This is a genomic window from Streptomyces sp. ID05-39B (assembly GCF_033794725.1).
Taxonomy (GTDB): domain Bacteria; phylum Actinomycetota; class Actinomycetes; order Streptomycetales; family Streptomycetaceae; genus Streptomyces; species Streptomyces bobili.
Window position 1 is genome coordinate 1 of the sequence record NZ_JARGEF010000039.1, and the last position, 43,968, is coordinate 43,968.

The 43,968-nt window shown below is 69.1% G+C and carries 52 protein-coding genes and 1 pseudogene; 10 read left to right on the plus strand and 43 right to left on the minus strand.

All coding sequences use genetic code 11. The features are described from left to right. Positions 1–10: 10 nt before the first annotated feature. From P1P75_RS11790 to P1P75_RS11810, 5 genes are all read right to left on the minus strand, one after another. A complete protein-coding gene (locus P1P75_RS11790) occupies positions 11–364 on the minus strand; it encodes a hypothetical protein (RefSeq protein ID WP_319254329.1) in 354 nt (117 codons plus the stop codon). A gap of 95 nt (positions 365–459) precedes the next feature. Continuing rightward, a complete protein-coding gene (locus tag P1P75_RS11795; protein WP_319254331.1) occupies positions 460–1,251 on the minus strand; it encodes a hypothetical protein in 792 nt (263 codons plus the stop codon). Continuing rightward, a complete protein-coding gene (locus P1P75_RS11800; RefSeq protein WP_319254333.1) occupies positions 1,248–2,912 on the minus strand; it encodes a DNA cytosine methyltransferase in 1,665 nt (554 codons plus the stop codon). Before P1P75_RS11800 ends, P1P75_RS11795 begins: the two co-directional genes overlap by 4 nt. Continuing rightward, positions 2,912–3,874 (minus strand): hypothetical protein, encoded by a 963-nt coding sequence (locus tag P1P75_RS11805; protein WP_319254335.1) that lies wholly within the window; start codon positions 3,872–3,874, stop codon positions 2,912–2,914. The genes P1P75_RS11800 and P1P75_RS11805 overlap by 1 nt, the downstream gene beginning before the upstream one ends. Before the next feature lie 83 nt (positions 3,875–3,957). Further along, positions 3,958–4,548 (minus strand): hypothetical protein, encoded by a 591-nt coding sequence (locus tag P1P75_RS11810; protein ID WP_319254337.1) that lies wholly within the window; start codon positions 4,546–4,548, stop codon positions 3,958–3,960. 147 nt (positions 4,549–4,695) lie between these two features. On the opposite strand from P1P75_RS11810, the gene P1P75_RS11815 reads away from it, so the two are divergent. From P1P75_RS11815 to P1P75_RS11825, 3 genes are all read left to right on the plus strand, one after another. After that, positions 4,696–5,094 carry a WYL domain-containing protein gene (locus P1P75_RS11815; protein WP_319254339.1) on the plus strand — a complete coding sequence of 133 codons (399 nt, stop codon included), beginning with the start codon at positions 4,696–4,698 and terminating at the stop codon, positions 5,092–5,094. Between the two features lie 541 nt (positions 5,095–5,635). After that, positions 5,636–6,016, plus strand: coding sequence for a hypothetical protein (locus P1P75_RS11820; RefSeq protein WP_319254341.1), 381 nt, complete (start codon positions 5,636–5,638; stop codon positions 6,014–6,016). 2 nt (positions 6,017–6,018) lie between these two features. After that, positions 6,019–6,234, plus strand: coding sequence for a hypothetical protein (locus P1P75_RS11825; protein WP_319254343.1), 216 nt, complete (start codon positions 6,019–6,021; stop codon positions 6,232–6,234). Positions 6,235–6,252: 18 nt separating this feature from the next. Here the strand turns inward: P1P75_RS11825 and P1P75_RS11830 are convergent, their stop codons facing one another. Then, positions 6,253–7,401, minus strand: coding sequence for a hypothetical protein (locus tag P1P75_RS11830; RefSeq protein ID WP_319254345.1), 1,149 nt, complete (start codon positions 7,399–7,401; stop codon positions 6,253–6,255). A 178-nt stretch (positions 7,402–7,579) separates the two neighbouring features. Between P1P75_RS11830 and P1P75_RS11835 the strand changes: the two genes are divergently transcribed. Both P1P75_RS11835 and P1P75_RS11840 read left to right on the plus strand, forming a co-directional pair. Further along, the gene (locus P1P75_RS11835) at positions 7,580–7,867 is read left to right on the plus strand and encodes a hypothetical protein (protein ID WP_319254347.1); all 288 of its coding nucleotides are present in this window, start codon (positions 7,580–7,582) and stop codon (positions 7,865–7,867) included. After that, positions 7,864–8,073: a hypothetical protein gene (locus P1P75_RS11840; RefSeq protein ID WP_319254349.1), complete on the plus strand. Its 210-nt coding sequence runs from the start codon at positions 7,864–7,866 to the stop codon at positions 8,071–8,073. Before P1P75_RS11835 ends, P1P75_RS11840 begins: the two co-directional genes overlap by 4 nt. Before the next feature lie 5 nt (positions 8,074–8,078). Here P1P75_RS11840 and P1P75_RS11845 read toward each other — a convergent pair whose 3' ends face one another. Both P1P75_RS11845 and P1P75_RS11850 read right to left on the minus strand, forming a co-directional pair. Then, positions 8,079–9,113: a tyrosine-type recombinase/integrase gene (locus P1P75_RS11845; protein WP_319254351.1), complete on the minus strand. Its 1,035-nt coding sequence runs from the start codon at positions 9,111–9,113 to the stop codon at positions 8,079–8,081. Continuing rightward, positions 9,110–9,397: a hypothetical protein gene (locus P1P75_RS11850; RefSeq protein WP_319254353.1), complete on the minus strand. Its 288-nt coding sequence runs from the start codon at positions 9,395–9,397 to the stop codon at positions 9,110–9,112. The genes P1P75_RS11845 and P1P75_RS11850 overlap by 4 nt, the downstream gene beginning before the upstream one ends. 271 nt (positions 9,398–9,668) lie before the next feature. Between P1P75_RS11850 and P1P75_RS11855 the strand changes: the two genes are divergently transcribed. The 5 genes from P1P75_RS11855 to P1P75_RS11875 are packed head-to-tail and all read left to right on the plus strand — an operon-like array spanning position 9,669 to position 11,196. Beyond that, positions 9,669–10,082: a hypothetical protein gene (locus tag P1P75_RS11855; RefSeq protein WP_319254355.1), complete on the plus strand. Its 414-nt coding sequence runs from the start codon at positions 9,669–9,671 to the stop codon at positions 10,080–10,082. Positions 10,083–10,093: 11 nt separating this feature from the next. Further along, positions 10,094–10,297 carry a hypothetical protein gene (locus P1P75_RS11860; protein ID WP_319254357.1) on the plus strand — a complete coding sequence of 68 codons (204 nt, stop codon included), beginning with the start codon at positions 10,094–10,096 and terminating at the stop codon, positions 10,295–10,297. Between the two features lie 11 nt (positions 10,298–10,308). After that, complete coding sequence (locus P1P75_RS11865) at positions 10,309–10,482, plus strand: hypothetical protein (protein WP_319254360.1); 174 nt, start codon at positions 10,309–10,311, stop codon at positions 10,480–10,482. Positions 10,483–10,493: 11 nt separating this feature from the next. Then, positions 10,494–10,745 (plus strand): hypothetical protein, encoded by a 252-nt coding sequence (locus P1P75_RS11870; protein ID WP_319254362.1) that lies wholly within the window; start codon positions 10,494–10,496, stop codon positions 10,743–10,745. Continuing rightward, on the plus strand, positions 10,738–11,196 hold the full coding sequence (locus P1P75_RS11875; protein WP_319254365.1) for a hypothetical protein: 459 nt from the start codon (positions 10,738–10,740) through the stop codon (positions 11,194–11,196). Before P1P75_RS11870 ends, P1P75_RS11875 begins: the two co-directional genes overlap by 8 nt. 385 nt (positions 11,197–11,581) lie before the next feature. On the opposite strand, the pseudogene P1P75_RS11880 reads toward P1P75_RS11875, so the two are convergent. The 35 genes and pseudogenes from P1P75_RS11880 to P1P75_RS12050 all read right to left on the minus strand — a co-directional run. Beyond that, positions 11,582–11,791, minus strand: a pseudogene (locus P1P75_RS11880) (leucine zipper domain-containing protein); the annotation flags it as partial. Then, complete coding sequence (locus P1P75_RS11885; protein WP_319254367.1) at positions 11,792–12,271, minus strand: hypothetical protein; 480 nt, start codon at positions 12,269–12,271, stop codon at positions 11,792–11,794. A 259-nt stretch (positions 12,272–12,530) separates the two neighbouring features. Further along, positions 12,531–12,779, minus strand: a complete 249-nt coding sequence (locus P1P75_RS11890; RefSeq protein WP_319254370.1) for a hypothetical protein — start codon at positions 12,777–12,779, stop codon at positions 12,531–12,533. Between the two features lie 336 nt (positions 12,780–13,115). Continuing rightward, entirely contained in the window at positions 13,116–14,696 is a 1,581-nt protein-coding gene (locus tag P1P75_RS11895; RefSeq protein WP_319254372.1) for a hypothetical protein, read from the minus strand. Positions 14,697–14,710: 14 nt separating this feature from the next. Further along, positions 14,711–15,052 carry a hypothetical protein gene (locus P1P75_RS11900; RefSeq protein ID WP_319254374.1) on the minus strand — a complete coding sequence of 114 codons (342 nt, stop codon included), beginning with the start codon at positions 15,050–15,052 and terminating at the stop codon, positions 14,711–14,713. Between the two features lie 198 nt (positions 15,053–15,250). Further along, positions 15,251–15,583 carry a hypothetical protein gene (locus P1P75_RS11905; RefSeq protein ID WP_319254376.1) on the minus strand — a complete coding sequence of 111 codons (333 nt, stop codon included), beginning with the start codon at positions 15,581–15,583 and terminating at the stop codon, positions 15,251–15,253. A 76-nt stretch (positions 15,584–15,659) separates the two neighbouring features. After that, a complete protein-coding gene (locus tag P1P75_RS11910; protein WP_319254378.1) occupies positions 15,660–16,019 on the minus strand; it encodes a hypothetical protein in 360 nt (119 codons plus the stop codon). Positions 16,020–16,751: 732 nt separating this feature from the next. Continuing rightward, the gene (locus P1P75_RS11915; RefSeq protein WP_319254380.1) at positions 16,752–18,122 is read right to left on the minus strand and encodes a peptidoglycan-binding protein; all 1,371 of its coding nucleotides are present in this window, start codon (positions 18,120–18,122) and stop codon (positions 16,752–16,754) included. After that, a complete protein-coding gene (locus tag P1P75_RS11920; RefSeq protein ID WP_319254382.1) occupies positions 18,119–18,946 on the minus strand; it encodes a hypothetical protein in 828 nt (275 codons plus the stop codon). The genes P1P75_RS11915 and P1P75_RS11920 overlap by 4 nt, the downstream gene beginning before the upstream one ends. Positions 18,947–19,113: 167 nt before the next feature. Beyond that, the gene (locus tag P1P75_RS11925) at positions 19,114–20,319 is read right to left on the minus strand and encodes a hypothetical protein (protein ID WP_319254384.1); all 1,206 of its coding nucleotides are present in this window, start codon (positions 20,317–20,319) and stop codon (positions 19,114–19,116) included. Continuing rightward, a complete protein-coding gene (locus P1P75_RS11930; protein WP_319254386.1) occupies positions 20,316–20,585 on the minus strand; it encodes a hypothetical protein in 270 nt (89 codons plus the stop codon). The genes P1P75_RS11925 and P1P75_RS11930 overlap by 4 nt, the downstream gene beginning before the upstream one ends. Positions 20,586–20,596: 11 nt before the next feature. Continuing rightward, entirely contained in the window at positions 20,597–21,514 is a 918-nt protein-coding gene (locus tag P1P75_RS11935; protein ID WP_319254388.1) for a hypothetical protein, read from the minus strand. A 2-nt stretch (positions 21,515–21,516) separates the two neighbouring features. Next, positions 21,517–22,614, minus strand: coding sequence for a hypothetical protein (locus tag P1P75_RS11940; protein ID WP_319254390.1), 1,098 nt, complete (start codon positions 22,612–22,614; stop codon positions 21,517–21,519). Continuing rightward, positions 22,614–23,636, minus strand: coding sequence for a hypothetical protein (locus P1P75_RS11945; protein WP_319254392.1), 1,023 nt, complete (start codon positions 23,634–23,636; stop codon positions 22,614–22,616). Before P1P75_RS11945 ends, P1P75_RS11940 begins: the two co-directional genes overlap by 1 nt. Positions 23,637–23,646: 10 nt before the next feature. Beyond that, positions 23,647–24,495 (minus strand): phage tail domain-containing protein, encoded by an 849-nt coding sequence (locus P1P75_RS11950; protein WP_319254394.1) that lies wholly within the window; start codon positions 24,493–24,495, stop codon positions 23,647–23,649. A 14-nt stretch (positions 24,496–24,509) separates the two neighbouring features. Continuing rightward, positions 24,510–28,967, minus strand: coding sequence for a hypothetical protein (locus P1P75_RS11955; protein ID WP_319254396.1), 4,458 nt, complete (start codon positions 28,965–28,967; stop codon positions 24,510–24,512). A 19-nt stretch (positions 28,968–28,986) separates the two neighbouring features. Then, a complete protein-coding gene (locus P1P75_RS11960) occupies positions 28,987–29,322 on the minus strand; it encodes a hypothetical protein (protein ID WP_319254398.1) in 336 nt (111 codons plus the stop codon). A gap of 26 nt (positions 29,323–29,348) precedes the next feature. Further along, positions 29,349–29,876 (minus strand): hypothetical protein, encoded by a 528-nt coding sequence (locus P1P75_RS11965; protein ID WP_319254400.1) that lies wholly within the window; start codon positions 29,874–29,876, stop codon positions 29,349–29,351. 99 nt (positions 29,877–29,975) lie between these two features. Then, a complete protein-coding gene (locus P1P75_RS11970) occupies positions 29,976–30,446 on the minus strand; it encodes a hypothetical protein (RefSeq protein ID WP_319254402.1) in 471 nt (156 codons plus the stop codon). Between the two features lie 124 nt (positions 30,447–30,570). Further along, a complete protein-coding gene (locus tag P1P75_RS11975) occupies positions 30,571–31,041 on the minus strand; it encodes a hypothetical protein (protein WP_319254404.1) in 471 nt (156 codons plus the stop codon). After that, positions 31,041–31,436, minus strand: a complete 396-nt coding sequence (locus tag P1P75_RS11980; RefSeq protein WP_319254405.1) for an HK97 gp10 family phage protein — start codon at positions 31,434–31,436, stop codon at positions 31,041–31,043. Before P1P75_RS11980 ends, P1P75_RS11975 begins: the two co-directional genes overlap by 1 nt. 5 nt (positions 31,437–31,441) lie before the next feature. Beyond that, positions 31,442–31,885: a DUF6093 family protein gene (locus P1P75_RS11985; protein ID WP_319254408.1), complete on the minus strand. Its 444-nt coding sequence runs from the start codon at positions 31,883–31,885 to the stop codon at positions 31,442–31,444. Between the two features lies 1 nt (position 31,886). After that, entirely contained in the window at positions 31,887–32,279 is a 393-nt protein-coding gene (locus tag P1P75_RS11990; RefSeq protein WP_319254410.1) for a hypothetical protein, read from the minus strand. Beyond that, positions 32,276–32,512: a hypothetical protein gene (locus P1P75_RS11995; RefSeq protein ID WP_319254412.1), complete on the minus strand. Its 237-nt coding sequence runs from the start codon at positions 32,510–32,512 to the stop codon at positions 32,276–32,278. Before P1P75_RS11995 ends, P1P75_RS11990 begins: the two co-directional genes overlap by 4 nt. Next, positions 32,509–32,817 carry a hypothetical protein gene (locus tag P1P75_RS12000; RefSeq protein WP_319254414.1) on the minus strand — a complete coding sequence of 103 codons (309 nt, stop codon included), beginning with the start codon at positions 32,815–32,817 and terminating at the stop codon, positions 32,509–32,511. Before P1P75_RS12000 ends, P1P75_RS11995 begins: the two co-directional genes overlap by 4 nt. Beyond that, entirely contained in the window at positions 32,814–33,656 is an 843-nt protein-coding gene (locus tag P1P75_RS12005) for a hypothetical protein (RefSeq protein WP_319254416.1), read from the minus strand. The genes P1P75_RS12000 and P1P75_RS12005 overlap by 4 nt, the downstream gene beginning before the upstream one ends. Then, the gene (locus tag P1P75_RS12010; RefSeq protein WP_319254418.1) at positions 33,653–33,991 is read right to left on the minus strand and encodes a hypothetical protein; all 339 of its coding nucleotides are present in this window, start codon (positions 33,989–33,991) and stop codon (positions 33,653–33,655) included. The genes P1P75_RS12005 and P1P75_RS12010 overlap by 4 nt, the downstream gene beginning before the upstream one ends. A gap of 86 nt (positions 33,992–34,077) precedes the next feature. Further along, positions 34,078–34,416, minus strand: coding sequence for a hypothetical protein (locus tag P1P75_RS12015; RefSeq protein WP_319254420.1), 339 nt, complete (start codon positions 34,414–34,416; stop codon positions 34,078–34,080). An 8-nt stretch (positions 34,417–34,424) separates the two neighbouring features. Next, positions 34,425–35,489, minus strand: coding sequence for a major capsid protein (locus P1P75_RS12020; protein ID WP_319254422.1), 1,065 nt, complete (start codon positions 35,487–35,489; stop codon positions 34,425–34,427). A gap of 13 nt (positions 35,490–35,502) precedes the next feature. Then, the gene (locus P1P75_RS12025; protein ID WP_319254424.1) at positions 35,503–36,237 is read right to left on the minus strand and encodes a hypothetical protein; all 735 of its coding nucleotides are present in this window, start codon (positions 36,235–36,237) and stop codon (positions 35,503–35,505) included. A 106-nt stretch (positions 36,238–36,343) separates the two neighbouring features. Continuing rightward, on the minus strand, positions 36,344–37,210 hold the full coding sequence (locus P1P75_RS12030; protein WP_319254426.1) for a hypothetical protein: 867 nt from the start codon (positions 37,208–37,210) through the stop codon (positions 36,344–36,346). Between the two features lie 65 nt (positions 37,211–37,275). Beyond that, a complete protein-coding gene (locus P1P75_RS12035; protein ID WP_319254427.1) occupies positions 37,276–39,180 on the minus strand; it encodes a hypothetical protein in 1,905 nt (634 codons plus the stop codon). Positions 39,181–39,275: 95 nt separating this feature from the next. Next, positions 39,276–40,808 carry a terminase family protein gene (locus P1P75_RS12040; RefSeq protein WP_319254429.1) on the minus strand — a complete coding sequence of 511 codons (1,533 nt, stop codon included), beginning with the start codon at positions 40,806–40,808 and terminating at the stop codon, positions 39,276–39,278. Beyond that, positions 40,805–41,362, minus strand: coding sequence for a hypothetical protein (locus P1P75_RS12045; protein WP_319254431.1), 558 nt, complete (start codon positions 41,360–41,362; stop codon positions 40,805–40,807). Before P1P75_RS12045 ends, P1P75_RS12040 begins: the two co-directional genes overlap by 4 nt. 385 nt (positions 41,363–41,747) lie before the next feature. Further along, on the minus strand, positions 41,748–43,968 hold a 2,221-nt coding region (locus tag P1P75_RS12050), incomplete at its 5' end, for a type IV secretory system conjugative DNA transfer family protein (RefSeq protein ID WP_319254433.1).

Here is a 43,968-nt window from a genome sequence, read left to right on the forward strand (position 1 = left end):
AGCGCCAGGGTCAGGTGTGGTCGCGGTCAGGGGCGGGTGCGTGGGCGGTGTGCTGGCGGGCGGCTTCCTCCAGCCGGGCCCGACGCCACGGATCCACCCGGCCGTCCGGCAGGCCGGTCAGGTCGGTCGGCTCGTAGAAGCCGCTCACCCGGCCGGCGGCCTCCCCCATCACCTCGTTCACCGCGCAGCCCAGGCCCTCCACACGCGCCCGGCGCTCCTGCGACTCCCGGACGGCCTGCTGGTACGGGTTCGGACGGTGGGGGACGCCGTGGCGGCGGCGCAGCCACCGGCCCCACCACCAGTCCCCGACGGCATACACGGCGCAACCGGAGAGGATCAGGGCGACGGCGTGTTCTGAGGACATGGCGGAACTCCGTTCGGCGGGAGCCGGAATGAGGGCGGGGTGCCCGGGGGCGGGCGTAGGGAAGGAGACGGCCCGCGCGGTGGCGGGCCCGTCGGTCAGGCTGCTGCCTGCTGCTGGTCTTGCTGGGTACGGGCAATCCGGCAGGGCTTACACACCGGGACCTTGATCCGGTAGTGGATGGATCGCCCCTTGGCAGTGCCGCAGTGCCCGGTCCAGTCGGGGAACGCGGCTGGGTCGTCGATCGTGTCGTCGTCCCACGCCCCGACCGGAGCCCAGCCGCGGGACACCGCGATCCGCCGGGCGGCGTCGGCTCGATGCTGCGGGACGCCCGCGGACATCGGGTCCACCCGCCACAACGTGTCGTACACGGTGCGCGTCGTCTTCAACGTCCGCACTTCAACCAGGCAGGACACGATCGTCCGAGCGAAGTTGGCCCGGTTCATGTCCATGCGCCGGGCCAACTCCGACTGTGTCCAGCCCGCGTACACCAGCGCCTGAAGACGGCGCCGGGTACCCGTACCGTCAACCGGAAGCCGGTCGCCCAGGTTGTCCAGCGTCGGCTCCACCCCGAGCAGCTTCAGCGCCGTCTCTGGGCGCACCCGCCGCGATGGGCCAAGCCCGCGAGGCCGGTCCCCGTACAGCAGCTTGGACACGCCGCCCGTCGACACACCCGCCAGACGGGCTGCACGCATCCAGCCGATACCGAACTCGCCCAGGGATCGGACGTGCTGGCGGACCGGTTCCGCGTCCACGAACGGCTGCCAGCGCCCGTAGGCGATGGCCCGGCGCCGGTTGTTGTCGTAGTCCCGGGCTTCCTGGCAGCACACCGGGCAGCGGCAGTTCTCCAGGTGGTACTTCGCATTCCCATGCGGGCGGCTAGTGGTCATGCCGCCACCTGCTCGGCGTGGATGACGGCCCGCAGCCGGGACCCGATCCAGGCACCGACCTGCGGGGAGACTGCGTTGCCGAAGCCGTCCACCTGACTCCGGGGGGACCCCCAGACTACGAAGGCGCCCTTGTACCCGGGGAAGTCGACATCGAAGCCGCAGCCGCGACCGATCTCGTACTCCCGCATCATCCGGTAGTAGCAGTCCTCGAGCGGAAGCTCCGACAGCGTGGCCCGCCACAAGGCTGATATCTGTGACGCGGCAACGCCTGGGCCGACCGTCCCGGCGGCCGACAGCAGTCCGGGAATCTGCTCCGAGGTGAACGTCGGCATCGCCTCGGCGTGCACCGCGGGAAGCGTGTGCTTCCGGTAAGGAATGACCCCGGAGGACACCACAGCGAGAGTCTCCGAGGCCACCTGGGTGGGCAGGGGCTCGCCGGCGCTACGCGGTCCGCCCTGGAAGTTGTCCACGGCGAGCGCGACCGATGGCACGACCAGGTCGCCGCTGCCAGCTGACTGAGTCCAGAGCGGCTGGGTGACCGGACCCGTCGACAGGACCGCCGTCTCCTGCTGACTGGTCTGTGTCGCCATCGGCTGGAGCAGAAGCCGCTCGGAGCCGTGCACTCCCTTCGCCGGCATGAGGATCGCGGGAAAGTCGGCGAACCGCTGACGGCACCGCCCAATGCGCGCCATCGTCGACGCCACGAACGGTCCGGTGGAGCCGTCCCGCTGCTTGCGGACCGGCCGGTCACCGATACGGGTACCGAGGTCGCTCAGGTCAAGCGCGGCCAGCGACGGTGTCATCGGCGGGACGACCTCGCGGCGGCAGCTCGGGCACCGGTAGTCGTACTGCTTGCCGTAGGCCACCGTCCCGGTCGGCGGGATACCGGTGCGCCACGTCCACACCGCTTCCACGTCCTTGTCGCAGTTGTGGCAGCGCGACACCGGCCTGTGCTCCAAGTCGGGGGCGGGGAGGGACTTGTCCCAGAACGCGATGTAGAGGCGGTCGCGGGACTGCGGCACTCCGAAGAACTGCGAGTTCAGGTACAGCACCTTGTGGTCGTAGTTCAGCAGATCGAACTGATTGAGCCACCACCGGTAGGTGGAGCCGTCCCCGACCTTCGGGCGGTTCGCCAGTGCGGGTCCCCACGAGGTGAGTCCGGTGGTGCACTCAATGAGGATCAGCCGCGGGCGGTGCTGGGCGGCGTAGTGCAGGACACAGTTCGCGGTCGCCCGGTCCCGCTCGGACCGCGTCACCCGCGCCTCGAAGTCAGGGTCCTCCAACTCGAACAGCGTCATGCCCTGCGCGTACGCCTTGACCGTGTTCGCCTGCGAGTGGTTCACGCAACTCACGCCCGCGACGAGGAGGTCGGCTGCCGGGAGGTCCCGGGCGGAGTGGTAGTCCGCCGCCTCGGGGTCGACCAGGTCGGCAATCCAGTGCTCGGCGTCCGGGTGGTTCGCCTCGTGGACCTCCACCTTGTAGCTGTTGTGGTTCGCGGCCATGATCGTGGTGAATCCGGCGTCCTCGATACCGCGGGTCAGTCCCCCGAATCCGGAGAACAGGTCGACCGCGACCAGGTCGTCGTGGCGGAAGCGGCGACGCCGGGTAGCCGGCCGGTGCGTAGCGGTACGCACCTTCTTCTGGGGCGCAAGGGAGGACATCAGGCGTCGCTCCTCTGCTTGGCCAGCTCGGTGATACGGGTCTCCAGCAGGGCATCGAACGTGGTCCACTCGTTGTCCGGCGGCGGCCCCTGTACCCGGTCCTCCGACAGGCCCAGCTTCTTGCCCTCGATCCGGATCTGCGTCAGCGCCAGAGCGTTGCCCCAGCAGTTCCGGTACTGCTCCGTCAGCCGGGCGAATGCATCCTCCCGGGTCTCCACCGGCTCCGGAGACGCGGTCGCGGGCTTGCCCTGCCCCGTGCTGGGGGCGTCCTGGTCCAGCGACGCACCACCCGACTCGATGATCTCCAGGTCGGAAGAGGTCCACAGGTCCAACGCCATCCCGAAGCGCATGCCGGCGTTGCGGATCGCGTCGCCGATGATTTCCTTCACGGCGTCACCGCCGGACTTGCCCTCAGCGTTGCCGTATCCCAGACGGGTCACGCCACACACCGTCAGCCGGATCCACAGGCCCCGGTTCCCGTCGTACTGGGGCAGTCCGTTCGCGTCCGTCGTCATCGGCTTCCAGTCCCAGAACGGGTCCACGTTCAGCAGCCGGTTCGTGGCCTCGGCGTGCCCGACGAACTTCAGGTCGATGTGCGCGGTCGTCATGTTCTGCCCGCACTTGCGGCACTGCCGGCGTTCGTGGTCCGGACGGTTGCACGTCCCCTTGGCGTCCCGGCAGTTCTTGCACCAGACGCGGGGCAGGTAGCGGATCTCCGACTCCGGGAACGGGTCCCGAAGCTTGCGCAGCCCATCGACCTGCTCCGCCCGCGTGTACCCGTGCCCGTTCTGGGCCGCGGGACCGGACGCCAGGGAGGATCCCTGGTGCTCGATGATCAGGTTGAACAACTGCGTGAACTGCTCGTCGGTCAGGCCCGCCATGAGGCTGCCAACCTGGTTTTGGGTGTGCGAGGTGGGGCCCTCCGCCGTCGTGCTGGCGGGGGCCTCGATGGCAGATGCCACGAGAGGTCTCCTATAGGGGTTGTACGTAAGGCGCCAGGGCCCGGCCTGGTTGTCGGCAGACAGGACCAGACCCCGGCCGCCCGCTACTGCTTGCGGATCGGGTTCCGGAAGTTCTCCTCCACCCGGTCCATGAACCACGCCACGATCACGTGCGAAGCGCGGGGAGCCCAGTCCAGCTCACCCTCCGCCAGAAGCTGCTTGCCCACCTCGTCAGCCTGCTGACGAAGCCCGGCATCCACACGCACGTTCAGGTTCACCTTCTTCGGCGTCTGACCGTGCGGAGCCCGCTTCGGCTGCGCCGGCGTGAACCGGCCGGCCACGAACTCGTCCAACGCCTTCTGCGCTTCGGCCTCCAGGTTTGCCCCGGCCACCGCAGCCTTCGCCTTGATCTCATCCCGCAGCGTGTCCGGCATCTGCATGGCCAGGTTGGGCTTCTCCTGCTCCCGGTCCTTCCACGCGAGCCGGTTGATGAACTTGCGGCCGTCCTCGGTGAAGACGAAGTCGACGCTGTCCGCGAGCGCGGGCGCGCCGTGTTCGCGTAGGAGGGCGGAGGCCTGCTGAAGCTGGGTCAGGCGCTGCTGGTCGTCTCGGCTGAGCGGCACGAGGCGGGTTCCTCTCGGCTGGGCCCGCCGGCGTTCTACTCGGTTCGGCGGGCGCGTGGGGGCGTTGGCCACGCCATCATCCTCCTTCTGCATTGCTAAGTCATGGGTGGGGGGCCGGGGCTGGGTGGCCCGGTGACACCAACAGTACGGCATAACGTATTGCTTAGCAATGGACATTGGTCTACTCTGAAGACCACACCACAGCGAGGGGACACCACAGTGCGCATCACCAAAAACCAGAAGTCGACCAAGACCCTCGCCGACCTGTACCGCGCCATCGACCGCCAGCACGCCGTCACCATCACCTACGTGGACGACAACGGCGACGAGTCGGTCAGGACCATCGAGCCGTACGACATCCGGACCACCATGAACGGCAGCATCCGCGTCCACGCCATGTGCCGGCTCCGCGGCGACGCCCGCTCCTTCGCCGCCTCCCGGATTCTCGCGTACACCGTTCACCGGATGGCCTTCGTTCTGGACCGCGCAGAGGCAACGACCCCCGCCGGACACGTCATCGTGGTCCGTAGCGCCAACCAGCTCATCGCCCGCGAACTCGGACGCGACTACCTCCCCACCCGCCGCCTCACCCGCGACCAAACCGACCTGGCAGCCTAGGAGACCCGTGGAAATCGCCCAGCTGATCCTGGAAGCTGCCGCACGGGCTGAGCGCCTCGGGTGGCGGACCATCACCCTCAAGCGACTCAAGCGCCTGGCCCGGGGAGATGAGACGGCGATGCCACCCGACCCGGCCACCGCGCCCCGTTCAGCCTTCGGGCAGTCCGCGTATGGCGGGGACTGCTACCGACGAGAGCAGAGCCGACGGCAGACATGACGAAGGCCACCGCCCAGTACGGGTAGTGGCCTTGAGTCACAGTGATTGCGCAAGCGCAGCGTATCCGGGGAACTCGCCACCGGTCTACCCCCAGTTGAATCCGCCGCTCCCCACCGTTCCATCCCGGGTTGTCAGCGGCCTCCACTAGACTTCCGTACCAGCGGCAAGACGCGCACGCCGCCAACCGCATGACCCGATGCCGCACCCACGCTGCGGCAGGGCAGGTGAAGGTCTCCCGGGGCCCGCGAAGTGAACCACCACCGTCACGGATACCTCCCGTACGGCGGCAGAGCGTGGGCAGTCCGCCAGAACCCGGAGACTACCGTGCCGAAGAACCAGACCACCGCAGCAAAGAAGGCCCGCGCGATCCAGCGCCAGGCCGGCGGCAAACACACCGCTCTGCTCGCCGAACAGACCGTCTGCGGGGAGCAACTGGACCCGTTCCTGGTCTACCCCGAAACCTGCGCCCGATCCCCGCACCCGCACGATGAGCCGCACTCCGAGGACCGCGACTTCGACGCGAAGGCGTGGCGGCAACGCGAGGCCGACAAGTGGGACGCAGAGACCGCGCGCCGCGCCGCACTGACACCCGAGGAACGTGCAGAGGAGGACGAGCGGGCCAGGGAGTGGGAGTACGACGAGATGCGCGCCGCAGGCGACGACGGCTTCGACCCGTACGAGAAGTACTACGGAGACCAGGACTGATCATGACCGACACCCGCAACGTCGACGCCATCGCCCGCGCCTCCGGCTACGAACGGCACGGCACCACCTTCCTCGGCGGTAGCTTCGCCTCCTGCATCTGCCCCAAGAAGGCATGCGGAGGAGTTGCCAACGAAGACCCCCTCTGCCCCGAGCACTCCCGGACGCCCGCCCAACTGTGGCACTGGGCAGCCGAATGCCCGGGGACGTCCAGCACGTAGCAGCCACGCCGGCCGGTCCTACTCCTGCGCAGTAGGACCGGCCGCCTCGTCCTCCAACGGCTCCGCCTCCACCGCGCGCCGTAGCTGCTCCATCCGCACCGGCAGCGGCTCCCACCCCGGCTGCCCGGCCATCAGAAAGTTCAGGGCGTGCACACCCCGCCCGTACGACTGCCCCAACCCCTGCGCCCGGATCCGGATGCCCGGCGGGCCGGCCTTCGACGCGAACACCGTCACCCACAGAGCCGACTTCCCGCCCTCCAACGGCGTCACCAGACCGTCCCGCACGTGCAGCCACCGCTTCAACGCCACCCGCGACCCGTGCGACAGGACGTAGCGTTCCACCCGCGGCCCCGCCCCCTGCACGGCCGCGACCTCCCGCCGGATCTCCTCCGCCAGTTGGAACGACGCCCTCTCATCCTGGCCCGCCATCACCTTCGACACCGTGCCCAGCGACACCCCCAGCCGGAACGCCACCTCCTCATACCCCTTGCCGGCCCTCTGCGGCCGCCGCACCACCCGCACCACCTCCAGATCCGGGCTGAGGTCATCCACGTTCAGCCGCTCCAACTCGCCCACCCGCGCCCCCGTGTCCAGCACCACCGACACCATCGCCAGCAGCCGGGCCCGCTCCTGCGCCCGCATCCCCGCACCGTCCCGCTCCAACGGACCGTCCCCCGCCAGCGCGACCAGCTCCCGGTACACGGCCGTCAACTGCCCCGGGTCCACCGTCGGCTTCGGCTCCGACTCCTCCACCCGCGGCAACCTCACCCGCCGCCCCGGCGCCGCCAACGCGGCCAGGATCTTCAAGCAGTCCCGCACCGTCCGCTGCGACGGCACCGGCAGCGGCTTCCCCACATCCTTCTCCCAATGCCGCAACTCCCCGCCCGCCGCCAGCCTCCAGAACGCCCGCAACGCCGGCGGCGTGAACAGCTGCCCCACATCGCGCACCGCCCGCCTCGGCATCTCCTCCCGCCGTACGGCCCGGTCGAACATGCCCACGACCATCCACAGTTGCTTCGCCCGCTGCTCCGACACCTGCACCAGGACACCGGCCGCCCCCGGCGCCTTCTCCCGGCCGTCCCACTTCGCCGGGTCCCGCGGCGCCACCCGCTCCACCACCGCCGCCAACTGCCGCACCGACGGCGCGCTGTACCTCTGCTCGGGCACGACTACCCCTCTTCGTCGTCGGAGGCGCCAGGAAGGCGCTCTGCGATTCTCGCAGCGATCCCGCCGCTGTCGGCTCGCAGTTGCCCATCCCGGCACTGACACCATCGCCCATCCCGGCTACGGGACACCCCGGCCAGCGGATAGCATGCCGGGCACGCCGACCACGAGGGACCCGCCCATGCCCCGCGCCAACACCGCCCCGATCCAGATGCAGATCAACATCCCACCGGGGGTAGCGACGAACCTGGTGGTCGCCGTCGTCGTCTTCGGAATGGCCGGCACGGCAGCGGTGGTGGGGACCGCACTGTACGGGCAACCGGAGAACAGCGAGCGGGCATTCCGGCTGCTGCACTTGCTGAGAAGGACTCCCGAACCTGAGACGCCCAAGCCCTCACCGTCGCCTCAGAGCCGCACCCGTCCATCTGCTCGTGGAAAGGGCGTCCAGGCCGCTACGCTGCGGCCGTGAACAAACGCCGCCGCGGCAAGCCCCGCCGCCGACAGCAAGCACAGGACACCAGCGCAGCGCCGCGAGAGTGGAACACCGCAGCCGCGGAACGCGAGTTCGCCCGCAACAAGGCGGCCGTGGAAGCCGGGCAGACGTTCCGGGCCCGGCAGTCCTCCGGGTGGCGACTGGGCGGCTCCCCCTCCACCGCAGGCGAGATCAAACGCTAGGCGGTCTACAGGCCGAGTCCCATCAGTGCGTTGTCCTGCTCGTCCCACTGGTCGACGATCTGCATGTAGCCGTCCAGGACCTTCGAGCCGTCGGCATGCCCGGTGATCGCAGCGATGGCCTTGCGGTCCTTCCCTGCGCGGCGAGCTTCTGTGGCCAGTCCGGAGCGTACCGAGTGGCCGGTGAAGAGGTCCTCGTATCCGGCGCGCAGGCCTGCCGCGGTGATGAGGTCGCCGGCGCGCTGTGGGGACAGGCCCTGCGGCTGGACCTTGCCGGTGTGGTGGATGCGGCGGAAGGCGTGCCGGTCGGGGTCCACGATCTGCGCGGCCTCCTGCCATGCCTTCCAGGACCGCACCGGGCAGGTCTCGGGGTGCTTGCCGTAGGGGACGGGCACGGTGCGCGGGTCGGTCTTGGAGACGGCGACGTGGACCAGGAGGCCGTTGTCGTCGTCGCGGATGTTCCGCAGGCGCAGCCCGGCCAGTTCGGCGCGGCGGGCGGCGATGGAGAAGCCGAGGAGCAGCATGGCGCGGTCACGTACGCCGAAGATGTCGTTGTCGCACAGGGAGACGATGTGGCGGAGGTCTTTCAGGCGCATGGCGGGCGCCTTGCCGCGGCCGCGGGCCGGCTCCTCCGCGGCTTCCGCCTTCTTGCGGTAGTCCTTGAGCAGTTCACGGGCGGCGCGGGTGACGTCTGGGTCGACGAGGACGTTGTACGGCGGCCGCCGTAGCGTGACGACGACGCCGGCGAGGCGCCGGTCGACGGTGGAGTAGGCGGCCTGCTCGCGGTTCCACAGGTAGTCGACGAAGGCGCGCAGGGTGCCGCGGGTGGCGGCGGTGGGTGGGATCTGGAGCTGGGTGCAGAACCGCACCCAGACTTTCCAGTCGGCCTGGTAGGCGCGGGTGGTGTTGTCGGGGCGCTGCTTCTGGGCGTGGGTGTCGCTGGCGCTGTCCAGGGCTGCGAGGCGGGCGCGCAGTTCGTCGTCGAACTCTGCGGGCAGGAGCGGCCGGACGGTCGGCCTGGCGGGCAGGTGCTCGGTGCTCACGGGGCGCTGCTCGCTGCTCCATACGCCAGGTCGCCGCCGTGCTCCTGGTTGAGCCGGCAGGCTTCGTCCCAGGTGCGGGCGAACTGGAAGTAGGCGGCCCGAGAGTTGTCGGCCAGCACATGATCGAGGATCGCGCGGACACGCCGACGCTCTGCCTCTGCCTCTCGTTCCACGAACCACTCCACGACCTCGTCCGGTGTGGCGTCCATGACGACGAAGGTGTCGGTGAAGCTGGAGAAGACGGCGAGCCGTCCGTCCGGCTGCTTGATGACCTGGTGTCCCACGGGTGCTCCCCTAGATCAGCGATCACTGGCTATATGTGAGCTTATCGTGGGCCAGCACGCATGGTCCTGGCCGCGAACTACCATTCCGTGGCGAAGTAGTAGGACCGGTAGTAGTTCTGGTAGTTCCAGGACAGTTCGATCCGTTCGATTCTGCTGTGTACGCGATCCTAAGCTCAGGACGTCCCAGCGCTCTGGATGCGACCCTCAGCCAACCCCGCAACTTTCTCAACGTTTCATTGACAATGAAACGTTGAGAGTGGCATGGTGGGGCATGCCCACCGAAGACACTCCGAAGGCGGCCGCCGAACGGCTCGTGGCCCGCTACCCGCTGATGCAGGGCCTACCCGACGCCAGCATCATCATGGCCATCGCCAGCACCGACTACCGACTGGAGTGGCGCGACGTAGCCGTCCGCTACGAACGCGACTTCAGCACCGAGACCGGCCCGGCGAGCCAAGATGACGCCCTGGACGCGCTCACCCTGATCCGCAAACTCCGCGAGAACCTAGACACCGACGAGCGCCGACTGATCGACATGGCCCGCCGGGAGAAGGCCACTTGGCCACAGATCGCGAAGCGGCTGGGCCTGTCCAGCCCGCAGGCAGCACAGCAGCGCAGGAAACGGCTTGAGAACGCCAACCTCTTTGCCGACTTCCTGGACCCCGGCCGAACCGCCCAGACGTGAGGACACCAACCATGGCTAGGACCCTGACGCCGTACTGCAACGATCCCGAGTGCATCAACCCCCGCTACTCGCACCGCCACGACCCGCCGCCGGAATCCAACGGTGAGCCCCAGTGCAGCGAGTGGTGCGGAACGGTGAACGGCCGCACCGTGCACGAGGAGGGCTGCCCCTACCGGAAGTATTTCCACCACAGCGCCACCGCCGCCGAGAAGTGAGGACACCGACCATGACCCGCGAGGAGTACGAGGCCAAGCGTCGGCGTCTGGAAGAAGACGCGGCCGATGCCAAGAAGACCTACATCCGGGCCAAGTCCACGTACGACGGCATCTGTGAGGAGTTGCGGAATCTTCGCATGGACTGGCAGGAGCAACAGGCCGCCGACCACACCACCGAGAAGTGAGGACACCGAGCATGAGCCACCCCAGGGTCAACGAAGCCCGAGCCATCCTCCGCGCCAACAGCCCAGAGACGCCCGACCTCGCAACGCCCATCCGCGCGGCGTTCGACCGGCAGGCGGCCGAACTGCGGGAACAGCGGGAGCCGGAGCACGTCGTCCGCGACGAGACGGCTGCACAGGTGGGCGACGGCCTGGACCGCCTGTTCCGCAGGCTCGGACCGCCCGCCGACCGCGCCCCCGACAGCGAGGAGTACGACCGTGGCTGACCTGGAATTGTTCGAGCACGACACCGAGGCGTTCACGCCGGGTGAGACCCGCGCCATCTTCGACTTCGAAGCCGCCATCCACAACAGCGGTCTCCACGACTGCTTCGACAGCTTCACCATCGAGCACGTCCGATGGCACGAGACCGAGTTCGGGCAGGACACCACCCGCGACATGCTCCGCGAGCACGCCGGGATGCTGAACACCTGGTACCTAGCCGTCGACCGGCTGCTCGGGGACATCCTCACCTGCACGGCAGAGGTTACCCGGTACAGCACTGCGGCTGGCCGGTACGTGAAGGCCGCTGCGGACGAGTACCACCGCACCCGGCAGAACTTCGAACACGTCACGACGATCTGGTCCCTGGCGCTGCTCGCCGGTGGAGCCGATGCCGACTACCCGCCCCCCACCAGGGCCGTCAACTACCCCATGCAGACCCTGACCACCGAGTAGCCAGCGGCGCACAAAGGACGGTGCCCCCGCCTGAGGTAAGGCGGGGGCACCGTCATGCACGGTACCCGCGGCGCCGGCGCTACTTCCTCGCCCGCTCCTCGTCCAGGCGGGACTGGCACACCACGCACAGCGGACTGCCACCATGCCCGTACCGGTGCGTCGGATGATGGCAGCCCGCACACGGGCCCACCTGCGACGGAGAGCACACGGGGAGCGGCGGGGTCTTGAGGTCGTTCACCCCGCCATCGTACGTACGACCGAGCCGAGGTCGTTGCGGGCGCGGAGTCTGTAGATCTTTTCCTAGGCGCGAGAGGGATCAGCCAGGGGCCGGCGGGGAGCAGTCGGGCGGGGTCAGCCAGGGGCGTGGGTCCGCGATGTCCTGCGCGGTCCTGGCCGGGCTCGTGGCGGGGCGAGAGGAGTGGTCGAGCAGGCCGTCCTCGCCGTGTGCGCGCCAGCGGGCGTACCACTTGGCCAGGCAGCGGCGGGAGATCCCGGCCTCCGCCGCGACGTGTGCGATCGGACGCCCGGCGTCCACACGCAGGCATAATCGCAGTCGGCCCTCCGGGGTCAGCGGGGCGTTGCGGTGCCCGGCCACTCAGAAGCCAGTTATCCGGGCGGCTTCCTCGCCAGCGACGTGCCAGCGGACGGTGACATGCTGAGCCAGAGTGAGGACTTGGTCCCATACCGGGTCGAGGGCTTCATCGGTACGGTCCATGACCCAGGCGTAGTCGCCCCAGTCGTCATGGTCGCCGTTGAAGGTCAGCTCTCGGTTGTGGCCACCCCGGTAGACCTCGCCGATTTGACTGCGGTCCCGCCACGCGAGGCGCTCTGCCACCCACGCACGCTCTAATGACCAGCGGCCGGTCTCTCGCAGCCATCGGACCTCTGCCCGCTCGCCAGCAGCGCAGGTGACCGCCCAGTCCAACCACGGGCCCGAGGCAGCCAAGTAGTTCACGTGCGCCCGGCCGCCGTGGCTCTGGTCTCCCGGCTCGTGCAGGACGAGCTCGCCGATCTGATAGCCCGCGGCCATGTACACGACGGCGTGTGCGGCCTCGTGCACGGCGGTATTCATCATCTGCTCTTCCGACGTGTATGACGCGACGGCGTCTGTGCTCTCCCAGTCATACGACGGTGGCGGTGTTCGGGTGTAGCGCACCCACGGGGCCCACTCGGCGTTGTCGAGTACGGCATTGGCATCAGAATTGACAAACCAGCAAGACACAGAACTCCCCCTCGTGGGCGTGTTCCCAACATGGCTGGCGTTCGGCCGCACTACCGTCCAGCGTTGGACGCTGCGCATGTGGTACGGGTCACGGCAGCGTCCGGACGGCTGGTCAGAAGTAGGCGACGGAGTTCCGCGACCGGTGAGGCGTCACCGTGGGCTTCCCCACCCGCTCGTCACCGCGCAGCAGCTCTCCTTGGAGGGCGTACCGGTCGCTGTACTTGGAGATGCCGGTGATCGTGGCGACCGCGAGCACCGTGCCCTTGGTGTTGACGATCTGCACCTCGTCCTGCGCCAGGGCCCGGTCCGCGTTGAACTTCCAGACGCCGCGACCGGCCTCCCAGGCTTCGTCTTCCGTCATCCCCGGACGCCACCCGATCGTCGACCGTTCCAGGCTGTCGTCCGGGTCCGCAGCCCTCTCGGGCCCAAGCTGGATCTGAAGCACGCCCCACCTCCTGAACTTCCTAACTTGTTGCGAAGTTAGAGGGGCCCGTCCTAACTTGTCAACAAGTTAGGAAGTTCAGGCGTGCGGAACCAACCTCACGAGACAGCACACCTAGGCGCGAGAGGGATCAGCCAGGGGCCGGCGGGGAGCAGTCGGACGGGGTCAGCCAGGGGCGTGGCTCAGGGCTGAAGGCGAGCAAGGTCACGTTATTTGTTTCTCAAATGTGTAGGACACGACCCCAGCTCAGCCCCGTCACGGGCCCACTGCCGCCCACGGCCCGGCAATGTCGGTTCCCGTGTTGGATCCCGGAGTGATCGTCGAAGGCAGCGCCGTCCGTCCCGACCCGTTCCTCGCAAACCGGTACGTTGCCGGAGTCAGCCCCAGATTCGCGGCCGCGTCCACACCGGTCCAGCCGGACGCCCTGGTCAGCGTCGGCGGAACCGACGCGTTGAACACCATCCCCACCCAGTAGAACGCCCCCGCAGTCAGAGCCTGGCTGGTGATGGTGGTGGTCTTCAGCCCGGCCGAGGAGACGGAGGCATCGACGTTCGCCGAAGCCAGCAGCACGCCAGCCGAGTTGTACAGGCCGACGTGGTTCTGCCCGGCCACGGGCCCGGACCCCGTGTTCCCGACCCACCAGTAGATTTTGGTGACGTTCACGTTCGCGGCGATGTTCACGCGGACCAGATACAGGGCCCCGTTGGCCATCTCGCTCGAGTTGACGGCCAGCGCGGGGTCGTAGCACCAGGCGGCGATGCCGTGGGCGGACGGAGTGTCCTGCCCCAGTGCGTGGCCTGTGACAGCCAGATTGGCGCCTACGGCCAGACTGTCGTCGGTGGCGAGGGTGTCGGCGCCGGATCGGTACAGGTTGGTGTCTCGTGCTGCGTTGCCCGGCCCCCATTCTTGCCGTCCAGCGGTGTCACGCCGGTACCGGTCGAAGGTGTCCCCGGCGGCGAGGGAGGCCTGCGCGACGGTTGTTGAGCTGGCCAGGGTGATGTTCTGGGTGCCGGTCATGGTGCCACCGGCGAGCGGCAGGAGGCCGCCGAGTGCGGTGGTCAGGCCGGTCACTTGGGATTGGGTGACGGTAACGGGGTCGGATCCGGCAGATGCGTGGCTGCTGGCGTGTGCGGTGGGGGTTCGCGGATTAATAGTGGTCGGGTCGTCGCTGCTCAGGGCTACGGTCGGACCGGCGCCTGCCGCTCCCAGCGGGGGTTGAGGACCGGTCGGTCCCTGCGGGCCGGTGTCGCCTGTGTCGCCCTTCAGGCCGGCAGGACCCTGCGGGCCTTCGGCCCCGGTCTCTCCCGGGAGGCCTTGCAGGCCGGTCATGCCCTGGGGTCCCTGCGGCCCGGTGTCGCCGGTATCCCCCTTCGGCCCCTGGGGTCCTGTCTCGCCCGTAGCTCCGGCTGGTCCGGTGGCGCCGTCCGTTCCTGCTGGGCCGGCCGGTCCCTCCGGTCCCTGGGGGCCGGGGAGGTAGACGACCGTGCTGTCCCCGGTCTGGGTGTCCCCCAGGTCGGCGCGGATATCGCCCACCCACCAGGTGCCGGTCGCGGGGACGGCGACGTAGCTGATGATGGGGGTGCCGTCCTTGGCCCGGCCTTCCTGGATGGCCCACAGGGTGTCGCCGGCATCCGATTCGATGTCTGCGCTGGGTGTCAGGGTGACCGTCCAGTCCCCGTTCGATTGCGGGGTGATGGCCACGGGTCGGACGACTTCGCCCGGGACGCTGGCGACGTAGCCGACGGCCGGGGCACCGGTGACGTCGACCAGGGTGGCCCGCATCTCCGCGCGCTGCGGCGCCGCGAAACCGATGAGCTTGCCCGTCACCGTGGTCATGGTCGAACTCCAGTTCAGTGCGAAGAGTCGTCGTGGGGCGGCTGTTCATCGAGCAGGGCGCCCTGGTGCTGGGCGTCGAGGACCATGTGGGTGCGCTGGATGACGAGGGCGGCGATGGCCACCAGGAGCAGGGTGCGGATGCTGCGCAAGATGGTCGCGGCAAGGCCGTTGGGCCACAGGGTGATGAGGACCGTGTACAGGGCGAGTGCGCCGATGGCGAGGGTGAAGCCCATGACGTGGCGGCCCACTGCGGTGGACCTCCACGGGGCGTGAATGTGGTAGATCACGGCGAAAACCACAGAGCACAGGACGACCAGACCCGAGGCTGCTGTATTGGCGAGCTGTGCGCAGTCCATCAGTGATGGCCTCCCTCCAAGGCGTCGCGGAAGATTTCCGCGAAGTGATTTCTCTGCCGTTCGCGTGCCAGGCGCGCGGCTACTTCCGAGACGGCCGGCCGGTGCGATTCGACTTCCCGGCGGGCCCTTTGTGCTCGGGACAGGGCCTTGTCGGCGGCCTGCTGCCCTGGTGTGGTGTCCGGGCGCGGGGGGGTGAGCTTAGGACGGCGGCGCAGCAACCGTCTGATCCATCGCATCCCCTGGCACCTCCCCCCGTATCGCGCGCAGCACGTGGTCGGCGGTGCGGCTGAGTTCCAGCAGCTCCCCGACCTGTGACTGCGCTTCCATTCGTGCTCTCTCGCTCTCCCGGTGGGCGTCTCGCCAGGTGTCCCGTTCCGCGAGGATCTCCGCGACGCGGGCGTCGCGGTCCTTGCGGACGTCCTCGAGGACGGACCGCGGTACGAGACGGCCCAGGAAGATGAGCAGCACGACGAGCGTGACCAGGGCTGCGGCGCCGCCTTCAGCGATGTTGACGCCCAGCAGCTCATTCACCGTGCCGCTCCATCTCTGTGGTGGGGCACGCCTGCGCCGCTGCCAGTCGGCGGTAGGCGTGCCGCGATGTCATAGGTCAGGCCGCCAGCCGTACGCCGTCGCGGGTCACCGGTGCGGTGACCTGGGTCCGGTCGTAGGCGCCCAGCGCGAGGGAGACGAAGGACAGCACCAGGCCCTGCTGCGCAGCGTCCCAGTCCAGCCCCAGACCTACGGCGAGGGCCAGAGCGGCCTGGACGAGGCCGAGGATGGCGGCGATGACGCCGTCCTTCGTCATGAGGGCGATCAGGAGGCCCATGCCGGCTGCGGCCAAGGCGTTGACCCAGGCCTGGGTGTCTATGTCGACGTCCATGACGAACGCGGAGAACAGCTTCACGGCGACCGCGAACAGGGTCAGCCAGGCGGCCGGTTCCCGGCCGAGGATCAGGAGGGGCTTCATGGTGGTACTCCTTCGGGAAGAGTGCGACGGAAAGGCAGACGGATCCTTTATAGGGCAGTTACAACAGGGCCGTTGCCCCCAGCGAATTACTCGCGTCTGGCGTAAAATGGAACGTGAAACCCCGGCGAGTGCGGACACACTCCCGGGGCGCGGTCCGACTATTGAGGAGTCGAACATGCCCGACGCTACCACCACGCCAATATTCGGAGACTCTCGCCTGCCACAGCGGTTTTGGGACAAGGTGCGCATCGAGCCGAACGGATGCTGGCGTTGGACTGCCGCCCTCACACCGGGGGGATACGGCAAGTTCTACTGGGGCGGCAAGTACCTGAGCAGCCACAGGCTCTCGTACACGGCTCTCGTTGGCGAGATACCAACAGGGAACCAGCTTGACCACACGTGCCATGACCCAAGCAAGTGCCGCACTGGCGGCGCATGCCGCCATCGACTGTGCGTTAACCCGTCGCACGTGAGACCTGGAACCCAGTTCGACAACATGGCCAAGGATCGAGCCCGCAACACCAAGCGCGACCAGACCCATTGCAAGAACGGGCATGAGTTCAACGAACAGAACACTTACATAACGCCCAGCACTGGGCTTCGCGGTTGCCGGACCTGCTACCGAAACCGATATCCAGAGCGTGCCAAGCGTAAGCGTGAAAGGCGTGCCGTAGATCCCAATTACGGCCGCTGACGTGAGGGCGGGATCCTTCAGATCCCGCCTTTTCCATGTCACGAAACCCTCGGAATTTTCAGAGCCGTCCACGTTTTGGGGCCCGGGATGCCGTCGGCGTCTCCGGCCAGTTCGGACACCGAGCGCTGGAAGGCGGCCACGGCGTTCCGGTCGGCGTTGGTCCAGTTGGGGCCGGGTCCGGTCTTGTAGTACCTGCCGAACCCGAGCTGGACCAGGCGTCGTCCGAGGGCTGTGACGATCGGCGAGTGGCGGCCGCCGTGGAAGAAGGCGGCACCCGGGAACGGCTCGTATCGGGGAGCAGCAGGCGGCGTCTTCTTAACGGGGAGTTTCAGTTTCTGTCCGACCGTCAGCTTGTCGGCGTCCCTGAGACCGTTCAGGGAAGCGATCTCCTTGTAGCGGGATCCGTCGCCCAGCCGGTCTTCGGCGATGGACCACAGGGTGTCGCCGTCCTTCACGGTGTACGACGTGGTGGTCGGCGGGGTGACGGTGCCGGAGTCCGTGCCCGGCTTGGGCTCCACGGCCGGCTTACCGGGGACGATGCTGGTGTCGATGGCGCCCGGGTCCCAGTGGTCGTTGCCGGGAACCTGGGCGTGCGCGAAGTAGCCGCCCTTGGTCTGCCAGGTGGTGCGGGAGCGGGATCCCGCCGAGGCGGCGGCCGCGGTGCCGGGCGGCTTCCCGGCCGGCCATACGTCGGGCACCCCGTGCGCACGGGCGGCGGCGGTGAGCTTGCGAAAGTTCGGCTTCTTCGCCGGATCGAAACCCTTCGTCCAAGGGGAGGCGGCCCGGCCCAGGACCTCTACCTGTATACAGACCTTGCCCTCGCGGTTGGTGCGACGGGCGCCGTCATTGCGCAAGGCCCGCCCGGACTGGGTCAGCGGTCCGAACTGCCCGAGCCGGTCGGTGACGGGGTCGTAGATGACCTGCGGCTCCGCACCGACTCGGATCAGGTAGGCGGCAACAGACTCAAGGTAACTGCCGCCAGCCGGAGACTCGGTGGTGTGCTCCACGACGCGCGGAGGGCTCTCGGGGTGGTCCATGGCGCCGCCGATGGACTGGCCTCCGAAGCGGATGACACCGGAGATGTAGGCCGGGCCGGACGCCCCGCGCGGCAGGTGGGCGCCATCCAGTTCCGTCTTGGGGTCCGGGTCGGGCGCGTAGATGCGGTACTCGGTGGCGCCGACGGGGACGTACACGTCCAGGTCGCCGTCCTCGCGCAGCACCATGAACGCCCCGTCGATGTGGGGGTGCTCGAGGACGTGGCGTGGTGCGTCGTCCAGTGCGGCGATGGCGCGGACCTGGTCGACGTGGTCCTGGTCGACGACCCCGAGGTAGGTGGTCTCTACCTGCTGTTGGGGGGTGTCGGGGTCGGGGGATGCGAGGTGGTCTATGGCGACGTGGTACTCGGTCATCGCAGGTACTCCAGTCGGGGGGCCACCAGGTCCGTCTGAGAGCGGACGGCCTGGTAGAGGGCGAGGGAGAAGCGGAAGGAACCGTGGTCGCCGTAGGCGCGCGACCAGGAGTTCTGGGCCCGTAGGATGGTGCGGGCGTAGTCGAGGCCGCCGTCGGGGAGAGTCACGACGGTCTCGAGGGCGGTGATGCAGACTTCGTGGCCGCCGACGACGGGCGAGGTCTGCCAGCGGGGGCTGTCGTCGAGGAGGGCGTGCAGGCCGGGCGGGTCGAACCACGCGTCGTGCCAGGGCAGGCCGGCGAGGACGGGACCGGTCTGTAGGAGCGCGCAGAGTTCTTCGGCGGTGGTGGCGTGCCCGTACTGGTCGATGAGGCCGCGGGCTTTCAGGGCTTTGGCTACTCCGAGGCCGGAGGAGCCGCAGTCGGTGGCGGGCCAGGCGTCGTCGTGCCACTGGTCATACCGGGTGGCGTCGGCGTACAGGCTGATCGCCCACCGCTGCGCGGCCGCCGGATCGCGGGTGCCGAGGCCTGCGGCCTCGAGGGTGGCGGTGTCGTGCAGGATCGATACGGCTGCCGTGGCCGCGTTGCCGGTGCAGGATGCGAGGGCGTCCAGGTCGTCTCCGGCGCCGGGGAACAGCCTGCTGGTGTGGATGCCCTGCGACAACAGGCGCTGCTGGTCCAGGACCGGGGCCTTGGGGGCCCACTCGGTGGGGCGCAGCGGATCGCCGGCGTAGCGGCGCCGGTAGGCCAGGCTGCGTGGATCGCGTACGAGGTGGCGCCCCATGTCGGGGCGTACCGGGTACTGGATGATGTCGAGGTCGGGCACCCGACCCTGCTCCTGGATCTCCCCGCGCCCAGGTGAATGGTGTGGCGGGCCGCTGTGGTGCGGCCGTCCCTCGGGGGGTGGAGCGTGGGGCGGAGGGTCGCCCTGCGATCAGGCTACGGCCTGGTCGGGCAGTCGTTGCCCCTGCTGGAGGCGGGCGCGGTGCTGGGTCAGGTGCAGGGCATGCTGACCGGAGGGACCCATACGGTGCCGTCGCCGGGCGTTCCAGTGGTGGGGGTGTAGGAGAGGGGTGCCAGCAGGGTATCGGCGGCGGTTTCGTTGCGGATGCCGAGCCACAGGTCGATGATCTGCCAGGGCTGTCCGTCGATCACGGTGACGGTGCGGGGCTGGCCGCCGCAGGAGGCGCCGCTGAACATACGGCGGGCGAAGTCGGGTGCGCCCCATCCGACGTTGCCGGGCGCGGACCATCCGGAGTACAGCGTGGTGGAGGTGGCGTAGCCGGCGGGGGTGCCGGCGCAGTAGCCGCAGCCCTGATCGGAGAAAGTCAGGATGTAGCGTTGCGTGGTTTCGTCCCACCAGCCGCCGGGGCCTTCGACGGTACCGTCCATGCCGGCGACTTTACGGACGCCCTGGCCGGTGCCGCCGGAGCCGCTGTAGTTGAGTTCTTCCAGGTTCAGCTGGGTGGCGCCGGGCATGGAGCAGACGATCGCCGGGCGGGTGGACGGGCGTTCGATGATCCCGTAGTCGCCGTTGCCGGCGCAGACCGACAGGACGGGCTTGTTGTAGGAGCCGTTCGGGGTGACCCCGGGACCGCACGGTCCGGCCGGCCCGGCGCACCCCATGACGTTGTAGGCGTTCGCGTTGCTGTCGCTGTAGTGGCGTGGCGCGTTGAACCAGAGAACGAACACTCCGTCGTTGCTTCCCCATCCCGTGCGCTGGATCATGCGGGGGTTGAAGCAGCCTTGGCCGGTTCCGCCGCACGTCTCCTGCCAGGAGCGTTTCGACCACGGATCCAACGAGTTCGGATTGAACAGCGCCGCGGGTGCGGTCCACGGTCCTTGCAGGCTGGGTGCGGTGGACACCCCCAGTCCGCACCACGGGGTGCCTGAGACGTACCACTGGTACCCACAGCCGTACATGCTGCCGTACATGTAGTAGGTGTCGTCGAACTTCTTGATGGTGACGTCGTGCAGGTCCACCCCCTGGATCAGGATCGGGGTGGGCAGGCTGTCAGTTGCGGTCGCAGCGACGTGCGCGGCAGGGAATCCTGCGCTGGCCGTGCCGTCCGCCGCGCGGGTGGGCTCACTGTCGGACAGGGCGGGGCCGCTTACGCCGAAAAGCGCGGCGGTGAGGACGAACGCTGTCAGTGCGCCGCGTATTCGCGTCCGGCCGGGGGTGGGGGCCTGGTCGGTCACGCCGTGACCTCCAGCCAGCCGTTGGTGTAGTCGGCAGCGGTCTGCTCTGTGGAGAAGTAACGGGGCCCGTCCGGCCCGGCGCCTCCACCGCTGGCGATGACCCATCCGCCTGCGGGGATGGTGCGTTGCGAGCCGAGGAAGTCGACGACCAACTGGTTTCCGTCGTCGCTGACCAGTTCGACGGTTCCCTTCAGCCAGTCCACTACGGCTTGGCCGTTGGTGCCGTCGTACTGCATGGCCTCGTAGCGGGGCACGACGATGGGCATGAGATCTCCGATCAGGTGGTGGAGGGTTCGAGGAGGATGGAGCGGTAGTCGAGCGTCTGGGTACCGGCGGCATTGAGACGGTGTTTGTGGGTGACGGTGAGGGTCTCGCCGGGGGTCATGCCGGACAGGGGGTGCCGCAGGCTGAGGCTGAAGTTGTTTGCGCCGTTGACGGCCAGCGCGGCGGTGAGGTTTTCGGTGTAGCGGGTGCCGCTGGAGCTTCCGACGGCGTTGAAGCTGGTGAAGGCGTTGAGGCTGCCAGTGGCTCTCTGGGTGCATCGGATGGTGACGATGACGCGGCCTGACGGGGGCACGGTGACCTGTGCGGAGAAGGGGCCCGACGCGGCGTCAGCGAACGCGGTAGCGGTGCTGGTTCGGGTGGTGGTGTCTTCGGCGAACTCGGGGGCTGCGGTGGTGCCCGAGGCGGAGATGCCGGCGGCGGTGAAGGTGAGCACGGCCCCTGAGGCGAGGGTGAGCGTGAGGCCGGTCGGGGTGAGCGCAAGGGTGGCTGCGCCGGCGGCGAGTTGAGCGAGGGCGCTTTCGCCGCTTTCCTCGCCGCCTTGCAAGGTGACGCCGGCGGTGGACGGGCCGGCTTGCGGGGACAGCAGCACGACTACGGGGACGCTGCCGATCGTGGTGGGCTTGCGGTAGGCGGCGAGGATGCCGGCGGCCAGGTCCGTGGTGCTGGAGGTCAGGGCCACGGCGGGCGGGTTGATGACGCTGCTGTCGGGCAGGGTGATGCCGGTCGGGCTGGTGGGGGTGAGTTGCAGGCTCTGCCCGCCCGAACCGATCGCGGTGAGGCCGCCGGAGGTGAGGGCGGAGTTCTCCAGGCCGCGGGAGGCCCGCAGTTCCTCCACGATCCGCTTGAGTCTGCGGAGGTCCTCGGTGACGGTGCGGGGGTTGCCGGGCAGGAGTTCGGCTCGGATCGGCACGGCTAGTCCTCCTCTACGAGGAAGGGGGTGACCTTGTCGTCGGCCGTGTCCAGCTGCCAGGCGTAGGCGCGGGATACGACCTCTGCGCCGCCCGGGTGGCGTAGAGAGGTGGCGACTTGGAGGCGGACGCTGTCGCCGAGGTTCCAGTCGCGTCCCAGGCGGGGGGCGCGGGAGGCGGTGGCCTCGAGCGTCCAGGTTTTGGTGCCGGTGCGCTGCTGGGCGAGGCCCTGGATGGCGTGGGCGTCGAGCTGGTCGGGGTCGGTGAGGCCAGTGGAGGGGGTGAAGCGGTGTTCCCACCGGCACCATCCGGCGGTGATCAGGTCGGTGGCGGTCTGGTCGGCGGAGCGCAGGCGGGCGTTGCCTTCCCCTTCGCCCCACGCCCGGACTTGGGTGGCTCCCTTGCCTTGTTCGTACGATTCGGTCAGGACGTAGCTGGCCACGCAGCCCGGCATGTCGAACACGGATTCCGGGCTGTCGGACTGGACGCCGATCTTGGGGCGGACACGCAGGACGAGCTGGATGGCGGTCTGGGCGGCGTCGGCCCATTCGGTGTCGATCGTCCACTCCGGTGCGCCGTCCATGCCGGTCAGCTCTTGCAGGGCGGACAGCACGGTGCGGTCGTCGCCATCGAGGAGCTGGTAGACGATCGGTGCACTGTTGGTGGGGGCGTCGACCTCGAACGGCGGCGCTTCCACCACGGTCGCCGCGGTGACGAGGTCGCCCATGATGAGGGCCTGGTCGCGGTCGATGCCGGTGTAGGTGCCGGTGTAGCGGCGATCCAGGTACGCCTCGGGGGTGGCCGCGCCGAGCTGGATGGTGCGGCCGGTGCCGCCGGAGCGGGTCAGGATGAACCCTGACCAGATCGGCTGGCTGGTGAGGGTGTCGACGGCGACCAGGAGCGTACGGCCCGGATCGGTGGCCGCTTCCCAGTCGGCGGGCGCCTTGGCCAGGTTCAGGTCGAACTGGGCGCTGGAAGACACGCTGAGCTTGCGTTCGATCGGCCCTGACCCGGACAGCGAGCGGAGTTCCTCTGCGATGCGGCCGGAGCGCAGGTCACACGCCAGCCACGCCAGCTCCACCGGTGCCGTCTGAACGGTCATCAGGCGGACTCGTAGACAATGTGGGCGCGCATCAGGGCGTTGCTTCCGCCCCAGGCATAGCCCTGGGATCCGGGCGAGACGAGGCCCATGTCGGCCGGTCGAAGGGCGCTGACCTGCGCGGTGGCCGCGCCTGCTTCGATGTTGATGTGCATCGGGTGCCACAGGCCGGAGCTGGACTCGCGGAACTTGCCTTCGCCCTGCCAGCCGAGCTGATCCGCGAAGCTGGCCGCGGTGTAGGGGATGGAGATGCTGATGGTTCCAGTGCCCAGGCTGCTGCTGGTGCCCCAGTTCAGCAGGGCGATGATCTCCACGCGGGTGCCGTCTTTCCACACGCGGCCCTTGGAGACGGAGGAGCCGAGCGCGGACAGCCCCGACCACACGGGCGTCCAGTTCTCCCAGGTCGGCTGGGGTCCGTAGGTCTGCCAGCTGGAGCCGTTCCAGCGGCGCAGGTTGACGCCGTCGTCGTAGTACTGGCCGGTGTAGGGGGTGGAGGGGGCGCTGGTGGTGGGGAGGATCCCGCCGGGGGCGACGGTGAAGGGGCGCAGGTCCTGCACGGAGGCGGAACCGCCGCCGGACTGCGGGACTGTGATCTTGGCGAGGGGGATGTAGATCTCGGTGCCGGCCGGTGAGGGCAGAACCGGTGTGGCGCTTGCCGTCCCCGCCAGGTACACCGGGTCGGCTTTGCGCAGGCCGGAGGAGTCGACGTCGGTGTCCCACACCCGCAGATACACCAGGTCCAGGCGGGTGAAGGAGGCGTGTGCGGCGTTCAGGGTGCCCGCGGAGGTGGCGGTGGGCACGTTTGCCCGGTACAGGCCCTGCCCGGACCGGTACAGGCCCGCAACGCCGGCCGCCACGTTGATTGTCGACCCGGCCAGGGACACGGCCAGCCCGGGGTCGCCCGGTCGCAGGCCGGAGCGGCCGCCGAGGGCGGTGCCGTCGCCGGTGACCATCATCATGTCGGCCCGCCGCAGCTCCACCCCCTCGTAGGCGATGCTGTTCTGCCAGGTCGGATCGGTCGGCATGGCGTCTCCTCTACAGCCAGGCCGAACGCCACTGGGCGGTCAGCAGGGCGGATGCGTCGTAGGCGGCGGCCGTGAACGCGATGGTCACGGACTCGTTCGGGGGGATCTCCGGCCACTGGCCGGACAGGTAGCGGCGCCGGGAGGCGGTGCCGAGCATCACCGAGTGGGCGTCCGTGTCGATGGTCAGGACGTCGCCGGTGTTGAGGGTGTCGGCGTAGGCGAGGGCTCTAACGGTGCCGTCGGCGTAGAGGACGGACACCTGCGGCTGCTGTACGGGGCCGGCGATGGTGAAGAGGGGGCGGCTGGCGATGCTCCCGGTGTTGGTGGCGGCGATCTGCCCGGACACGCTGGTGGCGTCGATGGTCCAGGGCATCGTGGCGGGCAGGATCAGACCGCCCGTGGTGGACGGCAGTGCGGTCGTCGACGACTGCCAGTTGAGTTCGTAGCGGCGCGGGTCCTCGGCTGTCACCAGCAGCGAGTAGGAAGCTGCCGTGGCGCCGATCCGTTTGATGACGGGGGTTCCGCTGCGGCGCACGGTGCACCGCTTGGGGGTGCTCTCCCACACCGTCAGGTCCGTGTCGGTCAGGGAGCAGGCGGCCAGGAGCTGTTCCAGCGCGATCTCGAGGGTGGTCCGGTCGGGGGCGTGGACGACACCGGTGAGAGTGATGGGCCGCTCCCCCAGGTAGACGGGTCCCATCCACGCGCCGTGGTCGGCCTCGCGGGGTGCGATGTCGGTACGGGTCTGCGGCCCGTACCAGCCCTCCAGGTCAGCGATGTGCCAGCCCACCCCGGAGTCGTCGACCCCGCCGAGCGTGACGTCACCGAGGTCGACCTGGATCCCGTCATAGAGTTTCTGCACCTGATGCCCCCCCTTCAGCCGATGGCGGTCATGTGTCGCAGCAGGTCGGCCCGCTGCTCCGCCAGGGACTGGTGTGCGCCGTTGAGCGTGATGTTCTGGGTGCGCCGGTTGTCGACGGTGCGTGCCGGTGCTTGCCCGCCTGCCCATGGGGGGTGGGCCGGGGTGACGGAGACGGCGTGCGCGGGCAGGAGCCGGTAGCCCATCGCGGCGGCCGTCTGGGCCAGCAGGGTGCGGGAGCGGGCCGTGTCGGTCCACGGAATCCACGACTCGGTGACGCCTGCCTCGCCGCCGACGACCATGGTCGGCTTGTCGAGGATGCCGCCGCGGGCCATCGCGGTGACACCGCCCTGCCCGGCGACCTGCCGCAGCAGGGTGTCCCGGTTGGGGGCCGGGAGCGCGGTGACCTGCGGCAGGATCTTCGGCAGCAGCGCCTTGAGCGTGCCGTAGCTGACGCCGGCTGCGATGACGTCGGCGATCCCTGCGCCCTTCTTCCCCTTGAGGACGTTGAGGACGATCAGGGCGTTGGCGAGGTCGTCGGAGGTCATCAGGCCGGCGTTGGCTTTGACGGCAGAGTTCGCGGCCGCAGCCTGCTTGGAGTCGCGCACCGCGGACGCGGCGACCGCCATGGCGTTTTCGTCGCCCTGCCCGGCCAGCTGTGCGGCGAGCGTCCCGTAGCCCTGGCTGGCAAGCTTGAGCAGGTTGTCCTGGAAGGCTTTGGAGACGCTGGTGGAGGCGCGGAGTTGGCTGGTGTAGTCGGCCAGGGTGGCCTTGGCGGTCGGCCCGAGCTTGCGCAGGTTGGCGACGATCGCGTTGAACTGGCGGGTGCTGGCCTTGGCCAACTGGGCGACCAGGGCTGTGCCTTCGGTGCCCATGCCGCGCAGCGTCTCGGCAACGTCCTGGCCGGCCCGCTGCCCGACCCGGGCCAGGTTCGCCTCCCATGCCGTATTGGCGGCCGTGGCCTGGGCGAGAAACTTTTGGTAGGAGGCCAGGTTGAAGCTGGTGGACCAGGTGCCGGCGCGCAGTCCGAGGGCGGCGTCGGCGCTGTTGATGGCCCTCTTGGCGGACGCCTTCTGCGCCGCGGTGGTGGCGTTCTTGAACTGGTTGACGGCCTCGGTGAGTCGTTGCAGGGCGTCGTTGTAGCGGTCCATGCCGCTGCCGGATCCGCTGATGCCGGCCGGGGCGGTCGGGCTGTAGGTGAAGCCGCCGCCGGCGTAGGAGGTGATGCTGCCGTTGGCGTTCCACTGGATGCCGGCCGGGTCGCCTCCCAGGCGGCGCACGATCTCCTCGGTGATGGCGCGGGAGCGGGGACGCTTGGAGGGGGCGAAGGGCACGTAGCCCTCGCCCTGAGTCTCGTCTTCCGCCCACACCCGCCACGATCCGGCAGGGGCGATCTGCGCAACGTGTTCTTCTGATCCGGTGGCGAAGTGGCGGATGCCGCCCCGCTGGATGCCTCCGTCGGCGTAGTAGTCCAGGACGCCGCCGTCGGCCAGCAGGTTGCGGGCGTTACGGCCGGCCATGCCCTCGATGCCCAGGGTCTGCTGGACGGTGGTGATCGTGACGGTCTTGCCGCGGATGTTGTCGATGGCCCGCTGGATGGCTGCGGCCTGCGCGGACGCCTGATCGCGTACGGACAGGCTGATGGCCTTGTCCTTGAGGCCGTCGCGGGCGGCCTGGACGGAGGCGAGGCGCTCTTTGGCCGTCGCGGTGTGCGCGGTGACGGAGAAGCGGCCGTCCTTCAGGTGGGTGACGGTGAAGCCCAAGTCCTCCAGCAGGGCGACTGCGTCTGCCGTCAGCGCGGAGACGGTGACCGACTTTTGCCCCGGGGTCTTCTGGATGGCGGCGATGACCGAGTCCAGTCCGGCGATGGCGTCCTCGGTGCGCATCTCCAGGACGGTGGTCTTGCTGTCTGGGATCTGCAGGTACGCGTTCGCGAGGGCTTCGGCCTGCGTCTTGGTCAGGCCCATGGCGTCAGCAGCGTCGACGAAGGCTTTGCGGCCGTCGGTGTAGATGGCGCTCACCTGCTGCCAGGACTTTCCTTGATCGCGGGCGGCGGTTGCTGCGGCGTCGGTGTTCGCGGCCAGATCGGAGAGGACCTTTTCGGCTTCGCGTGCCTTCTCCGTGCCGAGGTTGAGTTCGCCGTCGCGCATGGTGAGGGCGCCTGAGTGGTCCTTGGTGGCTTCGGTGGCGTCGTCGATGGACTGCTCGAATGCGGCCATCGCGGATCCGGCCGCCCTGTTCACGTCGTTCAGGGCGACGATGGCCTGGCGCAGGCCGTCCGCTGACTGCTTCTGCGCATCCAGCTTGTTCTTGGTGTCACTTGCCGCCTGCCCGAACAGGCCCATCGACTCGGCGGTCAGCCTCTCCTCGAATGCCAGGTCTGCCAGAACCTCGTCGTAGCCGTCCAGTTCGCCGCGGAGCTTGGCGGCTTCTTCGGGATCCAGTCCCTTCAGGATGTCGGCGAGGGCTGCGGCGGCCAGCTTGGCGTTGCCGTTGCGGACCAGGTTGGAAAGCGACTCGTCGATGCTGTCCGCGTTCTTGGTGAATTCCTCGGTGGCGTCGCCGGCATCCAGGAGCCCGCCAGTGATCGACTCGCCCCAGTTGTTGATGCTCTCCACGACGCTGGGGTTGGTGACCTTCTTGATCTGGTCGTTGAGCTTGCCGAAGTCGGCCCCGAACTTTTCGGCGACGTATCCGGTGGCCTTGCCGGTGCGGCCCAAGTTGCCGAGCGACGTGCTCAGCTTGTCGACGTCCGGCGGGGTGCTCTCCCCGATGTGCGACAGGCCTTCGGCGGCGACCACGATGGCGGCGATGGCGGCGACGATGATGGACGCCCTGGCTGCGACGCCCAGGGAGAGGAAGGCTGCGCGCAGGCCCATCAGTCCTCCGCCCGCGGCGGCAGAGGTGGCACCGAGGGCGGCGATCTGGACCTGGACCCGGCCGATCCCGGCGGCCAGGGCTGCCATGCCGGCGCCGGACAGCTGAAGAAGTTTCAGGGCGAATGCGACCTGGAGAATGATGCCGATCAGTTCCGGGGGCAGCGCCGACACCAGGCGGGCCGCCGCAGTGACCAGGGTCAGCATGCTCGGACCGGCTTCGGCCGCGCCCTGCGCCAGGACGATGACGGCCTTGCCGATGGCCTGGATGGCTTCCCGGGCGGCCGGCCCGTTCTGCTGCGCGTAGTCGAGGAGTTCCCCGAGGGCTCCGTCTCCGGCCCTGCCCTCGGACACGACCCGCATGAGGTGGATCACGTCGTCGGTGAACTCGTCCAGCTGCTGGTCGGTGAGCCGGGCGACCTGGTCGGCGAACCGGTCGAACCCCGGGGTGCTGATGGCGCCGCCGGCCACGTTCATCAGCCGGTCCAGCTCACCCGAGAACGACTGCACCTGCGGCGACAGCCGGGGAATCAGCTGCTCAAGGACGGTGAACCCCTTGGTGACGGGCTGCATCGTAAAGCTGGACATGTCGTCCGACCAGTCGCCGAACGTGGTCTTCAGACGGGACAGGGCTACCGCGGCCTTCTGCGTGTCCGGGGGGAGCTGGGCGAGCTGCCGCTGGTAGGCGAGCTGGGCTTCGGCGGCCTGTGTCGAGGCCTTCCCGTGCTCCTGGACGGCGTCCCGGTACTTCTTCTCCGCGTCGGAGACCTCTTTGAGCCCTGAGACCTGTCCGGCCAGGGCGATCCCGAAGGCGGTAGCCGCGCCTCCCGCGAGGAGCAGGCTGCCGGCCAGGGGGCCGGCTTCGGCTGTCAGGCCAGCCATCAGGGGTATGGCGGCGGAGGCCAGAGGGATGAGGGTGCCCAGCCCGAAGGCTCCGCCCCCGCCGCCAGAGGATCCGCCGCGGGTGCCGCCCAGGGTGGTCAGCGCGCTGGTGTCCGGTTCGACGCGGATGCGGATGGTCTGGGTCATCGACGCCCAGCGGACCGCCGCGGTCACGTCCCGGCGTAGCTGCATGGGGTCGCCCAGGCCGATGGGGATTTCGATGCGGTGGCCCCACGCCGCCCAGCGGACAGCGGCTTCGACCTCGCGGCGCAGCTGCATGGCGTTGCCGAGGCGCAGGTTGACGGCCATTCCCTGGCCCGCGCCCGCGGTGGACAGGGCTGCCCGGACGTCGGAGCGTAGGTGGGCGGCGTCGACGTCCAGGCGGACCCGCAGAGCCTGCCCGGCGCCCGCGCTGGTGAGCGCGGCCCGGACGTCGGAGCGTAGGTGGGCTGCGTCGACACCCAGCCTGACGCGGAGGTCTTGGCCGGCGCCCGCGCTGGTAAGGGCTGCCCGGACGTCGGAGCGTAGGTGGGCTGCATCCACGTCGAGGCGGATCCGGATGCTGTTGCGGGCGTCGGTGCGGAGCCGGTCGATGTCGCGGCGCAGGGCGTTGACGCGGGTGGATGCCCGGTCGGCGTCCCGGGACAGGTCGCGCAGGGTGCGGGACAGGCCGGAGCCCTGGCCGGTCAGCCGTACGGACAGATTCCACTGGGACACCGGTGGGCTCCTCTCTCTGCTAGTGGTGAGCGGCCTGGGATTGCAGGGCGGCGTGGACGCGGGTGGGGATCAGGAGGACCTTCACGCCGTGTCCTTCGTCGCCGGTGGGGACGTCCTGCTGCTTGTCGGCGATGAGCTGGCAGCCGACGCAGCGGTGGGTGACGGCCCGGTAGGCGTCTTCGTCGCCGCCCGCGGTCTCGTCCCACTCCTCAGGACGGGTCCCGCAGGAGGGGCAGACCTGGCGCAGGTAGTCCTCGTAAGCGAGGGCTTTACGGCGGTCGAGATCGGTCCAGGTGCCGTCACCGTGCCCACGGAAGTAGCTGTGCGGGATGCGGTATTCGCGGCACAGCTGCATCTGGGCACGGAAGCTGGCATCTTCGATCAGCCTTTTCCCAGGTCGGTCCGGCGGGTGTTCTGCACGGACCAGGCGGCGTTCCATAGGTCTCGGGCGTCGGAGGGAAGCCACGACTTGAGGTAGCGGGCGGCAGCCTCTTCGGGCATGCCGTCCAGGGAGGCGGCCGCGATCAGGGCCGGGGGGAAGGTGTCCTCGTCCCAGTCGGATCCATTGGCCTCTTCTTCCTCCGACGGCGGGTGCTTTGCCATCAGGTCCTTGATCTCGTCACGTTCCAGGCCCTGAAAGCGCAGCACGACGGTGTGCGCGTCGTACGCCTTCTTCGCCGCGGCGAATTCCGCCTTGGCCTTGCGGGCCTGCTGTTCGACCAGCGCGCGGGCTTCGGCTTCTGCGTCCTTGGCCAGACCCTCCAGGTAGGCGGCGGCCTGCTCGTCTTCCCGCTTCGCAGCCAGGTAGCGGGCGCGCACGTCGGTGTCGTCGCACAGGCGGAAGATCTGGACGGGCTTCTTGACGTTGTCGAGGCGCTTCTCTAGCGCGTCCCAGGTGGTGCTGCTCATTGGGGTCTCCGTGTGGGAAGGCCCGGCCGGGCGCGCGCGGCGCCCTTCCCAAGTACACCGGGGCCCGGCCGGGGGCTAAGGGGGTGGTTTTCGGGCAGGTCAGGGACCGGCCGGGACGGTCTGGTTGAAGACCGGGCGGTCGGTGATGGTGAACTGCACGGTCACCTTCGCGGCCTCGTTGTCAGCCGTGTACGCCTTGGAGTTCGAGACGACCGTGACTGGGAAGACGTCCATGCCTTTGTTGGCGGCGACGTCGCCCTTGGAGAAGATGACGATGTAGCCGGACGTGCCCTTGGCCAGGTCGGTCTCGATGTCGTCGACGGTGTCGTCCTCGTACAGCGTCAGGCTGGAGTCGGATGCGCTGTCGTCGCCGCCGATCTTGCTGACGAAGGTGGACGCCATGTCGGGCGTTTCGATGGGCTGGTTTTCCAGCGACCATCCGTCCAGGGCGGCGATCTGCCCGGTGTACTCGGTGCCTGCGGTGATCTCGGTGCGCGTCGGGAGTAGTTCCGTGGATGCGATCGTCGGCAGGAACTTGATCTGGGTGGTGCCCTTGCGGTTGAACCTCATGGATGGCCCCTCGCGGATAGGGGCCAAGAGGGGGCCCCTGCTACACGTGTCGGTGTGGCGGCCACCTGTGGTGGTGGCGTCCGCGTGGGGTCCCGCCGCGGTGCGGTGATTGCCTGACCTGGGGTCAGGCTCCCGTCTCTTCAAGGAAGAAACGGAAACGGATCACACTGGTGATGATGGCATCTTCAGCGTTCTGTGTTCCCCCTGCTTCCCTGGCCTCGCGCCGGTAGCAGCCGACGCCGGGGATGGTGAGGGGGTGCTCGTAGCCGGGGCTGCCGTCGGCCGGCCGCTCGACAACCTTCCGGCCCCGGTCGGCAAGCCACTGCGACTGCCGTCCACCGCCCTTGCTGCTGGGTACGCCTGGGGTACGCCCGGACACGAATGTCGCCTGGTAGTCGGATACAGCGGTGGTGTGCCGGTCGGCCAGGGTGTTGTCGTCGCTGACGTGGTCCAGCGGGTCAACCAGGGTGTACGGCGGGGAGATCGGCTCCCCGGTCTCGGGGTCGAGGGGGACGGTACGTTCCCCTACGGGTTTCCCGGTCAGTGTGGCCAGGAGAGCGATGACCGCCTGGGTGACGGGGTCTCTGTCGATCATCAGGACTCCCCGAAGATCCGGTCGCAGGCGGATTTGAAGGGGTCAGGCCACATGTGCTCGAGGACGGTGACGGCCGGTCCCACGTGCGGAAACGGAGGCTGCCGGTAGAAGCGGCCCAGGCTGTCGTACATGTTGAAGAAGCCGTACTCCAGGCGTCGGCCCTGCGGCTCCGTGGTCCCGATCTCGACTCCCCCGCCGTCGGGCACCGGGAAGGGTTCCGGTTTCCAGGAGTCGTGATAGTCGCCGGTGATCTTGTTGGGCCCCGGCCGGCCGGTCGCGTTCAGCTGGATGAGCGTCTTCAGGAGACGGCCCTGCTGCTGAACGGTCCGATTGATCTCCGGGCCGACGCGGTCGGCGGACTGGTCCAGGCGGCGGGCGAGGTCGGCGAGGTCCATGGCGGTCACCCGGCCTGTCGGGTCTGCTGGACCTGGTCCAGGCCGGTGATGCGCAGGGCGCCGAAGGTTCCGGCCGCGGAGGGGTCCTGGACCAGCCACTGGCGGGTGAGCAGCTCGAGGTCCCCGCCCTCGTGGACCTGGACCACGGTGACGATCATGCCGCGTTCCGCGACGGGCGCGGACAGGGGGGTGAAGGCCCGGTACCGGGAGCGGGTCTCGTCGCTCCATGGAAGGCTCTCCACCGACAGACCGGTCACACCGCCAACCGTGGAGGACGGCAGGACGGCGCCCTTGCCTTCCCAGTACGGGTCCAGATCCGGGTACTCGTACAAGCCCGTGCTGTTGTTGAAGACGGGTTCCCCGGTGCCTGCGCGGGAGAAGCGGAGGGTGTCAAGGAGGAGGAAGCCCTCCAGGAAGACCGCGACACCGGAGAGGTCCAGGCCGGCCATGTCAGTTTCCTCCGCCCTTGGCCCAGTCGGTGAGGGTGGCGAGCATGGCGCGCGCGGTCGCGCCGGGCCCGCCGCCGTAGTCGGCTCGGTTGAGCGCCTCCTGGTCCAGGAGGACGGGGTCGACTTCGGCGAGGAAGGCGGCGACGATCTCGCCGGGGCTGCGGTCCACACCGACCGCGACCCGCGCCAGTCCGTCGAAGACGGTGTCTTTCGGCTGCCGGGTATGCAGGACGAGCATGGGGAGTTGGGTGGCGATGTCGTGGTGGAGGCTGTAGCCGGTGACCATTTCCGCAGGCAGGGGGGTGCCGTTGAGGGAGATGGTGGCGTGGCCGGGCTGCGCGTCGATGTGGACGGCGTGCGCCTGGGGCTCGGTGGGCTGCTCGGGGGCGGTCATGCGTCGTCTCCGTTGGTCACTTCTGCCTGGTTGACGATCTGCTGGGCGGAGAACAGCAGGCCGTTCTGATCGATCCAGGACAGGTTCTCGCTGGTGCTCAGGCCCAGTGAGACGCGTCCTTGTCCGTCGACAACCTTGATGATGACGAGTGCGGAGACGACCAGGTCTCCCTCATCCAGGTCGAGGGTGTTGCCCAGGCCGTCGAGGATGGGCCCGAGGTTCTGCTGGCTCATGCGGACACCCACTGCCCGTTGCGTACGAAGCCATGGATTCCGCAGCAGTTCCACAGCAGTGACGGCTCGAGGTGCAGCGGGTCACGGGAGACCAGCGTGTGGGCTCCGGTCCCCGCGGCCACCCAGCATCCTTCGTGGACCTTGTGCTCCGGGGGGACACCCTCGAGCGTCTTGCACCAATGCCAGAACGTCGGGTTGGGCTCGTTGGCCAGCCAGCCGTAGTAGATGTCGTCGTTCAGCTTGGTCAGGTCGGCCATTTCCATGCCCGGCCAGTCGGTGGGCGGCAGGCTGCGGTCGTGGCTCATAGGGTGGCTCCGGAGAAAATGTCGGTGCGGCCGCGCAGGTCCAGCCTGGGGAGCAACTCCCTCTGGCAGTTCGGGTGAGCAACCGGGTGGGCGAGGGCGTCCTGCACGGTGCGCAGCGTGCGATTGGCGCGGTCGGGGTCGTCGTGGGCGGTCCATCCGCAGTCGGCGCCGTCGCGGACTTCTACGTACGACACTCCGAGTTCGTCCAGGGAGGTGCGGGCGGCTGCCGTGTTGGCGGTGGTGACGGCCTGGAAGGTGAGCGCGGACCGGGCCCAGGCATCCACAGGGTGGCGGGCGTCGTTGGAGTAGACGACGGTGTCGAGGCTGTGGTCGCGGCGCAGCGCGGTGACGTCGATGCGTACGGCCGTGGTGTCGCGGGAGGCGTCCTGGGCTGCGCGGAGGAAGGCGCGGGCGCGGCGCAGGGCTTCCTGGATGCGGCTGGTGATGTCGGCGTAGTACTGGGCGGACAGGCCGGTGATGGCGCCCTGGTGGCGTGCTGTCCAGGTGAAGGTGGACTGGCGGCGGTCGGCGTTGTCGAGCAGCGTCCAGGCGCCTTCGCGGTAGACGAGGGGGAGGTCGGTGGCGGCCCAGGATTCGGCGAAGGCCATGGCCGCTCTGTTGAAGGCGGCCAGGCTGGTGTTGAAGACAGTGACGGCGGCGCGCAGGCGGGTGCCGGTCAGGGCTGCGCGGCCGGGGCGGATCGCGGCGAGGGCGTTGATGAGGCGGGTCTGGGCGGTGGTCAGGATCCGCCAGGCCGCGGTGAGGCGGTTGACGCCGGAGGTGATGTAGCCCAGGAGGCGGGTGCGGAGGCTGCGGCCGCGCCGTGTGGGGGTGGTCATCGGCGTCGGCGTTCGACGAGTTGGAAGGTTCCAAGGAGGACGGTGCCGTCGTCCTCGGTGCCGGGGTCGGGTTCGTCGGGTGCCGGGGATCCGCCGGCCTCGAGGGCGGCAATCTGGCGTTCGTACGCCCTGATGTTCTCCGTGAAGGAGACGCTGACGGCGCCGGACAGGTTGATGGTGGAGGCCTGGGCGCGCAGGTCGGCGAGGCGCTGGTTGAGGACCTCGAGGGCCACGGCGCGGGCGGTGCCGAGCCGGGTGTAGCGGGTGTCGAGGTCGGTCAGGTCGGTGGCGGTGCCCAGCTGGGCGATCAGCCAGGCTCGGGTGGCGGTGTCCACGGGGCCCTCCTGGGGCGGTAGAGGGTGAAACGGGGTGCGGGCCCGCCCGGTTGGCGCCCCCACCACGGGGGCGGGCCCGCACTCCGCTAGTCGCCGCTGCTGCCCTCGTCAGCGGCGTCCCGGCCCCGGGCCGGCTTGCTGGCCGCGGTCTTGCGTGCGGCGGTCTTCTTGGCCGGGGCGGTCTGGTCGCTACCGGCGGCGGAGTCGGCGCCAGAGGCGTCGTCCTGGCCGTCGCCGGTAGGGTCCCCGGCCTCCTTGCTGTCCGTCGCCTTCTTGGGCAGGCGGGGCAGCTTGCCGTCGACCCAGGCGGCCGGGTTCGTGACCAGGGCGGCCAGGCGGGCTTCCGGGGATGTCCCCGGCTCCAGCCTGACTGTCTGATGGGTCTGCGGGTCCCGGACGTACACCGTGGCTGCGAGCTGAGCCATGACTCACCTCACCAGACCGTGGCGGCGATGTGGATGTCCGGCGTGTACATCACCGGCAGTGCTGCGGCGGCGCCCTTGGTCCAGACGCGGACCGGGTCGTCATCGTAGCCGGAGGTGACGATGATTCCGGGGGCTTCCTCGCGCTCGATGGCCGGGTTGCCGCCGGAGGAGAGGACGATGCCTTCGGCGGTGAGACCGTACTGGGTCTCTGCCATCTGGCGGGCGTCCGGGGGCAGCAGGAAGAACATGTTCTCCGGGAGCGGCCGGGCGTCGGTGCCGTCGGGCATCGGGATCCGCACGTCGTACGTCTCCACCGGGGGGAGGCCGTAGCGGTCGCGGACGACGTTGACTTCGTTGCGGGCCAGGACGGCGGTGGGGATGGTGGAGGCGCTGTTGACGCTGCCGTAGTAGGCGGCCCGGTAGCTGTCGTTGGTGAGCATGTACGCCCACGTCTTGTACGACGTCAGGGCCCGGCTCGGGGTGGGTGCTCCGGAGGCGCGCAGGACTTCGATCCAGCGCAGTTCGTCGCCCAGGATGTCGGCGGTCGGGTCGGACCAGTCGTCCGGTGCGGTCGGCATGTTCGCGGCCGGCACGTTGTGGTTGGCCTCGATGGTGAGGCCGTTCTCGTTGGACAGGGTGAACTTTCCGTCGACCAGGAGGTCGCCGGCGGCGAGTTCCATGCGGTGCTTGACGGAGAGGACGTGGGCTGCGGCGTCCTCGTAGATGGAGCGGACGAGGTCTTCGCCGTCCATGCCGCGCTGGACGTTCTGGAGGATGGTCTCCAGTTCGCCGATGATGTACTTCTGGCCGAGCGGGAGGAGCTTGCCCTCGGTCACCCAGCGGGTGATCTCGCGGCTGGCGACTCGGGTCTGGGCGTCCCACGCGCGGTAGGTGGCCGCGGCGACGCGCCGGTTGCCGCCTCGGATTTCGTACTTGACCGAGTTGACGGTGCGCTCGGGTACGACGGACTGGGTGAGGAGGTAGTCCGCGGGGGTCTGGATCTCGCGCACGAAGGCGTTGATGACCGTGGGGTTGATGCCGCGGAGGAGGACCTCAAGCATGTCGTTAGGCATGGGTGGTCCCCTCTCAGACCTTGTAGATGAACTGGGTGTTGGAGCCGGCCGGGATGTCGTCGGGGTCGAAGGCGACCGGCAGCTTGGACGGGTCGATCTGGCCGTGGACCATCAGCGGCGCCCCGACCTTGGTGGAGCCGGGGTAGAAGGACACCTCGGTGAAGAGGAAGCCGCGGAAGATCTGCGAGCCGTCCGTGGCGGTGGCGGCGCCGCCGGCCGTGGTGGTGTCGATGGTGATGTCCGGGGAGGTGCCGCCGGTGAACGACTCGGTCGTGGTCGGCGCTGCGACGTCCTCACCGAGCTGTGTGCCGCCCCAGGTCAGCGTCCAGGGTCCGCCTGCGCTGCCGGTGACGACGACGTCTCCGGGGGCGATGTTGGACAGTCCCTCCAGGGCGGTCTGTACGACGGCCGCGGTGGCGTTGTAGGCGATGGCGGCGGTGGTCTGTCCGGACCAGGTGATGGTGAACGTGCCGCCGGTCGGGACACCGGTCACGGTGAGGGTCTGGACCTCGTTGGTGACCGGGGAGTACGGCTCCCACAGCAGGCTGGTGGCGTTCTTGGCGAGCGGGATGCCGGACTTCAGCTTCCGCTCGGGCTGGTACTTCGAGGCCTCCGTCCAGTGGAGGGTCTCGTCGAACTTGGTGAGGTCGAGGGTGACGGTCTCGTTGGTTTCGATTCCGAGGGTGCTCATGAGCCACGGGCGGCCGACGGCGAGCGTCTCGGTGACGGTGTACGGCTGGATGTCCACGCCGTAGCCCCTTTCGCGAATACGCGGAATGTGTGGTGAGGGCGCCTGTGGTGGCGCCGTCCACGGGGGTTAGGGCGTGGTCCCTCGGGTCGTGCTGGTCGTACGGTTAGGCGGATTCGCGGCGGCCGTAGCCGAGCTGGTCGGCCCACTTGCGGGCTTCCTGCTTGACGGCGTCCTTGCCGCTGGCGGAGGCCGGTCGCGGACTGTTCCCGGAGGCGGGGCCGCCGGAGGGGGCCGGGGGGAGAGTCTGGGGTGCTGCGGTGCCGAACAGTTCGGGCCGGCGCTTCTTCAGCGCTTCGGCCGCGGTGGCGACGGCGGCCGGGTCTGCGTCGGGGCTCTCGCGCAGGTCCCGCTCGAGCATGGCGAGCGCGTCCTGGAGGTTCGGTGTGGTGAGCTGGCCCTGGTCGTCGGTGACGTCGACCGCCCCGAGCCGGATGAGGGCCGTCTCGCGGGCGAGTGCGCGGCGCTCCTCGGCGATCCGCTCCTGTTCCTGGGCGACGGTGGCCTGGCTGGTCTGTATGGCCTGCTCGCGTCGTTGGAGTTCCTCCGTGCGGCGCTGCTCCTCGGACAGCTGCTGCTGGCGGGCCTGTTCGGCCTGCTTGAAGATCTCGCCGAACTGGTTGGGGTCGAAGGTGTCGGGGTCCAGGCCGGCGGCTTCGGCGATGGTCCGGTAGGCGGCGCGGCGGCCTTCGTCCTTCTCCTCGGACATCATCTTGTTCAGGCGGCGCTGGGTGAAGGCGACCTTCTCGTCGTCGGGGTCGGCGGCCGGGACGGTGGCGGGCGGGGTCTGGGCGGGAGGCTGCTGTCCGGCGCGTGCGGCAAGGTCGGCCGGTGTTGGCGCCGGGGCGGGCGCCGCGTTGGGGTCGACGGTGGCGGCGGAGTTGTAGAAGACGCTGAGGCCGGCCACGCCGTGGTAGGGGTGGGCCCAGGCGGCGGCTACGGGTCCGAGGTGGTGCTGCGCGGGGCGACGCATGAGTGCAAGTCCTCCCATGGACTGTCCAGGCCCCGCGCCTAGATCCAAGTTGAGCACAGATCGGGTCACGTGTTGCCCCTGCTTGCCCGTGCACCCGTGGCGGCCGTGGTGGCGGCGCTGTTCGGGTCCTCGTCGTCGGCCGGTTCCACGCCGGCGACGGGCAGGACAACGGCGGGCGGGTCCGGCTGCTCGGGTGCTTCACGCCCGAGGAAGGAGGCGGTCTCTTCGGCGTTGCCGAGGGCGTCGGCCAGGGCGACGGCGTCGGTGAAGGAGCGGGCGTTGATCCGCTCGATTTCCTTCTCCGCGTCCTCGATGGGCCAGCCCAGTTCCTGGAGGCGGCGGATGCCGGTCTCGAGGGAGATGAGGCCGGCGCCGCGGGCTTCGATGACGTCCTTGAGGCCGGCGGCCTTGTCGGTGGGCGTGTAGGCGCCGCGCATCAGCCGGGCCGGGAGGACGGGGAGGCCGATCCAGTCGGGGTGCTGTCCGGCCTGGAAGAGGCGCTGGACGAACTTGGGGAGGAGGCGGTCGGCGTGATCGCGGGCCAGCCGCATCGCACTGATGAGGGAGTCCAGCGGTCCGAGGGCGAGTTCCAGTTGGTAGCCGGAGTCGAACTGCGCGGCTTCGACGGATCCGAGGGCGACGGCGGGTAGGCGGGCGACGCTGGAGGCCCGGTCCTTGAGGTCGGTGATGTGGTTGCGGAGTTCGGCCAGGTTGGTGCTGGTGTCGACGGAGGTCATGGATCCGCCCTCGCCGAGCGTGAAGACCATACCGGGAGCCACCTGGTATTGCTGCTGGGCGGTGATGGCCTTGCCGGATATCGCGATGATCGGGGCGCCGGTGGTGGCGGATGCCTTGGAGGAGTCGGTGTCGGATCCGCTGAGTTCGTCGAAGACCTGGAGCACCTTGGCGAGGGAGGACTGGCCCCAGTGCTCGCCGGGCTCGGGGACGGTGTTGGGGACGTGGAGGACCGGGATGAAGTCGATGAGCATGTCCAGGCGGTCGAGGACTTCGCCCTGGTCGTTGCTGGCGAACTCAGCTTTGTCCAGGGGCAGGGAGTCGACGTCCACGTTTCCCTTGAGGTCCCCGAGTTCCCAGGTGGCGTCGGTCAGGTAGACCGTCTTGTACGACGGGCGTTCCGACCAGGGGTAAAGGCGGGAGATGGTGCCGCCGGCGTCGACCTGGTCGCCGCGGGTGAGGATCGGCTGCGCCGGGCTGTCGTCGCTGGCCTCCGTGAGGACGGGGGCGCGCACGGGCCGGCCGGTGCGGTCGACCCCGGAGGAGGTCAGGGGCCGGATCCAGTCCAGGTGATAGGTGATCCGGCGGACCCGGGCGGGCAGGTTGCGCGGCTTGTCCTCGGGGAGTTCCCAGGCGAAGTGGACGCGGGTGGGAAAGTCGGAGCCGTCGTCGTCCTCGTCCAGGACCGGAAAGTAGAAGCCCGGGTCGTACGTTTTGATGCGGGCGCGCTGCTTGTCCGCGTCCCAGTACAGGAGGTAGACGCCGTCTCCGAGACCGACGGCCTTGCGTTCGGTCTGGAGGAGCCGCATGGGGAGGAGTTCCTCGTCGGCCCATTCCCGCAGCAGCGTCTGGACGCGCTCCGCCATCTGCGCCTCGGGGGCTGCGTCGTCCTCGCCGGCCTGTTCGGCGCCGGGGACGGTGATGGTCTGCTCGTCTCCCAGGACGTGGGAGGTCAGGGTGTCGACGAACATCGACGGGTCGCCGAACTCGCGTCGCTCCAGGGCGTCGTCGCCGTCGCGGATCGCGGTGAGTTCAGCGACCTGGTTGTGGTCGTAGGCGGTGAGCAGCTTGTACGCGGCAAGGCGGCGTTCAGAGTCGGCGGGAACCCATGTGGCGTGGGCTTCGGGGAACGCCCGCCTGTTCGGCATGCCGAGGCTGTCGCTGTAGATGGTCTTGTAGTTCAGCCACGACCAGCGGTCGATGACGACCTGCTTGAAACCGCTCAGGAGGCCCACAGCGCACCCTTCCCGCTGATCTCAGGCCCCGCGCCTGTAGATCAGAGTACGGGTGCGCGGGTCCGGGGGTTGCCCTGCCCACGTGGGTCTGGGCATCACCGGCGTCCGCGGAGCCGGTTGTCGGCGTAGTGCTGGGTGCCGGTGCTGTGGGATGAGGGGTCGGCGAGTTCGGTGAGCAGGTGGACGGCCGCGTCAAGGCGGTCGGGGCTGTCCATGCCGGGGATCCAGGAGACGTACTGGACTTCGAGTCCGGGGAACTCTCCGACGTGGTGGACGTGCCCGTTCTCGTAGATCTGGGCGATGGGTTCGGCGCGCAGGCGTTTGCCGACCTTGGCGGTGACCTCGATGATTCGGGGCATCAGCATGCCCTCGGTGAGGCCTTCGCGCTGGAGTTCCTGCCAGGCCTGGCGGAGGATTTGGGCGGCCATGTCGCCGCCGAAGTTGGATTCGACGACGAAGGCGTCTGCCTGGAGTTCGATGGCCAGGATGCAGGCTTCGCGTCCCCATTCGGCGGCGCCCATCTTTCGGGAGCGGTCGGCGAGGATGTACATCTCTGCGTCAGCGGTGCATCCTCCCCCGATCAGGCCGACTTCGTCGCTGTCCTCGCGGCCGCCGGCGGTGTCGATGGCGACGAGGGCGCGGGTCAGGGTGACGCCGCGGAATGCCTCGGGCGTGATCCGGTTCTGGGTGATCCACGGCCATTTCCACACGCCGCCTTCCATGGGGCGGGGTTTCTGCTGGTAGAGGGCCCACCAGCCGCGTTCGCCGACGTCTTTCTTGAAGCGGTCGAGGTGCTTGCGGCGGAAGCGTTCGGGCCAGAGGGGTTGGCCGATCTTCCGTCCGAGGGGGTCGCCTTCTTCCATGGCGATGGCGGGGAGGTCCAGGACCGTCCACCCTTCCGCGCCGGTTTGCAGGATGCGTCCGGCGAGGTCGTTCTCCGACCATCTGGTCTGGATGACCACGATGGAGCCGTTGGGTTCCATGCGGGTGTTGATGACTTGCTGCCACCAGTCCCACAGGTTGGCGAGTTTGACGGGGCTGTCGGCTTCCTTGGCGTCTTTCAGGGGGTCGTCGACTATGGCGACGTTGGCGCCCATACCGGTTAGAGATCCGCCGACGCCTGCGGTGACCAGTCCGCCGGGTGTTCCGTCCAGGTCGAAGCGGTTGGCTGCCATCGACCCGTAGCGAAGGTGGATGCCGATCTCGTCGCCCATGTCCTTGATGCTGTCGCGGATCCACCTGCCGTGGCCTTCGGCGAGCTTGGCCGCATAGGAGGCGATCATGATGCGGTGGTCTGGGTGGCGGGCCAGGTACCAGAGAGGCGCCCACCGGGCCGCCCTGGCCGATTTCCCGTGTCTCGGAGGCATGTTCAGCAGCACGCGCATGCGCTCGCCGTTGGCGATGCGGATGAACGCCTTGTCGATCAGGTCCAGGTGGCGCGCCTGCCACTCGCGGCCGCCGGTGAGTGCGGCCGCCATGGAGCCGGGCGACTTCTGGATCGCCATCTCCTTCTCCACCCAGGCGAAGACGGCGCGTTCCTCTGGGTCGGCGAGGCTGATGATCTCCTGGCGTTGGGCGGCGGGCAGGGTGCGGTAGAGGGCTACCTGATCCTCGAGCTGGGTGGTCACCCGGCCGGGTCCGATTCGTCGTCATCCTCGTCGTCGGCGGTGGACGTGGCCGTGTTCGCGGGGTTGTCCGTGTCAAGGCGGCTCGTGGCGGCGATGAGGGCGGCGACCTTGTCGGGGTCGGCGGTGGACATGGCCAGGGGGCCGCCGTCGGCGCCGGTCAGCTCGGTCTTGACCGGCATGTCCAGGCCGTTCAGCTTGGCGCGGCGGTCCATGAGACGGAGAACGGTGTCGACGGCGCGCATGTCCAGGACGTGGTCGACGACCTCGCCTTCCTTGTCGAAGACCGGGCTGGGCGTAGTGGCACGCGGCCAGGCCGCCTCGAGGAGGGCGTCCAGCCGCTCGTTCTCCTGCTGCCGGTACACGGAAGCTTCGGCCTTTTCCTCGTCACGGTTCTTCGTGAGCGCGCGGATGAGGTCCTTGCGCGCTGCTCCTGAGTCGGCGTAGCCGAGGTTGAGGATGCGGTCGTCGCAGAAGCGGACGCCTTGCCGTCGGAGTTGGAGCAGTTTGGTGCGGCGTTCGGCGACTTCTGCCTGGTGTGCTTTTGAGGCGCTCATGGCGGTGGGGCTCCCGCTCGTGTGTGTCGTTGTCGGGCCCCGCGCCTGTATTGATGATCGCCGATTCTGCCCCGTGATGTTGCCCCTGCCCGGGTCTGGGATGTGGGGCGGCCCCGTCACCGTGGGGGTCGGTGCGGGGCCGTCGGTTCGGGTGGCCGGGGGGTGGGCGTTCCCGACTTGTGGTGCTGCTGCCCTGGGGTGGCAGATATATGCGAGGTGTGTCGGCCCGATGGCGGGAGTTGGGCGCGGGGACACCGGGGCTCACGCCACTGGGCCGACACGTTTGATGCTGCCGCAGATTCGGGGGTTTGTCCGAGGGCCATTGCCCTGCACACGAGACCGGCCCCCGGGAACGGTTCCGGGGGCCGGTCGCTTCGGTCGCTGCCTATGCGGAGGCGGCGCCGTGGCCGTAGCGGCCGCGGACGGCTGCGCCGCTTCCGGGCTGCCGGTGGATGAGGTCCTTCTTCACCATCCGGGTCAGGGTTGCGTCCAGGGTGGTCTGGGTGAGGCCGGTGATGCGGCCGATGTCGTCCTTGTGGAGGTAAATGACCTCCACGCCGGCGGGGTCGGCGTTCTCCTCCAGGGCGGCCAGGATCTTGTCTTCGGCGGTGGGTTCCTTAACGGACGGGGCGCCGGGGAGGGGGATGCTGGGGCTGGCCGGGCCGGCGAAGTCGAAGTCGAAGTCGCTGTCGTCGTCGGATCCGTCTTCGATAATGGAGGTGGCGGCGATCTCGTGGCGGCGGTCCCAGTCGGGCCAGTCCGCGGGGTACTGGATGGCGTCGTGGTCGATGTAGGGGGCGGCGGACTCGAGGATGAAGTCGCGCATCATCTCGGCTGCTCCGCCGGGTCCGAGGGTGTAGCCGAGGCCGAAGGTGGACTCGGGGTCCTGGAGGGCGTCCTTCTCGTTGTAGATGAGGGGCCGCTTGACGTCCCAGGCGGCGGGGATCTGGCCGGGGTCGACGCCTTCGAATCCGGTGGTGACGAGGTGGCGCTGGTCGGAGTCGGTGCGGAGCATGACGATGGATCCGCCCTGGATGACGTTGGTGCGCAGGGCGGTGGAGCCTCCGAGTTTGTCGGCGTTCACGGCCTGGTTGACGAGCGTGATGATGATGCCCTGGGACCGGGCCTTTGCGGCCAGGGCCTCGAGGATCTTCGCTGCTTCCTTCTTGTGCTGGTCCAGCTCGGACAGCGGGACATGGGCTTCGTCGAGGATGAGGCGGACCCAGGGGCGTTCGGGGGTGGGGATGAAGTTTTTCATCTTGAGGCGGGCGGATTCCTGGATGCGCCAGCGCAGGAGGGCGTAGACGACGCGGAGGGGGCCCATGCAGCCGTCGTCTCCGAGGCCGGAGAAGCAGGCCATGGTTTCGACGTCGGGGTTGGAGGAGCCCTTGGGGTCGGCGTAGATGATGGCGTGGCCGTTGACGTGGTCGGCAAGGGCGACGATCTGGATCAGGCCGCCCTTCCCGGACCCGGTCACGCCGGCCACGAAGAGGTGCTTGGCGCCGAGTTTGGGGTCGATGAACTGGACGCGGGCGGGGAAGCCGGAGACGTGGCGGCCGATCTGGACGTAGCCGCCCTCGGAGATTTTCAGGACGTGGGTGCCGGGGAACGCGACGCCCTTCTTGAGCGGGTTGTGCTTCATCAGGCGGATGGTGCCCTTGCGGGGGTCTCCGGGTTCGGGGCTGTAGGAGCACAGCAGGGTGTTGGTGCGCAGCGCTCCGGCGAGTTCGGTGCGGTCGGGGGTTTTCAGGCAGTTGAGGTCGGGGCCTGCGATGACGTAGGCGGTCTCGCCGCCGGTGTTGGGGTCGGTCTGGACTTCTTGGAGGTGGGTGCCGGCCATGATGCCGCCGGGCCGGGACACCCATTTGCGCCAGGCTCCGGCCAGGGTGGTGTGGTCGAGGTCGGCGGGCGGGGTGCGGTCGACGGTGATGTGGCGTTCGCCTGCGTGGGCGCCGGGCGTGATGTGGATCCAGGGGAGGGGGATCTGGTAGACGCTGGAGACGGCTTCGGCGGTGACGGTGACGGGCTGGCCGTAGGGGGCGGTGATGGTGCCGGTCCACTGGGTGGGGGTGGCGGTGACGTTGGCGAGGATCTGGCTGCGGTGGGTGCCGTTGTGGGGGTGGGAGATGTAGAGGCCCCAGTCGCGGACGATGCCGTCGGCGTCGGTGGCGGGGACTTTCACGCCGGTCACGGTTGTCCCAGCGTGGGGGTGGGGGGTGGTGGTGCGGTGGGTGCGGCGCAGGAGCTTGCTGAGTTTCCAGGGGACGAAGGCGACTGCGGTCCACCAGGCGAGGGAGACGATGCCGGGGATGGATGCGGGGTCGAGGAAGCCGGCCATGATGGCGTCGGTTCCGGCGGGGCCTTGGAGGATGCCGAGGCCGAGGCTCATGCCGGTGGTGACGGTGGTGATGGCCAGGGTGGTGCGGTGGGCGGTGAGGATGTCGGCGGCGGGGAGGTGGTCGGTGAGGCCGTTGGGGAGGCGGTCGGTGTAGTTGAGGGTGGTGAAGGCTGCGGCGGCGCTGTAGGCGATGGTGGCGCCGACGGCTGCGCTGTCGGCGAGGAAGGGTGCGGTGAGGCCGGCGGCGATGGGGGTGAGGGACTGGGCG

Bases quoted from the DNA above. Each gene is read 5' to 3' on its own strand.
- P1P75_RS11825 (WP_319254343.1), top strand. From the start codon at position 6,019: ATGACCGACACCCGCAACGTCGACGCCATCGCCCGCGCCTCCGGCTAC.
- P1P75_RS11890 (WP_319254370.1), bottom strand. From the start codon at position 12,779: ATGACGGAAGACGAAGCCTGGGAGGCCGGTCGCGGCGTCTGGAAGTTC.
- P1P75_RS11940 (WP_319254390.1), bottom strand. From the start codon at position 22,614: ATGACCGTTCAGACGGCACCGGTGGAGCTGGCGTGGCTGGCGTGTGAC.
- P1P75_RS11800 (WP_319254333.1), bottom strand. From the start codon at position 2,912: ATGTCCTCCCTTGCGCCCCAGAAGAAGGTGCGTACCGCTACGCACCGG.
- P1P75_RS12045 (WP_319254431.1), bottom strand. From the start codon at position 41,362: ATGAGCGCCTCAAAAGCACACCAGGCAGAAGTCGCCGAACGCCGCACC.
- P1P75_RS11930 (WP_319254386.1), bottom strand. From the start codon at position 20,585: ATGCCCATCGTCGTGCCCCGCTACGAGGCCATGCAGTACGACGGCACC.
- P1P75_RS11860 (WP_319254357.1), top strand. From the start codon at position 10,094: ATGGCTAGGACCCTGACGCCGTACTGCAACGATCCCGAGTGCATCAAC.
- P1P75_RS11790 (WP_319254329.1), bottom strand. From the start codon at position 364: ATGTCCTCAGAACACGCCGTCGCCCTGATCCTCTCCGGTTGCGCCGTG.
- P1P75_RS11910 (WP_319254378.1), bottom strand. From the start codon at position 16,019: ATGAAGCCCCTCCTGATCCTCGGCCGGGAACCGGCCGCCTGGCTGACC.
- P1P75_RS11990 (WP_319254410.1), bottom strand. From the start codon at position 32,279: ATGACCGCCCCCGAGCAGCCCACCGAGCCCCAGGCGCACGCCGTCCAC.
- P1P75_RS12020 (WP_319254422.1), bottom strand. From the start codon at position 35,489: ATGCCTAACGACATGCTTGAGGTCCTCCTCCGCGGCATCAACCCCACG.
- P1P75_RS11980 (WP_319254405.1), bottom strand. From the start codon at position 31,436: ATGGACCTCGCCGACCTCGCCCGCCGCCTGGACCAGTCCGCCGACCGC.
- P1P75_RS12005 (WP_319254416.1), bottom strand. From the start codon at position 33,656: ATGACCACCCCCACACGGCGCGGCCGCAGCCTCCGCACCCGCCTCCTG.
- P1P75_RS11795 (WP_319254331.1), bottom strand. From the start codon at position 1,251: ATGACCACTAGCCGCCCGCATGGGAATGCGAAGTACCACCTGGAGAAC.
- P1P75_RS11945 (WP_319254392.1), bottom strand. From the start codon at position 23,636: ATGCCGACCGATCCGACCTGGCAGAACAGCATCGCCTACGAGGGGGTG.
- P1P75_RS11995 (WP_319254412.1), bottom strand. From the start codon at position 32,512: ATGAGCCAGCAGAACCTCGGGCCCATCCTCGACGGCCTGGGCAACACC.
- P1P75_RS11975 (WP_319254404.1), bottom strand. From the start codon at position 31,041: ATGATCGACAGAGACCCCGTCACCCAGGCGGTCATCGCTCTCCTGGCC.
- P1P75_RS11865 (WP_319254360.1), top strand. From the start codon at position 10,309: ATGACCCGCGAGGAGTACGAGGCCAAGCGTCGGCGTCTGGAAGAAGAC.
- P1P75_RS11895 (WP_319254372.1), bottom strand. From the start codon at position 14,696: ATGACCACGGTGACGGGCAAGCTCATCGGTTTCGCGGCGCCGCAGCGC.
- P1P75_RS11835 (WP_319254347.1), top strand. From the start codon at position 7,580: ATGCCCCGCGCCAACACCGCCCCGATCCAGATGCAGATCAACATCCCA.
- P1P75_RS11960 (WP_319254398.1), bottom strand. From the start codon at position 29,322: ATGCAGCTGTGCCGCGAATACCGCATCCCGCACAGCTACTTCCGTGGG.
- P1P75_RS11900 (WP_319254374.1), bottom strand. From the start codon at position 15,052: ATGGACTGCGCACAGCTCGCCAATACAGCAGCCTCGGGTCTGGTCGTC.
- P1P75_RS11965 (WP_319254400.1), bottom strand. From the start codon at position 29,876: ATGAGCAGCACCACCTGGGACGCGCTAGAGAAGCGCCTCGACAACGTC.
- P1P75_RS11970 (WP_319254402.1), bottom strand. From the start codon at position 30,446: ATGAGGTTCAACCGCAAGGGCACCACCCAGATCAAGTTCCTGCCGACG.
- P1P75_RS12015 (WP_319254420.1), bottom strand. From the start codon at position 34,416: ATGGCTCAGCTCGCAGCCACGGTGTACGTCCGGGACCCGCAGACCCAT.
- P1P75_RS11985 (WP_319254408.1), bottom strand. From the start codon at position 31,885: ATGGCCGGCCTGGACCTCTCCGGTGTCGCGGTCTTCCTGGAGGGCTTC.
- P1P75_RS12000 (WP_319254414.1), bottom strand. From the start codon at position 32,817: ATGAGCCACGACCGCAGCCTGCCGCCCACCGACTGGCCGGGCATGGAA.
- P1P75_RS12030 (WP_319254426.1), bottom strand. From the start codon at position 37,210: ATGCGTCGCCCCGCGCAGCACCACCTCGGACCCGTAGCCGCCGCCTGG.
- P1P75_RS11885 (WP_319254367.1), bottom strand. From the start codon at position 12,271: ATGATGAATACCGCCGTGCACGAGGCCGCACACGCCGTCGTGTACATG.
- P1P75_RS11915 (WP_319254380.1), bottom strand. From the start codon at position 18,122: ATGACCGAGTACCACGTCGCCATAGACCACCTCGCATCCCCCGACCCC.
- P1P75_RS11870 (WP_319254362.1), top strand. From the start codon at position 10,494: ATGAGCCACCCCAGGGTCAACGAAGCCCGAGCCATCCTCCGCGCCAAC.
- P1P75_RS11855 (WP_319254355.1), top strand. From the start codon at position 9,669: ATGCCCACCGAAGACACTCCGAAGGCGGCCGCCGAACGGCTCGTGGCC.